The organism is Streptomyces sp. NPDC046900 (assembly GCF_040644975.1).
GTDB lineage: Bacteria > Actinomycetota > Actinomycetes > Streptomycetales > Streptomycetaceae > Streptomyces.
Genome location: NZ_JBEYXD010000056.1, coordinates 7,174 through 57,812 on the forward strand (window position 1 = coordinate 7,174; position 50,639 = coordinate 57,812).

43 protein-coding genes and 3 pseudogenes are annotated in these 50,639 nt (G+C 70.9%); 16 read left to right on the forward strand and 30 right to left on the reverse strand.

Translation table 11 applies throughout. From position 1 onward, the window contains the following. Both ABZ904_RS35510 and ABZ904_RS35515 read right to left on the reverse strand, forming a co-directional pair. Window positions 1-295: hypothetical protein (locus ABZ904_RS35510; RefSeq protein ID WP_361828102.1), on the reverse strand; the 295-nt coding region annotated here is incomplete at its 3' end. Window positions 296-372: 77 nt separating this feature from the next. After that, entirely contained in the window at window positions 373-1,167 is a 795-nt protein-coding gene (locus ABZ904_RS35515; protein ID WP_360999483.1) for a creatininase family protein, read from the reverse strand. 120 nt (window positions 1,168-1,287) lie between these two features. On the opposite strand from ABZ904_RS35515, the gene ribA reads away from it, so the two are divergent. Beyond that, entirely contained in the window at window positions 1,288-1,977 is a 690-nt protein-coding gene (gene ribA / locus ABZ904_RS35520) for a GTP cyclohydrolase II (protein ID WP_360999486.1), read from the forward strand. A 128-nt stretch (window positions 1,978-2,105) separates the two neighbouring features. On the opposite strand, the gene ABZ904_RS35525 is transcribed toward ribA, so the two are convergent. The 3 genes and pseudogenes from ABZ904_RS35525 to ABZ904_RS35535 all read right to left on the reverse strand — a co-directional run bounded on the left by ABZ904_RS35525 (window position 2,106) and on the right by ABZ904_RS35535 (window position 4,259). Then, on the reverse strand, window positions 2,106-3,332 hold the full coding sequence (locus ABZ904_RS35525) for a serine hydrolase domain-containing protein (RefSeq protein ID WP_361828106.1): 1,227 nt from the start codon (window positions 3,330-3,332) through the stop codon (window positions 2,106-2,108). Between the two features lie 142 nt (window positions 3,333-3,474). Then, window positions 3,475-3,684: pseudogene (locus ABZ904_RS35530) on the reverse strand (MFS transporter); the annotation flags it as partial. Further along, complete coding sequence (locus tag ABZ904_RS35535) at window positions 3,681-4,259, reverse strand: TetR/AcrR family transcriptional regulator (protein ID WP_361828109.1); 579 nt, start codon at window positions 4,257-4,259, stop codon at window positions 3,681-3,683. The pseudogene ABZ904_RS35530 and the gene ABZ904_RS35535, both read right to left, overlap by 4 nt. 75 nt (window positions 4,260-4,334) lie before the next feature. Between ABZ904_RS35535 and ABZ904_RS35540 the strand changes: the two genes are divergently transcribed. Continuing rightward, window positions 4,335-4,784 (forward strand): PPOX class F420-dependent oxidoreductase, encoded by a 450-nt coding sequence (locus tag ABZ904_RS35540; protein WP_360999495.1) that lies wholly within the window; start codon window positions 4,335-4,337, stop codon window positions 4,782-4,784. Here the strand turns inward: ABZ904_RS35540 and ABZ904_RS35545 are convergent. Continuing rightward, window positions 4,781-5,665, reverse strand: a complete 885-nt coding sequence (locus tag ABZ904_RS35545; protein WP_360999498.1) for an NAD(P)-dependent oxidoreductase — start codon at window positions 5,663-5,665, stop codon at window positions 4,781-4,783. The two genes, ABZ904_RS35540 and ABZ904_RS35545, sit on opposite strands and share 4 nt — an antisense overlap. Window positions 5,666-5,797: 132 nt before the next feature. Between ABZ904_RS35545 and ABZ904_RS35550 the strand changes: the two genes are divergently transcribed. After that, entirely contained in the window at window positions 5,798-6,388 is a 591-nt protein-coding gene (locus ABZ904_RS35550) for a TetR/AcrR family transcriptional regulator (protein WP_360999501.1), read from the forward strand. A 310-nt stretch (window positions 6,389-6,698) separates the two neighbouring features. Continuing rightward, a complete protein-coding gene (locus ABZ904_RS35555) occupies window positions 6,699-7,049 on the forward strand; it encodes a VOC family protein (protein WP_360999504.1) in 351 nt (116 codons plus the stop codon). A gap of 51 nt (window positions 7,050-7,100) precedes the next feature. On the opposite strand, the gene ABZ904_RS35560 is transcribed toward ABZ904_RS35555, so the two are convergent. The 3 genes from ABZ904_RS35560 to ABZ904_RS35570 all read right to left on the reverse strand — a co-directional run bounded on the left by ABZ904_RS35560 (window position 7,101) and on the right by ABZ904_RS35570 (window position 10,890). Next, window positions 7,101-8,552 carry a glycosyltransferase gene (locus ABZ904_RS35560; protein WP_361828114.1) on the reverse strand — a complete coding sequence of 484 codons (1,452 nt, stop codon included), beginning with the start codon at window positions 8,550-8,552 and terminating at the stop codon, window positions 7,101-7,103. Between the two features lie 187 nt (window positions 8,553-8,739). Next, complete coding sequence (locus tag ABZ904_RS35565) at window positions 8,740-9,405, reverse strand: TetR family transcriptional regulator (protein ID WP_361828117.1); 666 nt, start codon at window positions 9,403-9,405, stop codon at window positions 8,740-8,742. A gap of 204 nt (window positions 9,406-9,609) precedes the next feature. After that, entirely contained in the window at window positions 9,610-10,890 is a 1,281-nt protein-coding gene (locus ABZ904_RS35570; protein ID WP_361828120.1) for an MFS transporter, read from the reverse strand. A gap of 1,683 nt (window positions 10,891-12,573) precedes the next feature. Between ABZ904_RS35570 and ABZ904_RS35575 the strand changes: the two genes are divergently transcribed. Continuing rightward, window positions 12,574-13,752: a zinc ribbon domain-containing protein gene (locus ABZ904_RS35575; protein WP_361828122.1), complete on the forward strand. Its 1,179-nt coding sequence runs from the start codon at window positions 12,574-12,576 to the stop codon at window positions 13,750-13,752. Here ABZ904_RS35575 and ABZ904_RS35580 read toward each other — a convergent pair. The 7 genes from ABZ904_RS35580 to tkt all read right to left on the reverse strand — a co-directional run bounded on the left by ABZ904_RS35580 (window position 13,749) and on the right by tkt (window position 21,813). Beyond that, complete coding sequence (locus ABZ904_RS35580; RefSeq protein WP_360999519.1) at window positions 13,749-14,204, reverse strand: TerB family tellurite resistance protein; 456 nt, start codon at window positions 14,202-14,204, stop codon at window positions 13,749-13,751. The two genes, ABZ904_RS35575 and ABZ904_RS35580, sit on opposite strands and share 4 nt — an antisense overlap. A gap of 56 nt (window positions 14,205-14,260) precedes the next feature. Then, complete coding sequence (locus ABZ904_RS35585) at window positions 14,261-14,887, reverse strand: histidine phosphatase family protein (protein WP_360999522.1); 627 nt, start codon at window positions 14,885-14,887, stop codon at window positions 14,261-14,263. A gap of 7 nt (window positions 14,888-14,894) precedes the next feature. After that, the gene (gnd, locus tag ABZ904_RS35590) at window positions 14,895-15,773 is read right to left on the reverse strand and encodes a phosphogluconate dehydrogenase (NAD(+)-dependent, decarboxylating) (RefSeq protein ID WP_360999525.1); all 879 of its coding nucleotides are present in this window, start codon (window positions 15,771-15,773) and stop codon (window positions 14,895-14,897) included. A 233-nt stretch (window positions 15,774-16,006) separates the two neighbouring features. Further along, window positions 16,007-16,942, reverse strand: a complete 936-nt coding sequence (gene opcA, locus ABZ904_RS35595) for a glucose-6-phosphate dehydrogenase assembly protein OpcA (protein ID WP_360999528.1) — start codon at window positions 16,940-16,942, stop codon at window positions 16,007-16,009. Beyond that, entirely contained in the window at window positions 16,939-18,576 is a 1,638-nt protein-coding gene (gene zwf, locus ABZ904_RS35600; protein WP_361828125.1) for a glucose-6-phosphate dehydrogenase, read from the reverse strand. Before zwf ends, opcA begins: the two co-directional genes overlap by 4 nt. Further along, the gene (gene tal / locus ABZ904_RS35605; protein ID WP_360999534.1) at window positions 18,573-19,718 is read right to left on the reverse strand and encodes a transaldolase; all 1,146 of its coding nucleotides are present in this window, start codon (window positions 19,716-19,718) and stop codon (window positions 18,573-18,575) included. Before tal ends, zwf begins: the two co-directional genes overlap by 4 nt. A 19-nt stretch (window positions 19,719-19,737) precedes the next feature. Beyond that, window positions 19,738-21,813 carry a transketolase gene (tkt, locus tag ABZ904_RS35610; RefSeq protein ID WP_360999537.1) on the reverse strand — a complete coding sequence of 692 codons (2,076 nt, stop codon included), beginning with the start codon at window positions 21,811-21,813 and terminating at the stop codon, window positions 19,738-19,740. Window positions 21,814-21,958: 145 nt separating this feature from the next. Between tkt and ABZ904_RS35615 the strand changes: the two genes are divergently transcribed. Further along, window positions 21,959-22,846 (forward strand): AraC family transcriptional regulator, encoded by an 888-nt coding sequence (locus ABZ904_RS35615; protein WP_360999540.1) that lies wholly within the window; start codon window positions 21,959-21,961, stop codon window positions 22,844-22,846. Window positions 22,847-22,891: 45 nt separating this feature from the next. Here ABZ904_RS35615 and ABZ904_RS35620 read toward each other — a convergent pair whose 3' ends face one another. From ABZ904_RS35620 to ABZ904_RS35640, 5 genes and pseudogenes are all read right to left on the reverse strand, one after another. After that, a complete protein-coding gene (locus tag ABZ904_RS35620) occupies window positions 22,892-24,295 on the reverse strand; it encodes a glycoside hydrolase family 16 protein (RefSeq protein ID WP_361828130.1) in 1,404 nt (467 codons plus the stop codon). A gap of 318 nt (window positions 24,296-24,613) precedes the next feature. Continuing rightward, window positions 24,614-25,456, reverse strand: coding sequence for a hypothetical protein (locus ABZ904_RS35625; RefSeq protein WP_361828133.1), 843 nt, complete (start codon window positions 25,454-25,456; stop codon window positions 24,614-24,616). Window positions 25,457-25,512: 56 nt separating this feature from the next. Next, a pseudogene (locus ABZ904_RS35630) lies at window positions 25,513-25,727 on the reverse strand (hypothetical protein); the annotation flags it as partial. Continuing rightward, window positions 25,724-27,565: a LamG-like jellyroll fold domain-containing protein gene (locus ABZ904_RS35635; protein WP_361828136.1), complete on the reverse strand. Its 1,842-nt coding sequence runs from the start codon at window positions 27,563-27,565 to the stop codon at window positions 25,724-25,726. The pseudogene ABZ904_RS35630 and the gene ABZ904_RS35635, both read right to left, overlap by 4 nt. A 42-nt stretch (window positions 27,566-27,607) precedes the next feature. Then, a pseudogene (locus ABZ904_RS35640) lies at window positions 27,608-29,002 on the reverse strand (beta-galactosidase domain 4-containing protein); the annotation flags it as partial. Window positions 29,003-29,083: 81 nt separating this feature from the next. Between ABZ904_RS35640 and ABZ904_RS35645 the strand changes: the two are divergent. Genes ABZ904_RS35645 through ABZ904_RS35655 form a run of 3 tightly spaced genes read left to right on the forward strand, consistent with a single transcriptional unit; the run spans window position 29,084 to window position 34,271 of the window. Beyond that, the gene (locus tag ABZ904_RS35645) at window positions 29,084-29,854 is read left to right on the forward strand and encodes a DeoR/GlpR family DNA-binding transcription regulator (RefSeq protein ID WP_361828139.1); all 771 of its coding nucleotides are present in this window, start codon (window positions 29,084-29,086) and stop codon (window positions 29,852-29,854) included. Continuing rightward, window positions 29,845-31,185 (forward strand): 6-phospho-beta-glucosidase, encoded by a 1,341-nt coding sequence (locus tag ABZ904_RS35650; protein ID WP_361828142.1) that lies wholly within the window; start codon window positions 29,845-29,847, stop codon window positions 31,183-31,185. The genes ABZ904_RS35645 and ABZ904_RS35650 overlap by 10 nt, the downstream gene beginning before the upstream one ends. A gap of 29 nt (window positions 31,186-31,214) precedes the next feature. Beyond that, window positions 31,215-34,271 (forward strand): glycoside hydrolase family 38 C-terminal domain-containing protein, encoded by a 3,057-nt coding sequence (locus ABZ904_RS35655; RefSeq protein ID WP_360999557.1) that lies wholly within the window; start codon window positions 31,215-31,217, stop codon window positions 34,269-34,271. 121 nt (window positions 34,272-34,392) lie between these two features. On the opposite strand, the gene ABZ904_RS35660 is transcribed toward ABZ904_RS35655, so the two are convergent. Further along, entirely contained in the window at window positions 34,393-36,078 is a 1,686-nt protein-coding gene (locus ABZ904_RS35660) for a carbohydrate binding domain-containing protein (RefSeq protein ID WP_360999560.1), read from the reverse strand. 222 nt (window positions 36,079-36,300) lie between these two features. Continuing rightward, the gene (locus ABZ904_RS35665) at window positions 36,301-37,431 is read right to left on the reverse strand and encodes an ATP-grasp domain-containing protein (RefSeq protein ID WP_360999564.1); all 1,131 of its coding nucleotides are present in this window, start codon (window positions 37,429-37,431) and stop codon (window positions 36,301-36,303) included. Between the two features lie 330 nt (window positions 37,432-37,761). Here ABZ904_RS35665 and ABZ904_RS35670 point away from each other — a divergent pair, with 330 nt between their 5' ends. Then, the gene (locus ABZ904_RS35670) at window positions 37,762-38,667 is read left to right on the forward strand and encodes a metallophosphoesterase (protein ID WP_360999567.1); all 906 of its coding nucleotides are present in this window, start codon (window positions 37,762-37,764) and stop codon (window positions 38,665-38,667) included. Further along, window positions 38,615-39,295: a 4'-phosphopantetheinyl transferase superfamily protein gene (locus ABZ904_RS35675; protein WP_360999570.1), complete on the forward strand. Its 681-nt coding sequence runs from the start codon at window positions 38,615-38,617 to the stop codon at window positions 39,293-39,295. The genes ABZ904_RS35670 and ABZ904_RS35675 overlap by 53 nt, the downstream gene beginning before the upstream one ends. 1 nt (window position 39,296) lies before the next feature. Here the strand turns inward: ABZ904_RS35675 and ABZ904_RS35680 are convergent, their stop codons facing one another. From ABZ904_RS35680 to ABZ904_RS35700, 5 genes are all read right to left on the reverse strand, one after another. After that, entirely contained in the window at window positions 39,297-39,521 is a 225-nt protein-coding gene (locus ABZ904_RS35680; RefSeq protein WP_360999572.1) for a hypothetical protein, read from the reverse strand. Window positions 39,522-40,004: 483 nt separating this feature from the next. Further along, the gene (locus ABZ904_RS35685; RefSeq protein WP_360999575.1) at window positions 40,005-41,441 is read right to left on the reverse strand and encodes an FAD-dependent oxidoreductase; all 1,437 of its coding nucleotides are present in this window, start codon (window positions 41,439-41,441) and stop codon (window positions 40,005-40,007) included. Beyond that, window positions 41,425-42,633: an MAB_1171c family putative transporter gene (locus ABZ904_RS35690; RefSeq protein ID WP_360999577.1), complete on the reverse strand. Its 1,209-nt coding sequence runs from the start codon at window positions 42,631-42,633 to the stop codon at window positions 41,425-41,427. The genes ABZ904_RS35685 and ABZ904_RS35690 overlap by 17 nt, the downstream gene beginning before the upstream one ends. A 19-nt stretch (window positions 42,634-42,652) precedes the next feature. Further along, entirely contained in the window at window positions 42,653-43,183 is a 531-nt protein-coding gene (locus tag ABZ904_RS35695; RefSeq protein WP_360999609.1) for a toxin-antitoxin system, toxin component, read from the reverse strand. A 32-nt stretch (window positions 43,184-43,215) separates the two neighbouring features. Continuing rightward, window positions 43,216-43,872, reverse strand: coding sequence for a helix-turn-helix transcriptional regulator (locus tag ABZ904_RS35700; protein ID WP_360999580.1), 657 nt, complete (start codon window positions 43,870-43,872; stop codon window positions 43,216-43,218). Between the two features lie 220 nt (window positions 43,873-44,092). Here ABZ904_RS35700 and ABZ904_RS35705 point away from each other — a divergent pair, with 220 nt between their 5' ends. Then, the gene (locus tag ABZ904_RS35705; RefSeq protein ID WP_360999583.1) at window positions 44,093-44,764 is read left to right on the forward strand and encodes a hypothetical protein; all 672 of its coding nucleotides are present in this window, start codon (window positions 44,093-44,095) and stop codon (window positions 44,762-44,764) included. A 136-nt stretch (window positions 44,765-44,900) separates the two neighbouring features. On the opposite strand, the gene ABZ904_RS35710 is transcribed toward ABZ904_RS35705, so the two are convergent. Beyond that, the gene (locus tag ABZ904_RS35710) at window positions 44,901-45,656 is read right to left on the reverse strand and encodes a cache domain-containing protein (protein ID WP_360999586.1); all 756 of its coding nucleotides are present in this window, start codon (window positions 45,654-45,656) and stop codon (window positions 44,901-44,903) included. A 38-nt stretch (window positions 45,657-45,694) separates the two neighbouring features. Further along, the gene (locus tag ABZ904_RS35715; protein ID WP_360999589.1) at window positions 45,695-46,441 is read right to left on the reverse strand and encodes a GntR family transcriptional regulator; all 747 of its coding nucleotides are present in this window, start codon (window positions 46,439-46,441) and stop codon (window positions 45,695-45,697) included. A gap of 104 nt (window positions 46,442-46,545) precedes the next feature. Between ABZ904_RS35715 and ABZ904_RS35720 the strand changes: the two genes are divergently transcribed. The 4 genes from ABZ904_RS35720 to ABZ904_RS35735 are packed head-to-tail and all read left to right on the forward strand — an operon-like array spanning window position 46,546 to window position 50,548. Then, complete coding sequence (locus tag ABZ904_RS35720; RefSeq protein WP_360999592.1) at window positions 46,546-47,583, forward strand: ABC transporter ATP-binding protein; 1,038 nt, start codon at window positions 46,546-46,548, stop codon at window positions 47,581-47,583. 27 nt (window positions 47,584-47,610) lie between these two features. Next, entirely contained in the window at window positions 47,611-48,816 is a 1,206-nt protein-coding gene (locus ABZ904_RS35725) for an ABC transporter substrate-binding protein (RefSeq protein ID WP_360999595.1), read from the forward strand. Between the two features lie 10 nt (window positions 48,817-48,826). After that, window positions 48,827-49,717 (forward strand): ABC transporter permease, encoded by an 891-nt coding sequence (locus tag ABZ904_RS35730; protein ID WP_361828151.1) that lies wholly within the window; start codon window positions 48,827-48,829, stop codon window positions 49,715-49,717. A gap of 15 nt (window positions 49,718-49,732) precedes the next feature. Beyond that, window positions 49,733-50,548, forward strand: a complete 816-nt coding sequence (locus tag ABZ904_RS35735; protein ID WP_360999600.1) for an ABC transporter permease — start codon at window positions 49,733-49,735, stop codon at window positions 50,546-50,548. Window positions 50,549-50,639: the final 91 nt, after the last annotated feature.

A 50,639-nucleotide genomic window follows, 5' to 3' on the forward strand; every position in this document is an offset into this window, starting at 1 on the left:
AGCCCGCACCGCGGACGCGGAGCCGGCCGGGAGTGCGCAGGACGCTGCGATCGCCGGCACGGAAACCCCTGAGGACGGCGGCGAAGCCCGCACCGCGGACGCGGAGCCGGCCGGGAGTGCGCAGGACGCTGCGATCGCCGGCACGGAAACCCCTGAGGACGGCGGCGAAGCCCGCACCGCCGGTGCGGAGAGGGCGCCGGGGGAGGCGGAATCGGCTCCGGCGAACGCGGGCGAAGTCACCGCCGCGGAGCCGGGGCGGCCCCATGGACCGGGCGGCCCGGAGCGCACCCCCCACGCGCTCCGCGCCGCCTCGCCGCACTGCCTCTATCCCCGCTCACCTCCCGCAGCGCGCCCTGCCGACTTGACGCCACGTCACAAGCCTTGCGGAGCCCCGGGATCGGACGTCTTCGGTGCGCCGTCGGCGGATGCGTCCGAGGCGACCAGGGAGAAATACGTCTCGAAAGAGTCGGCGAGCGTCGCGAGCAACTGCTTCCCCTTCTCCGCGGAAGCGAGTGAAGGACGCCCGATGACACCGGACTCCGTATAGGCCGACATACCGAGGGTGAGGAGATGTCTGCGGTCGTCGGCGATGAAATCCGTGGACTCGTAACCGGGCCTGACCAATTCGGGATGGCAGTGCAGCAGAATGGAGGTCTCGATTTCCCCGGCATGCATGTCGCTGAGCAGCGAGGTGCGCACACCGGCCCGCTCCCGGGCCGCCTCCCAGTCCTCCGGGGCCGGGAAAAGCGCCATACGGACGCCGCTGTCCGCGGATTCCTGGACGACATTGCCGAGGACGTAATTCCCGCCGTGACCGTTGACCACCACCAGGGATTCGACGCCCGAGCGGCGGAGCGACTGCGCGATGTCCCGTACCACCGCATGGAGAGTGACGGAGGAGATGCTCACTGATCCCGGCCAGGCCGCGTGCTCGTGCGAGCAGGAGATCGTCACCGGAGGAAGGAGGTGAACGGGATACGCTGCGGCGATCTCGCGGGCGATCGCGCAGGCGACCAGTGTGTCGGTCGCCAGCGGAAGGCAGGGGCCGTGCTGCTCGTAACTCCCCACCGGCAGAACGGCGACCTGACGGTACGGACCTGCCGCCCTGGTCCGTACGTCCTGGGACGTGTCCGACGGCAGCACGCCCGAGGTGTGCGCGGACGACATCGCGGAGGCAACCGCGTCACCTGTCGGCGGCGTCCCAGCAGTATCCGCAGTTCCCGAACCGCTCATCTTTTCACGGCCTTTCGTCTCGTACCGCCTGCGCTTACCAGATAGGAACAGATCATGACAGACGTTGACGGCGTGCTCGGCGGGAATGCCCACCTCTCGGGAGTCCCCCGAGTCGTGAATGCCCCCTCATCCGGGGTCACCCGAGTCGTGAACTCGCCTCTGCCCACCAAGTACGGTGATTTCCAGGCCTACGGTTACCTGGACCACGACCGTGGTGAGGAGCAAGTGGCGCTGGTCTACGGCGACATCGTGGAAGAGGGAATGCTCACCCGGCTCCACTCGGAGTGCCTGACCGGGGACGCCTTCGGGTCCACGCACTGCGAGTGCGGGCCCCAACTCTCCACCGCGCTACGGGAGATCGTGGCCGAGGGCCGGGGCATACTCGTCTACCTCCGCGGCCACGAGGGACGCGGCATCGGCCTGCTGGCCAAGCTGCGCGCGATGAAGCTCCAGTCCGAGGGTCTGGACACCGTCGAGGCCAACCTCGCCCTCGGCCTGCCGGTGGACGCGCGGGACTACCGGGTCGCGGCGGAGATACTGCACGACCTCGGCGTACGGTCCGTACGCCTGCTCTCCAACAACCCGCGCAAGCGGGAGGCGCTGCTGCGGCACGGCATCAAGGTCGACGAGCAGGTGTCACTGCTGATACCGCCCTGCGAGAACAACATCACGTATCTGCGCACCAAGCGGGAACGGCTCGACCACTACCTGCCGCACCTGGACGCGGTGGTCCACTCCTCGTGATCGTGGCGCCGCCCTGTTCCTGCGCGTGATGGCGCAGTCCGTGAGCGGGTGCGCGGCGGCCGAGACGGCGTCGGCCCGACGCCGGCCGCCGCGCCCGCGGCACCCCGGGGAACGTCACCGCTGGCCGGTCAGCCGGTCACGGCCTCGTGAATGAGGCGCTTCAGCTCCGGATAGACGGAGTGCGAGCCCGTGGGACGCAGCTGGGTCAGGAACTGGACCGTCAGATCGTGGTGCGGGTCCACCCAGAACGTCGTGGTGGCCACTCCGCTCCAGCCGAACGCGCCGAGCACCGCGGGCGACCGGGTGAGTTCGGGGTCGGTGACGACGGAGACGCCGAGGCCGAAGCCGAGGCCCGCCTTGCCGCTGTCACGGTGGACCCGGCTGCCGTAGGAGCACATGTCGGCGTCGCCCGGCAGATGGTTCGAGGTCATCGAGGCGACCGTGTCGGTGTTCAGCAGCCGGGTGCCGTCGAGTTCGCCGCCGCGGCGGAGCAACTCCATGAAGCGGTGGTAGTCGTGCGCTGTCGCCACCATGCCTCCGCTGCCCGAGAGGAAACGGGGCCGGCCGTGCAGGGGCAGTCCGGGGATCGGGGTGATACCGCCGTCCTCGGTGTCGCCGTACAGCTCCGCGAGCCGGGGAGCCTGCGCCTCGGTGACGCACAGCCCCGCGTCCTCCATCCCGAGGGGGGTGAAGATCCGCTCGGCGAGGAAGGCGTCCAGGTCCTGGCCCGACACCATCTCCACGAGGCGGCCCAGCACGTTGGTCGCCACCGAGTAGTTCCACTGCGCGCCCGGTTCGAACTGCAGCGGCAGCCGTGCGTACGCCTCGCACGTCTGCGCCAGGTTCGTGCCGGGAACCACCGACGACTCGATGCCCGCCTCCCGGTACAGGGCGTCCACGGGGTGCGAGTGGTAGAAGCCGAACGTCAGTCCCGCCGTGTGCGTGAGCAGATGGCGGACCAGGATCGGCCGCTCGGCGGGCCGAGTGCGCACGGTGGGGCCCGATCCGTCCACGTACACCCGCGGTTCGGCGAATGCCGGAAGGAAGTCGGCGATGGGCGTGTCCAGCCCGAAGTGGCCCTCCTCCAGGAGGATCAGCGCTGCGACCGACGTGACCGGCTTGGTCATGGAGTACATCCGCCACATCGTGTCGGTCTCGACCGGCAGTCCTTCCCGGACGTCACGGTGTCCATACGTGGTGAGGTGGGCCGTGCGGCCGTGCCGGGAGACGGCCACCAGAAAGCCGGGCAGCCGGCCGTCGTCGACCTCATGGGCAAAGTGCTGGTCCAGGCGGTCCAGCGCCTTCGGGTCGAGGCCGACCTCGTCCGGTTCCACCTCTTGCCGCAGGTGTCCCATCGTTCTCCTCCGGTCTTTCCCGGTGCCTTCCGGGGTTTCCGCTTCCAACATTTCATGTTCCCGTTCGGAACCGGCGCCGATCCTTCCGTGACGACCTGACTGCGTGGACATCCGATGGGCCGGCGGCCCGGATCCCGAGCCGGCCGTACCGGTCGCCGAGTCGGCCGGCGAAGACCAGCAGGCTCGCCACCGCGACGAGACAGCCGGTGCTCGTCCACTGCACCTGGGTCAGGGATGCGTGCAGATCCCGTTGCAGGGTGGGTTGCGCGACGGTGAGCACGGTGCCGTCCAGGGCGACGATCACCGCTCCCACCTCACTGCACGCGAGTGCCGGTCCGCGATGCCGGCTCACCGGCTCTCCGGGCCGAGGTGCGTGTCCAGGGCGGTCCTGAGGAGAGGCTCGAAGTCATCGATCCCAGTGGCGAGTTGCAGGCTGCCCCAGCTCCACAGCTGGGCGATACCGTGCAGACTCGCCAGCAGGGAGCCCGCGACGAGCGGGGCGTCGGCGTCCGGCCTGGTGCCGCCGACCAGGTCCACCAGCAGGGAGAACAGCGGAAGGCTCGTCTCGCGCAGGCCCAGGTGGCCGCTCTCCAGCAGATCGTGACGGAACATCAGCTCGTGCATGCCGCGATGGGTGAGCGCGAAGTCCAGATACGCGCGGCCCAGGGCGGTGAGTTGCTGCCGTGGGCTTGCCGTGCCGTCGCCGACCGCCTCGGCCGCCCGCGTCGCGAGGTCGGTGAAGCCACGCCGCGCGATGGCCGACAGCAGCTCCAGATGGGTGGGGAAGTAGCGGCGCGGGGCGCCGTGGGAGACCCCCGCCCGGCGGGCGATCTCCCGCAGCGTCAGCGCCTGCACGCCCTCGGTGGCCACGAGGTCGACACCGACGTCGACCAGCCGGGTCCGCAGTCCCATCTCTTCATCGGTCATAGACGCTGTCTACCAGCCGCCGTAGACAGTGTCTACCCGGGAATGCCGGGCCCGGCTGGGCGGGTTGAGCCAGGTATGACTCAGGACGCCACCCAGAACGCACTGCTCGCGCTGCTCTCCGAGAGCAACGGCGGGGTGCTTGTCACCCTCAAACGGGACGGCCGGCCCCAGCTGTCGAACGTCAACCACGCCTACGACCCGGAAGGCCGCGTCATCCGTGTGTCGCTCACGGACGACCGCGCCAAGACGCGCAACCTGCGCCGGGATCCGCGGGCCTCGTACCACGTGACCAGCGGCGACCGGTGGGCGTACGCCGTCGCCGAGGGAACCGCCGACCTCTCGCCCGTCGCGCAGGACCCGTACGACGAGACCGTCGAGGAACTCGTCCGGCTCTACCGCGACGTCCAGGGCGAGCACCCCGACTGGGACGACTACCGCGCCGCCATGGTCCGCGACCGTCGCCTGGTGCTCCGGCTGCGGGTGGAGCGGGCCTACGGCATTCCCAAGGGCGCCATCAACGGCTAGCCGGAGAGGCCGTCGGCGGTACGGGCCTCGAGCGCCCGCAGAACGGCCACCATGTCCTCGTCGCCGTACCCCAGCGACACGGTCTCTTCGAAGAGGGCGTGGCAGACGTCGAGGAGCGGCGAGGCCACGCCCGTCTTGCGGGCGGCCTCGGCGATCAGCCGGTTGTTCTTCAGGACGTCCTGGGCCGCCGCCTGCACCGCGAAGTCGCGCTCCCGCAGTTTGGGTGCCTTCATGCGGGACACGCCGCTCGCCATGGGGCCCGCGTCCAGGACGTCGAGGAACAGACGCCGGTCGAGGCCGTGCCGATCGGCGAAGTGGTACGCCTCCGAGAGCCCCGTGACCAGTGTGATCAGGAACAGATTGACCGAGAGCTTCATCAGCAGGGCGTTCGGCGCGGGGCCGCACAGGAACGTCTCGTGGCACATGGGGGCGAGCAGCGGGCGTACGAGGTCCACCGCCGCCTCCTGGCCGGCGAGCATCGCGACCAGTTGCCCGTTCTCGGCAGGCACCCGGGAGCCGGAGACGGGAGCCTCGACATAGCTGCCGCCCGCCGCCCGGACATCGGCCTCGAGATCACGTGAATAGCCCGGAGAGGTCGTGCCCATGTGGACGACGACGCGTCCGGCGACCCGGCGGGCGAAGTCCGGGGTGCCGCGGCCCAGCGTGGAGTCGATCGCGAGGTCGTCCGCCAGCATGAGGATCACCACGTCCGTCCGTGCGAACACCTCGCCCGGATCGGCCGCCACCTCGGCGCCGGCGGCACGCAGCGGCGCGGTGCGGGCCGAGGTGCGGTTCCAGACGACCAGCGGCATGCCGGACCGGGCCAGCCGGAGTGCCATCGGCTGCCCCATCACCCCCAGACCGATGAAGCCGACGTCCACGATGCACCGCCTTCGCTTGGAGGCGGCCCTCCGTGCCTGGAGGGCCCTCTATGACAGCGGTCATAGTAGCGGCGGTTATGACGTCGGTCATAGGGTGGGGCGCGTGGCGGTTCGGCGAGTCGGAGGTCTGGGATGGCGGTGTCCGAGCGGGGGCCGCGCGAACGGATGGTCTTCAGCGCGGCCCAGCTGATCCGGCGCGACGGGGTGAGCGCGACCGGTATGCGGGAGGTCGCCGCGCACGCGCAGGCGCCGCGCGGCTCGCTGCAGCACTACTTTCCCGGCGGCAAGGAGCAGCTCGTCAACGAGGCGGTGGACTGGGCCGGCCGGTATGCGGCCCGGCGGATCGACCGGTTCCTCGCGAGCCTGGCCGAGCCGACGCCGAGCGGGCTGTTCGCCGCGATGGTGCGGCAGTGGACGGACGAGTACGAGGCCACTGGTTTCGTCGGCGGCTGCCCGGTCGCGGCGGCGACCGTGGACTGCGCTCAGTCCACCGACTCCACACGCACGGCCGCCGCGGCGGCCTTCGCGCGCTGGACGCGGCCCGTGGCCGAGGCGCTGACGGGCATGGGGGTCCCCGAGGAGCGTGCGGAGGCGCTCGCCACACTGATGATCAGCGCGCTGGAGGGGGCTCTGCTGATGGCCCGCGCCGAACGGGACGTACGTGCCCTGACGACCGTGGCGCGGGAACTCGGGCCACTGCTCGACGCGAGCGTGGAACGGTAGGCGCCGGGCGGCAGTTGAGGTCCTGGCCGCACGGTCCGGTGCGGACGGCCGAGGGCCCGGCGATCACCGGGTCGCTGGGTGGTCGGCCGGTCTCGTCCGCCGCTTCCGTGAGGTTGGCCCGTGAAGATCCGTTCCGTGCATGAGGGCACCTGGGAGCGATCCGCTCCCTCCGTGAAGACAGCCCGGGAGCGCCGAAATGTCACGAGCGCCCCGACCGCTGCCTGTAGGTGTCGCGCCGACGCGGCCAGACGAACGCACGGCCCGGCGCGTCGTGCGAGGCGTTCCGGCCGCCTGCCGCTACCCTCCGTCCGTGATCAATGGGGCGCATGTCGTGATCTACTCCAGCGACGCCGAGACGGACCGGCTCTTCTTCCGCGACGTCCTCGGCTGGCCGCACGTCGACGCGGGACACGGATGGCTCATCTTCAAGTCGCCGCCGGCGGAGGTCGCCTTCCACCCGGCCGAGGGCGAGCCCTCGCACGAACTGATGCTGATGTGCGACGACCTCGAAGCCACGACGGCCGAACTCGTGGCGAAGGGAGTCGAGTTCACCCGCCCGGTCACCGAGGCACGCTGGGGCCGGATCGCCGGCTTCCGGCTCCCCGGTGGCGGCGACATCGGCCTGTACGAGCCGCGTCACCCGGTGGCGCACGGCCTTTGACCCCGCGGTGCCCTTCGACCCGGCTCGCGACGGGCCGGGGAGCGGGACCGCTCAGAGACATCCGAGGGCGTGGTAGGTGCCCCGGGTGGTGGCGGCGACCCGCGCCCAGGTGCGCTCACGGGCGACGCCCGCCCGCGCGGCGGATCCCCACGCGAGCCGGCGCTCGGGGCTGTGGAACAGCATTTCCAGGGCGTCCGCCCAGGCCGGAGACGAACCCGGCGGGATCAGCCGGCCGTTCACTCCCGATTCGACCAGTTCTCTCATGGCACTCAGATCGCTCACTGCCACGGGCAGACCGTTCGCCATCGCCTCCACCAGCTCGTGAGAGGGCACGAGCCGGCAGAGGCGCTCGTCGGTGCGCGGTAGCGCGAACACGTCCAGAGCGGTGTGGTAGGCCCGCACTTCCTCGTGCGGCACCCGGCCGGTGAACAGGGCCGTCCCGTCGGTCAGCCCCAGTCGTCCGGCCAGGGCCTGAAGCGGCCGGAGTTCGGGCCCGTCACCCCCCAGCAGGAGCCGCAGGGGCACTCCCCGTCGGCGCAGTTCGACGCCGGCCTCCAGCAGGGTGCCGAGGCCCTCGCTGCGGGTGAGGTCGCTGACCGTGCCGACGACGTACTCCTCGGGGCCGATGCCGAGACGGGTGCGCAGGGCGCTGCTCTCGGGGCGCGGCTCGAGGAGTACCGGGTCGACGGCCACGGGCACGATGCGCACCTTCTCCTCCGGTACCCCGCGCGCCACGATCTCCGCCTTCATCGCCTCGCCGAGCGTGAGCACCGCGTCGGCCTCGCGCATGCAGTAGCTCTCCAACTCCAGCCGGGCGGCGTAGCCTTCGTCGCTCCCGGTGCGTCCGGGCGCCTGGGCCAGCCAGCTCTCCTCCGGGAACCCGTGCACCTCGTAGACGACGGGAACTCCGTACGTCGCCCGCAGGGCCAGTGCCACCCGGCCGTTGCCGTGGTCGCCTGACGCGTGCAGCACCGAGGGGCGAAGCCGTTCGACGAGCCGCCCGGCCAGTTCCGCGTTGCGTGCGAGCAGCGGCCCGGAGCCGTACGGCAGCCGGCGCGGCAGGAGCCGGTGCTGGGGCACCCCGTCCAGCAGATGCAGTGGGCGGGCGTCGAACACCCCTTGGGTGACCGGGAATCCGATCCGCGTCACCACATGCGGATCGAGCCCCGCCGCCGACTGGGCCTGGGCGAGCGCCTGGGTGCGCAGGGTGTGGCTCGCCCGCCGGTAGGGCAGCCCGTCGGTCACCAGGTGCAGCACACGTCCGGGCACGGGCAGGATCCGGCGCCCGCGCGGGGCCGGTACGCGAGCGGGAGACGGCTCGGCCGACGGCCCCGTCGGGTGGGCCCGGACGGCGAGTACGCGCTCCAGCGGACGCAGTGAGCGCCGGACCCGGGCCGGCAGCAGACGTACGGCGATGAGGGCCGCGCGCAGCGGGTCGTACCGCAGCTCAGCGCAAGCCACCGACAGCGCCAGGGTGAGGGCGCGCAAAGGGCGAGGTGACATGACGTCAGGTTAGGTTCCGCACATGACGATCAGGCGACGACCGTCCCCGCGCCCACCCGGACGGTGGGGCGCACGTCGTAGGTCGCGGGCGGAGCGAGCGACGGGCGCGTGATGCCCGCGCCGGGCTCGCGGGGGCGGACGGGGTGCGCCGTGCGGGTGCGCCCGGATCGCTCGCGCTGGGAGCCGCTCAGGCCCGGGTACGGTCAGCCGTCAGATAGGCGATGACCATGTCGCCGAGCATCCTGCGGTAGTGCTCGCGCCGGCCGGCTGCGGCCAGGTCGCGGCCGAAGACGGCGCCGAACGTGTGGCGGTTGGCGACCCGGAAGTAGCAGAACGAGTTGATCAGCGCGTGCAGGTCGACCGCGTCGACGTCGGCCGTGAACAGCCCCGACGTCCGGCCCGCCGCGAGGACGCGGCCGGTCACCGCCACCATGGGCGACCCGATGGCGTCCAGGTGCTCCGAGGCGGCGATGTGCTCGGCGCCGTGCAGGTTCTCGATGTTGAGCAGCCGGATGAAGTCGGGGTGCGCCTCGTGGTGGTCGAAGAGGGCCTCCGCGAGCCGGCGGACCGCCGCCACCGGGTCCAGTTCCTCGACGTCCAGTTCCTGCACGGCCTGGCGGATCGCCCCGTACGCCCGCTCCAGGACGGCCGTGAACAGGTGCTCCTTGCCGCCGAAGTAGTAGTAGATCATCCGCTTCGTGGTGCTGGTGCGGGCGGCGATCTCGTTGACCCGGGCCCCGTCGAATCCGGCGCGTGCGAACTCCTGCGTGGCGACGTCGAGGATCTCGGCCTTCGTGCGGGCTGCGTCGCGGTTGCGGCCGCCTGGTCGTGCCGGTTCGTCCACGCTGGTCATCGGATTCCTTCGGAGATGGGGCGTTCCACTGAGCGTGGCGGCGATTTTAGAAGCCCGCTCGCGTCGCGTCCCCGGAGAGGTTCCCTTCCTCGTCCCACCGAGCCGCTGCCCCCGGTGCGGAGGGCAGCTCGGCACCGCGGCCCGGCCTGCGGCCGGCCGGTTGCCCGGTGTCCCGCCCGGGGCGGCGTGCCGTGCCGGCGACGCTCAGGAGCGGTCCTCGGTGTCCACGGCGCTCTCGTGGACCGGCCGTGCCTGCGACCGTGCGGTCACGGCCGTGCCGGGGGAGAGGCGGAGGCGGCGGATCGGGGGTACGGCGATGAGGGCGGCGGCGCAGCCGACGGCGGTGACCGCGCCGGCCAGCAGCATCTGGTGCACGCCGACGACCGCGCCCGCGGGACCCGCGATGGTCTGTCCGAGAGGGACGGCGAGGATCGAGCCGGCGACCTCGTAGGCGGCCACCCGGCCCAGCCGGTCCTGCGGGATCTGGGTCTGCACGGCGGTGGCCCACTGGACGCCCCAGAAGGCCCAGCCGATCCCGCTCACCCCGTAGCCGAGCATGAGCAGCGGCAGAGCGGGGACCAGGGCCGCCGCCAGCGGCATCAGCGGGAACAGGAACATCGCGAGCCCACCGCCGAACAAGGGGCGGGAGGGCCGGATCCGGAGGGCGACCAGGCCGCCGAGGACGCAGCCGGTCCCGAACGCGCCCTCGGCGTAGCCGAACGCCGCCTTGCCGTGCGCGGCGATGACGGATGCCGCGCCGAGCGGGGTGAGCGGGCCCCAGACCAGCACGCCGAGCACCCACCAGATGAGGATGACCCCCCACAGCCAGGACCGGGAGCGGAACTCGACCCAGCCGGCGCGCAGGTTCTCCAGTGTGGAGGCCCCGCGGTCCACCGTGAACGGCGGCAGGCGCAGTGCCACCAGACAGATCGCGCTGACCGCGAAGGTGGCCGCGTCGAGAGCGAACACCGAGGACGGCGAGGTGGTGGCGACAAGCAGTCCGGCGAGCGCGGGCCCGGCCATCGTGGCGATTCCCTGGCTCACCCTCAGAACACCGTTGGCCTCGCGTGGATCGGCCGCCACCTGCGGCACCAGGATGGTGAGGCCCGGCTGGAACATCGCGGTCGCCGTTCCGCCGAGCAGCGACCCGGCGAGGATGAACCACAGCGGGGGGTGTCCGAGCCCGAGGCCGACCGCGAGTGACCCCTGGACCAGGCAGCGCACCACATCGGCGCCGATCATCAGCGGCCTCGGGTGGAAGCGGTCCGCGAACACTCCGCCGAAGACGACGAAGAGGGCGAACGCCCCCATCCAGGCCGCGAGCGTGAATCCGACTCCGCTCACTCCGTATCCGAGCGAGAGCATGGCGACGGCCGTCGCGACCGGGATCATCGCGTCGCCGAGCATCGACACGATGCGGGCGGTGAAGTACAGCGCGAAGTTGCGGCTCCACAGCCGGGAGGGCGCGGCGACGGACGTGTCCATGATCGGCCATGGTGGCGGCAGGGCCGGTCCGTGGCAAGGTCTAGACCACGATGGGGTCGAAGTGACGTACGGGGCGCGTCAGCCGGTCCCGGCGCCGTTCACAGCTCCGCGTACCGCCGGTGCGCCTCGGTCAGACCGGGCAGGAAGAACCGGTCGTGGTAGTCGGCCTCCCCGTGGTGCGCCTGCTGCCAGATGCCCGGTGCGTGGATCGCGTCCGTGTGCGCCGGGAAGCGGGCGGTGTGTCGAGACGATGTACTCGCAGATGTCCCGGGCGCAGCCGACGACCTGATGTGCGGCCGTCTGGTCCGCGGCGCGGCGTTCTGATCTGGCCGCAGACGCAGCCGCGGTGGCCAGAGAGTCGTCGATGAACTGGAAGGGTCCGGCCCAGAGTTGCCCTGAAGACGGTGATGTCGTGCGGTTCCCTGGCCATGTGTCACCGGCGCCGACGCGCCTGTCTCGTCTCGCGCCCGGCAGACGACCTGGACGATGACGAAGAGATGACGCTCCTGCGGCCCGGTGAGCTCGGTCCAGGCGGGAGTTCAACACTCGTGCAATGGGCCAGACGAAGAACACAGGGGAGGGAGAGTAAAGGCCGAGCACAGGTGACCTGGGCGGTCGTTGTCAGTGGGCGTCTGTAGCTTTGGCCTTGCTTGACGAAGCTTCCAAGTTCCAGACAGCTTGTCGTCGTTGCCGTAGACCAAGGAGGTGGACTGCCGTGAGTACTTCGCTGCTCAACGCTGCACCTGCCTCTGACGCGTCAGCTCGCAGGTTCGGCGGGAAGAACAAGGGTAAGCGGCGGACGCGCGGCGACGACACCGAACTCGCGGTGATCCGGCTGCCGCTCGATGTGAGCCGGCTCGACAGCCGGCGTCGGGTGGAGCAGTTGTATTCGGCGATGTGGTCGGTGAAGCGTGCGCTTCGGCGCGATGCTCGGGCTGCGGTCGATGCCTACTGGGCTGGCGACATGCGTCGGGAGATGGACACGAAAGCGTGGCGTCTCGAGCTGGGCTTGTCCCGCGAGGGCATGGAACGCCGCGGGTACCGGCACATGGAACGCTCGAGGCACCTCGGCCAGCACGTCACCAAAGCCCTTGTGATGCATCAGGCAGACGAGGTGTGGGAATCGTCCGTCGGCATCTGTTTCCGGATGCGTGTGGGCGTCGGTTCGGACGGCCGAAGACCGGTACCTGGTGGGACTACACCCGCATCCCGGGCCGTGCCCGCTCGCACACTACGGCCAGGAAATGGGAAACTTTCCGACTGCACGGCACTCTTGCCGGGCACCTGGCCGCCTACCGGCACTGGGACCTCGCCCCGGCCATCACCACGCCGGAGCAGGCAGCCTGTCTGTCGCCGCAGACGAGTGTTCTCGCCCAGCCGCGACGCATGCCCGCGCCGGGGCGGCCTCGGTGCGTGGAAACCGGGAAAGTTACCGCGAAGGGAAAGCCGAAGACACGGGCCGCGACCTGGTGGGATCACACCGGGCCCCTGATCGTCGTATTTAACGGCGGCGCAGACTCCCAACGCGGCGACCTCCTGCTGCCCGTGCGGCTGCCCTCCGGTGCTGGCCGCTGGCCATGACTGGTCCATTTCCTGAACAATTCGCAGACGTGGCACAAGATCGACCTGGTCCGCCGCCGGGACGCGAGCGCTCTCGGCGGTTGGGCCTACGAGGCGCACCTGATGGTCCTCGCCGAGGGATACGCCTCGCCGGCTACCCGGGCCCGGTGGGCTGCCGCAGTCGAGCTGTGCCGGGTGGGTGGGATCGACGGAAATGTCTCCAGTTTGTCCGTCGTCTCTTTCCCGGACACATTCGACCCAGCCGACGGAGAGGTCAGCTCCACCCGCATCGAGCTGACCGACCCCGAGCTGGTCGCACTGGAAAAGGCCCGCCGCAAGGAACGCGGCCGTAAACGTGCCCTCGACCGCTCTCGCCGCGCCGCCAACCCAGGCCAGTACGCGCCCTCGAGGCGCCAGCAGGTCCGTGCCGAACGACGCAAAGGTGGCGGACTCCGAGACAAGCAAGTCCACTTACCAGCCGGCGCGCGGGCGGCGAACAAGAACGGAGTACCCAAACAGGCATACCGCCACGACACCCTCTCGGCTGGCTACCGCCTCAATCGGGCGAAGCTCGCCGAGGCTGCGGCCACCGCCGCCGCGGCGAAAGATCACCGCGCACGGCGCATAGCCGAACGGATCGTCGCCGAACACGGCGCCAACCTGGTCGTCGAGGACTGCGACATCCGCACCTGGTTCCGGCTGTGGGGCCGCGCCCTGCAAGCCACCACCCCTGGCCGGCTCATCGCCGCCATCGGCAAGGAGTGCGAGAAGACCGGCGCCCGCCTACAACGGGCCTCGACCTTCCATACGAAGCTGTCGCAGACCTGTCTGTGCGGTGCACAGGTCCGGAAAACCCTCTCCGACCGAGTACACACCTGCACCGCCTGCGGCCTGATCGCCGATCGCGACATGGTCTCCGCCGCACTCGGCGCGCACGTGCGGATTCAAGATCCGGACGATCCCAGCACGGCGGGCCTGGACACCGTCCAGGCCCGCACCACACAGATCTTGTTCTCATCAGGGCTGCAAGAAGCCCTGTCGAGTCAACCGCAGCGAGGTGCCCGCCCCAGCAGGGACCGCACCCACGCGGCAGCCCACGATCCGGGAATCCCCGGCCAGCGGGCCTCTGCTCGACGAAGCGCCCCCGACCGGTTCCGGCCTACCCCGAATGAGACCCGACCCGCCCATCAGCGGCACAAGGACCACGTCGGAGCAGCCGCCCGCGCAGGAAACGCCGCAACCAGCGGCGGTATCCCTACGCGGGGACCGACCGGGGCCATCCCAACACGGGATGACTCTTAGAGGTCGAACTCGTGCGGCGGCAGGTCGAGCGCGTAGCACGCCTCCCGGACGATCGCCTGCTCGTCCTTGTCGAAGTTGCCGTCGGCGCCGCCGATGACGATGCCGATCTGGATCACCGCACGCGCCTCGGCGGGCTTCTTCTTCGCCTTGCCGATTTCCTGCAGGACGCTGACCTTGCCGAAGGCGAAGTCGGTGGTGAGCTTGTTCAGGTTGTCCTCGAAGCGGCGGCGCAGGTCGTCGGCCGGGAAGTTCTGCAACACCTCGTTGGTGGCGATGAGCTGGGCCACACGCTGGCGCTCCGACGGGTCCACCGTGCCGTCCGCGGCGGCCACGAGCGCACACATCGCCATGCTCGCGTCGCGGAACGCTCCACTCTTGAGATCGTTCTTCTTCGCCACGAGCTGGGTCTGCATCGTCGAGGCGGATTCCTTGATGCGGTCCCACAGGGCCATGCGAACTCCCAACGTTGTCGGGGCCCGTCCGGAGGACCGGCGGGCCCCACTGCTTTCTACAGCGACGTAGAGGGAAACTGGTGGGGGGTCACGGAAGTTCCGGTGGCGTTCCATTCCGCGATCACCGGCCGGCCGTGTTCGGTGGAGAGCCGGCTGACCGTCCCCGTACCGAGCTGGAACAACCGCCCCTCGGCGGCCGAGAGGCCGAGGTGGCGAGCGGTGAGGACGCGCAGGAAGTGGCTGTGGGCCACGAGCAGCACATTGCCTTCCGCAAGTGCGGGCGCGATCCGGGTCAGCACCTGGTCGGCGCGTGCCGCCACCTCGCCGGGCGACTCACCGGGGTGCCCGGGCGGGCCCGGGGGAACCCCGTCGGTCCACAGCCACCAGTCGGGTCTGGTGCGCTGGATCTCGGCGGTCGTGATGCCCTCGTAGCCGCCGTAGTCCCACTCGTGCAGCCGGGGCTCGACCTCCGGGGCCGACAGGCCGGCGAGAACCGCGGTGCGTATCGCCCGGTTCAGCGGGCTGGTGAGGGTCAGTGCGAAGGTGCGTCCGGCGAGCAGCGGGGCGAGGGACTTGGCCTGTTCCTCGCCCCGCGAGGTGAGCGGGAGATCGGTCCAGCTGGTGTGCTGTCCCGATGCGCTCCACTCGGTTTCGCCGTGGCGGACCAGCAGTAGGTCGCCCACGGCCGACCTACTTGGCGGACTCGACGGCGTGACCGCCGAACTGGTTGCGCAGGGCCGCGATCATCTTCATCTGCGGCGAGTCGTCCTGCCGCGAGCTGAAGCGGGCGAACAGCGACGCCGTGATGGCCGGGAGCGGTACGCCGTTGTCGATGGCGGCCTGGACGGTCCAGCGGCCCTCGCCGGAGTCCTCGGCGTAACCGCGGAGCTTGTCGAGGTGTTCGTCCTCGTCCAGGGCGTTGACCGCGAGGTCCAGCAGCCAGGAGCGGATGACGGTGCCCTCCTGCCAGGAGCGGAACACCTCGCGGACGTTCTCCACCGACTTGACCTTCTCCAGCAGCTCCCAGCCCTCGGCGTAGGCCTGCATCATCGCGTACTCGATGCCGTTGTGGACCATCTTGGAGAAGTGCCCGGCGCCGACCCGGCCGGCGTGGACATATCCGTACGGGCCTTCGGGCTTGAGCGCGTCGAAGATCGGCTGGAGGCGTTCGACGTGTTCCTTGTCGCCGCCGACCATCAGCGCATAGCCGTTCTCCAGGCCCCACACACCGCCGGAGACACCCGCGTCGACGAAGCCGACGCCCTTGATGCCGAGTTCGGCGGCGTGCTTCTCGTCGTCGGTCCAGCGGGAGTTGCCGCCGTCGACCACGGTGTCACCCGGGGACAGCAGGTCCCTGAGCTCGTCGATGACGGACTGCGTGGGACCGCCGGCCGGCACCATCACCCAGACCACGCGCGGTGCCTCGAGCTGCTCGACGAGTTGGGTCAGGTTCTTGACGTCGGAGATGTCCTGGTTGTGGTCGTAGCCGACGACGGTGTGGCCCGCGCGGCGGATCCGCTCGCGCATGTTGCCGCCCATCTTGCCGAGACCGATGAGTCCGATCTGCATGTCAGTTCACTTCTTCCTGAGTGTGCGGAACGCGGCCGCGAGGGCGGCGGTGGGCGGTGGAGTGGGCGGGACCGAGGACGCCGGCGCCCTCGGTCGGCGGCGGTTGGACGCGTCGGGCGAGGACCCTGCTCGGCTCCGCGCGGGCCGGCAGCTCGCACGGGTCCGGACGGAACACCGGCCCCGCGCGGTGCTCCGGGGCCGTCCGCCCGGGGCGACGGGTGGGCCCGGGGCCGTCAGGCATGCGGGGCCTTCCCCTTGGCGTCCACGCCGCGCAGGGCGATGGCGTACATCTCGTCCGCGTCGAGGCGGCGCAGCTCCTCGGCGATCAGTTCGGAGGTCGGGCGGACCTTCAGCGCCATGGTGCGCGGGGGCTGGCCCGGCAGGCTGAGGGTGGCCAGCGGGCCCTCTGGGCGGTCGATGACGATCTCGCCCTTCTCCGTGCCCAGCCGGACGGCCGTGACGACCGGTCCGGCGGTGACGACCCGGTCGACCGGCACCTTCAGGCGTGCCTGGAGCCAGCGGGCGAGCAGCTCGGCGCTCGGGTTCTCGGCCTCGCTCTCCACGGCCGCCGAGGTCACCGTCGCACGGGCCTGGTCGAGCGCCGCGGCCAGCATCGAGCGCCACGGTGTGAGCCGTGTCCAGGCCAGGTCGGTGTCGCCCGGCGCGTACGAGGAGACCCGGGTCTCCAGCGCGTCGAGCGGCGCGTCGATGGCGTACATGTCGGTGATGCGGCGCTGCGCGAGGGCGCCCAGAGGGTCCTTCGCCGGGTTGTCCGGCGCGTCCACCGGCCACCACACCACGACGGGCGCGTCCGGCAGCAGCAGCGGCAGGACCACCGAGTCGGCGTGGTCGGAGACCTCACCGTACGTCCGCAGTACGACCGTCTCCCCGGTGCCGGCGTCGGTGCCCAGCCGGACCTCGGCGTCGAGGTGCGAGGACGTGCGGTCCCGCGAGGTGCGCGAGTGCCGCTTGATGACGACCAGGGTGCGCGAGGGGTGCTCGTGCGAGGCCTCTTCGGCCGCCCTGAGCGAGTCGTACGCGTTCTCCTCGTCGGTCACGATCACCATGGTCAGGACCATGCCCACAGCGGGGGTGCCGAGGGAGCGACGCCCCTGGACCAGCGCCTTGTTGATCTTGCTTGCCGTGGTGTCGGTCAGATCGATCTTCATGGCCTGCGCCAGCTCCGTCCGTCTCGTGCGAGCATCTCGTCGGCTTCCTCGGGACCCCAGGTACCCGCGGGATACTGCGCGGGCTTGCCGTGTGTCGCCCAGTACTCCTCGATCGGATCGAGGATCTTCCAGGACGCCTCCACCTCCTCGGTGCGGGGGAAGAGGTTCGCGTCGCCGAGCAGTACGTCCAGGATCAGCCGTTCGTACGCCTCGGGGCTGGACTCGGTGAACGACTCGCCGTAGGCGAAGTCCATCGTGACGTCCCTGATCTCCATCGAGGTACCCGGCACCTTCGAACCGAAGCGCACGGTCATGCCCTCGTCGGGTTGCACCCGGATGACGATCGCGTTCTCGCCGAGTTCCTCGGTGGCCGTCGAGTCGAACGGGGAGTGCGGCGCCCGTTGGAAGACCACCGCGATCTCGGTGACCCGGCGGGCGAGGCGCTTGCCGGTCCGCAGGTAGAAGGGGACGCCCGCCCAGCGGCGGCTGTCGATCTCCAGCTTGATGGCCGCGTAGGTGTCCGTGGTGGACCCCGAGTCGGTGCCGTCCTCCTCGAGGTAGCCGACCACCTTCTCGCCGCCCTGCCAGCCGTTCGTGTACTGCCCGGGCACGGTGTGGCTGCCGAGGTCCTCCGGGAGCTTCGCCGACCGCAGGACCTTGAGCTTCTCGGTGGCCAGGGACTCGGCGTCGAAGGCGATGGGCTCCTCCATGGCCGTCAGGGCCAGCAGCTGGAGCAGGTGGTTCTGGATGACGTCACGGGCGGCACCGATGCCGTCGTAGTAGCCGGCGCGGCCGCCGATGCCGATGTCCTCGGCCATGGTGATCTGCACATGGTCGACGTACGACCGGTTCCAGATCGGCTCGTACAGCTGGTTGGCGAAGCGCAGCGCCAGGATGTTCTGGACGGTCTCCTTGCCCAGGTAGTGGTCGATGCGGAAGACCTGGTCCGGAGCGAACACGTCGTGCACGATGGCGTTCAGCTCACGCGCGCTCGCCAGATCGTGGCCGAACGGCTTTTCGATGACCCCGCGCCGCCAGGAGCCCGCCGGCGCGTCCGCCAGCCCGTGCTTCTTGAGCTGCTGGACCACCTGCGGGAAGAACTTCGGCGGCACGGAGAGATAGAACGCGTAGTTGCCGCCGGTACCCCGGGAGGCGTTCAACTCCTCGATGGCGGAACGCAGCTGCTCGAAGGCGTCGTCGTCGTCGAAGGTGCCGGGGACGAACCTCATGCCCTCGGCCAGCTGCTGCCAGACCTCCTCGCGGAACGGCGTACGGCTGTGCTCCTTGACGGCTTCGTGCACCACCTCGGCGAAGTCCTGGTCGGCCCAGTCGCGTCGGGCGAACCCGACGAGCGAGAAGCCCGGCGGCAGCAGACCCCGGTTGGCCAGGTCGTAGACGGCCGGCATCAGCTTCTTGCGGGACAGGTCGCCCGTCACACCGAAGATGACCAGGCCCGAGGGGCCCGCGATCCGCGGGAGACGCCGGTCGCGCGGGTCACGGAGTACGTTCTCCCAGTCGGTGACCGGGTCCGGCTGCTGCGCGACGGCCGGGCCCGGCGCGTCGGCGGCCCCCGGCGCCCCGCCCTTGGGTTCCGCGTTCCCGGCAGACGTCCGGGGGGACATCTCCTCGCTCATTCTCCGTCAACTCCCTTGTTCTTCAGAGAGACTGCGACTGCCTCGAGCAGGTCGCCCCAGGCCACCTCGAACTTCGCGACGCCCTCGTCCTCGAGCTGTCCCACGACCTCGTCGTAGGAGATGCCGAGCGGCTCGAGGGCCGCGAGGTCGGCGCGGGCCTGCGCATAGCCGCCGGTGACCGTGTCGCCCCGCACGGCGCCGTGGTCGGCGGTGGCGTTGAGCGTGGCCTCCGGCATCGTGTTGACCGTGCCGGGCGCGACCAGCTCGTCGACGTACAGCGTGTCCTTGTACTCAGGGTCCTTCACACCGGTCGAGGCCCACAGCGGACGCTGCTTGTCGGCCCCGGCACCCGCCAGGGAGAGCCAGCGCTCACCGGCGAAGGTCGCCTCGTACGCCTCGTATGCGAGCCGTGCGTTCGCGAGGGCGGACCTGCCCTTCAGCGCGAGCGCCTCGTCCGTGCCCAGCTTCGTCAGACGCTTGTCGATCTCCGTGTCGACGCGGGAGACGAAGAACGAGGCGACGGAGTGGATGGCGGACAGGTCGAGCCCGGCGGCCCTCGCCTTCTCCAGACCGGCGAGGTACGCGTCCATCACCTGGCGGTAGCGCTCCAAGGAGAAGATCAGCGTCACATTCACGCTGATGCCCCGTCCGATCACCTCGGTGATGGCCGGGAGCCCGGCCTCGGTCGCCGGGATCTTGATCATCACGTTCGGGCGGTCCACCAGCCAGGCGAGCTGCTTGGCCTCGGCGACGGTCGCCCTGGTGCGGTGGGCCAGCCTCGGGTCGACCTCGATGGAGACCCGGCCGTCCCGGCCGTCCGTCGCCTCGTACACGGGCCTCAGTATGTCGGCGGCGGCGCGGACATCGGCGGTGGTCATCATGCGGACGGCCTCCTCGACCGTCACGCCGCGCTCCGCGAGGTCGGACAGCTGCTCCTCGTAGCCTTCGCCGGAGCCGATGGCGGCCTGGAAGATGGACGGGTTCGTGGTCACGCCCACCACGTGCTTCCGCGCCACGAGTTCGGCCAGGTTGCCGGACTCGATCCGCTTGCGGGACAGGTCGTCCAGCCAGATCGACACGCCCGCCTCGGACAGGCGCTTCAACGGCTCCGCTGCTTCAATCGCTTCGGTCACTGTGATCATCTTCTTTCTGGCGATCGGATCAACCGCGGACGGCGGCGAGGGATTCCCGGGCCGCGGCGGCCACGTGCTCGGCGGTGAAGCCGTACTCGGCGAACAGGGTCTTGGCGTCGGCGGAGGCGCCGAAGTGCTCCAGGGAGACGATGCGTCCACTCTCACCGACGTACCGGTACCAGGTCAGGGCAATGCCCGCCTCGACCGCCACGCGGGCCTTCACCGACGGCGGAAGGACCCGCTCGCGGTATGCGGCGGGCTGCTCCTCGAACCACTCGACGGACGGCATGGACACCACCCGGGTACCCACGCCCTCGGCCTCCAGCCGCTCCCGCGCGGCGACCGCGAGCTGTACCTCGGACCCGGTGGCGATGAGGATGACGTCGGGCGTGCCGGTGGAGGACTCCCGGAGGATGTAACCGCCCTTCGCCGCCTCGGCGTTCGGCGCGTAGGTCGGTACGCCCTGGCGGGTGAGGGCGAGACCGTGCGGCGCGGGGGAGGTGGAGTGCCGCCTGAGGATCTCCGCCCAGGCGACGGCGGTCTCGTTGGCGTCGGCCGGGCGCACGAGGTTCAGGCCCGGGATGGCGCGCAGCGAGGCCAGGTGCTCGACGGGCTGGTGGGTCGGGCCGTCCTCGCCCAGGCCGATGGAGTCATGGGTCCACACGTACGTCACCGGCAGCTGCATCAGGGCCGACAGGCGCACCGCGTTGCGCATGTAGTCGGAGAACACCAGGAACGTGCCGCCGTAGACGCGGGTGTTGCCGTGCAGCGCGATGCCGTTCATCTCGGCGGCCATCGAGTGCTCGCGGATACCGAAGTGGATCGTCCGGCCGTACGGGTTCGCCTCCGGCAGCGGGTTGCCCTTGGGCAGGAACGAGCTGTTCTTGTCGATGGTGGTGTTGTTCGAGCCGGCCAGGTCGGCGGAGCCGCCCCACAGTTCCGGGACGATCGCGCCGAGGGCCTGCAGCACCTTGCCGGACGCGGCACGGGTGGCGACCGCCTTGCCCTCCTCGAACACGGGCAGCGCGTCCTCCCAGCCCTCCGGCAGCTGGCCGGCCAGGACGCGGTCGAACAGCTTCGCGCGCTCCGGCTGCGCGGTGCGCCACTGTGCGATCCGCTTGTCCCAGGCGGTGTGCGCCTCGGCGCCGCGGTCGAGGGCCCGGCGGGTGTGGGCGAGCACCTCGTCGGCCACCTCGAAGCTCTTGTCCGGGTCGAAGCCGAGGACGCGCTTGGTCGCGGCGACCTCGTCCTCGCCGAGCGCCGAGCCGTGGGCCGCCTCGGTGTTCTGTGCGCCGGGCGCCGGCCACGCGATGATCGTGCGCATGGCGATGATGGAGGGGCGCTCGGTCTCGGCCCGGGCGGCCTCGAGCGCCGCGTACAGCGCGTGGACGTCGACGTCGCCGTTCCCGGCGGGCTCGATGCGCTGCACGTGCCAGCCGTAGGCCTCGTAGCGCTTGAGTACGTCCTCGGAGAACGCCGTCGCGGTGTCGCCCTCGATGGAGATGTGGTTGTCGTCGTAGAGGAAGACGAGGTTGCCGAGCTTCTGGTGGCCGGCGAGCGAGGACGCCTCGGCGGAGATGCCCTCCTCCAGGTCGCCGTCGGAGACGATCGCCCAGATCGTGTGGTCGAAGGGCGAGGCGCCCTCGGGGGCGTCCGGGTCGAACAGGCCGCGTTCGTAACGCGAGGCCATGGCCATGCCGACCGCGTTGGCGACGCCCTGGCCGAGGGGCCCCGTGGTGGTCTCGACACCCGCGGTGTGGCCGTACTCGGGGTGGCCGGGCGTCTTGGAACCGTGCGTGCGGAAGGCCTTCAGGTCCTCCAGTTCCAGTTCGTAGCCGGCGAGGAAGAGCTGCGTGTAGAGGGTCAGGGAGGTGTGGCCCGGGGAGAGGACGAAGCGGTCACGGCCGGTCCACTCCGGGTCGGCCGGATCGTGCCGCATCACCTTTTGAAAGATCGTGTACGCCGCCGGGGCCAGGCTCATCGCCGTGCCCGGATGGCCGTTGCCGACCTTCTGTACCGCGTCGACGGCGAGAACACGGGCGGTGTCGACGGCTCGCCCGTCGAGCTCGGTCCACTCGAATCCGTCGGGGCTCTGCGCACTCATCTTCAAGAAGTCCTCACTGAACGGGGATCGCTGACAGAACGCGTTCAAAATTAAAAGTCTGACTTTTGCAGGGGAAGGTGCCCCTGTGTCAGCCTTCGGTGAAAGTGGGACATCCACAGAGGCACCGAGGCGGCGCGAGAGGGATATGGCGGACATAACCACCCAGGACGACGACTGGATCAGGACGTACCCCTTTCCGGTCGACCGGAGTGTCTGCGGTGTCGGTATGCAGGTGGGCCCCATGGACGCCGGGGGAACCTGGCACGAGGACGCGCCGGTCGAGCGCGTCCACCGCATCGACTTCCATGCGGTGATGCTCCTCGACGGCGGCCCCGTGACGCATATGGTGGACTTCGCCGAGTACCGGCTGACTGCCGGTGACCTTCTGTGGATCCGCCCCGGTCAGGTCCACCGCTTCTCCCGTGCGAGCGAGTACCGCGGGACCGTGCTGACCATGCAGCCCGGCTTTCTGCCGCGCGCCACCGTGGAGGCCACGGGTCTGTACCGCTACGAGCAATCGCCGCTGCTGCACCCCGATCCGGCCCAGCTCGCCGGACTGCGGGCCTCCCTCGCCCAGCTCCAGCGTGAGTACGAGGACACGTCCACCCTGCCCCTGAGTCTGCACACGGAGGTCCTGCGCCACACCCTGACCGCGCTCCTGCTGCGCCTCGCGCATCTGGCGGCCAGCTCGGCCGAGGCGGCTCGCGAGCAGGCGGACACCACCTTCACCCGGTTCCGGGACGCGGTCGAGCAGGACTTCGCGGTCAACCACAGCGTCAGCGCGTACGCCGACGCCCTCGGCTACTCCCGCCGCACGCTGGTCCGCGCCGTCCGCGCCGCCACCGGGCAGACGCCGAAGGGTTTCATAGACAAGCGCGTGATCCTGGAGGCGAAACGCCTCCTCGCCCACACGGACCTGCCGATCGGCCGCGTGGGTGCCGCCGTGGGCTTCCCCGACGCGGCGAACTTCTCCAAGTTCTTCCACCAGCACACGGACACGACCCCGGCCGCGTTCCGGGCGGAGTTGAGATGACGAAGGAGGGGGTGGGCGCTCGACCCACCCCCTCGGCACTCGCTGTCAGTGGCCGAAGCCGAACCAGTTCACGTTCACGAAGTCGTTCGGCTGGCCGCTGGTGAAGGTGAGATAGACGTCATGGGTGCCGGTGACCGAGGCGATGTTCGCCGGTACGGTCCGCCAGCTCTGCCACCCACCCGTGTCGGCCACCGCGAAGCTGCCGATCGGTGCGTTCGAACGGCTGTCGAGGCGCACCTCGACCAGTCCGCTCACACCGCTCGCCGCACCGCTCGCGACCCGGGCGTGGAACTGCGTGGCCGCGCTGGAGCCGAAGTTCACCCCCTTGTACAGGGCCCAGTCGCCGTTGGCGATCCAGCCCATGTCCTGGCCGCCGCCGGTGTCCGTGGTGGACTCGGTCGCCACGCCGGACTGGCTGTCGTACGACTCGGCCTGGATGGTGCCGTACGCGTCGCGGTTGCCGGACGGCGGAGGTGTGGTACCGCTCCCACCGCCCGTGGACTGAAGCACCTGCACATAGTCCACCACCATCGGGTGGCCGGGCTGTGTGTCACCGTCCAGGCCGCCGCCGAACGCGTCGGGGAAGCCGCCGCCCATCGCCACGTTCAGGATGGCGAAGAAGCCGTGGCTGGTGGCGTTGGCCCAGGTGGTCGCGTCCACCTGGTTCGCCGTGACCGTGTGGTAGTTGACGCCGTCGACGTAGAAGCGGATCGCCTCCGGGCTCACCGAGCGGTCCCACTCCATCGCGTAGGTGTGGAAGCCGGACTGGCAGGTCGTGCCCGGGCACGCGGTGGAGTTGCCGATGCCGGTGGTCTCGTTGCACGGGCCGCCGGGGCTGGTGCCGCAGTGCATGGTGGCCCACACCTTGTTGAGGCCCTGGACGTTCTCCATGATGTCCAGTTCGCCGACGCCCGGCCAGTTCTGGTAGTTGCCGCGGTAGGGCGCGCCCAGCATCCAGAAGGCGGGCCAGTAGCCCTCGGCCGCGGTGCCGGTGACGTTCGGCATCTGGAGGCGGGCCTCGACGCGCAGCTTGCCGCCTGCCGGGGGCTGGAAATCGGTACGGGTGGTCTCGATGCGGCCCGAGGTCCAGTGGCCGGCCGCGTCACGGCGTGGCGTGATGAGGAGGTTGCCGTTGCCGTCGAGCGAGACGTTGCCGGTGCTCGAGGTCATCGTCTCGACCTCGCCCGTGCCCCAGTTGGCGGGGCCGCCCGGGTAGGAAGTGCCGGTGTCGTACTGCCAGTCGGCGGTGTTGACGCCGGAGCCTGCCGCGCCGTTGAAGTCGTCGAGGAAGACCTGGCTCCAGCCCGCCGGGGGCGTGGGGGCGTTGGCGTTCGCGGGCAGGGTGGCGACGGTGGCGGCCGCCACCGCCAGACCCATCGTGCCGAGCACGGCGACGAGCGCGCGGCGCAACGGCCGGTGTCTGGTGGGTATGCCGGAAGTGTCCTTCATGGGCTGCCTCTTCGGGTACGGAGTGGGGGAGTGCGGGCAGGAGAGCCGGGGAGCCGCGTGGAGGTTCGTGAGAGCGCTCTCAAGCCGCGCGGACAATGTGCTCTCCGCCACCGCGGCCGTCAAGAGGTGAAGCCGAGAAAGTCCTTCAGTGGTACTGGAGTTGAGGGCATCGACGTCATGCTCGGACGGTATGAGGAGCCCATGAGCGAGGGGCGGGAGCACGCGGAGCGCCGTCGACCGCGTGGCGCGGACGGACGGCGGCGGGAAAACCCTGCCGCCGTCCTGCAGAGCCTGTCGCCGTGCTGCGCCTGAGGGGTGCTACTGCCGGCGGTACGAGTAGACGGTGGTCGCGACCGTGCACACGTCGGGCTGGACCACCTCGGCGCGCAGGGTGCCGCGGGCCGCGTCGTAGTCCACGCCCTCCGCCTCGAACGTGCCGCTGCACACACTGCGCTGCGGCAGGCCGAACAGGCTGGTCACGTGTCCGGTGACCGGGCCGCCGTCCAGCTTGTGCGACAGGTCCACCTGGAGCAGCGGCCGGTCCTCGGGGAACAGCGTCTTCGAGCCGTCGTCCGACGCGCACAGCAGCTGCGTCTCGTTCACGAAGTCGCAGCCCTGGATGTCGCGCACGGGCTTGTCGAGCGTGATCTGCGGAGCCTGCGGCAGTGCCCCGCCGGTGCGCGGGGTGGACGGGTTGAGCAGGGGAGCGGGGAAGACCTGCAGGCGGTTCTGATCGCCCCACTCGCCCGACACCAGCCACTGCCCGTCGGGCGACACCGCCGCGAAGGAGTTGTTGAGCTTCTCGCCGGGGCCGAGCTGGTGGACGTACTCATAGCGTTGCCCGGCCGGGGTGGTCACCGCGAACATCTTCGAGGTCGCCGTGTCCGGGCCCTGGTAGGCGTCGAAGACATCGCCGCCGGCGACGTCCGGGTCGCCCACGTGGTTCCAGCCCTTGATGCGCAGGTCGAGCGGGATGTCGGCGAGTCCCCGGTACAGCAGCGAGCCGTCGGCACGGCTCGCCAGTCCCTGACCGCCGCCCAGGGAGTCGGTGTACGCGGTGCCGGTCTCCTGCCAGGCCGGCCCCGCGGCCGCCGAGGAGGTGACCGCAGCGAGCGTGAGGGCAGCCGATAACGCTGCCGCGGAGAAGAGTTGACGTCTCATCGGGCTCCTGCCACGTCGATGAAGATGGGATTGGAATAGAATCACGTGCCGGCGCACGGGTCACCGTCGCCGAAGCCCCGCCCGGAGGCGGCGGCCGCAGGGGCCGCCGCCGCGGGAGCGAGGGTGAAGGCGGGCCGAACAGGACCGCTCGGCGCAGGAGCTGACGCCGGGACACGCCCTGGGCGTCGAGTTGTTCGGGGGAGACGGACGGATCGGCCCGGACGGGCGGGTGCCGCCCGGTCGCGGTCGCGTCGAACCCTCGGGACGTCAGTGGTTCATGAACTGGGAGACCGGCAGCGCCCGGTCCACGATCCGTACGTCACCGAGCCACCCGTGGTGGATCTGGTCGATCCTGCCCCCGTACTCGTAGCCGCCGAGCAGCCACGGCAGGCCGACCGAGGCGAGGCCGACGGTACGGGCGTCGGGATTGCGGGCGACGGGGCAGCCCTGGACGTACATCGTGGTGTGGCCGCTGTCGTTGACGACCGCCAGGTGCCACCAGGTCTCGCGTGCGGTCTCGTCACCCCAGTTGGTGACGATGCCCTCCTGGTTGAGGGGCCGCACGGCCCACTGCGGTCCGGGGCCGTCGGACAGCGAGAGGGTGGCGAGCGGCTCGTCCGGATCGTCCTGCGTCTTGCCCGCCGCGCCACCCGTGCCGGTCCGGCTGACCAGGCCCGCCCAGGCGTTGTGGGACGCGTCCCAGTCCTCGGGCACCTTGTAGAACGCCTCGATGGTGTAACCGCGGGAGAACGTCGCCGTGTTGAGCGGGGCGCCGTCGACCGTGCGCAGATAGGCGCCGCGCAGCGGTGACTTGTACCCCTGGAAGCGCAGGCTGCCGTGCCCCGGCTGGTCCGGGTGGTGGTCCGACGACCAGGTGAGGGAGCCGTCCAGGATGCTGACGACGGTCAGGTCGTTGCCGCGGCCCGACAGATCGCGGACCGTGCCGTGCACGGCCGCGCCGTCGTCGTGGCCGTCGAAGCGCCAGTACGCGACGGTGCCGCGGACCAGCATCTGGGAGCTGGGCCGCGCGGAGCGAGGAGGCACGGGGGCGAAGCCGGAGAAGCGCTGCTCGAAGTCGATCGCCACGGAGAACCGGTCCTCGGGGCCGGTCAGCTCGATCTCCTGCCGCTCCAGTTCGTTGAGCCCTTCGCCCGCCCGTCCCAGGATCCACGGGGAGATCGTCTCGACGTCGATGGTGTCCCGGTCGAGGTCGAAACGGTAGAGGCGGATCATCGCCGCGCCACCGTAGTACCGGTTCTGGTAGTTCGTCAGGTGCAGGTGTACGTCGTTGCCCGCGGCGTTCTTACGGGTGGCGCGGGCGGCGGGCCAGAAGTGGCCGTTCAGGGTCAGGAAGATCTGGTCGTGGTCCGCGATCAGCTGGTCCCAGAGCTGCTCCCCGTACGACGAGAGCGCGTCGTCCCCGTAGACCAACTCGTGGGTGGTGAGGATGACCGGCGTCTTCGGGTGCTGGGCGATCACGTCCTTCGCCCAGGCGAAGCCCTGCGCCGACAGCCGCCAGTCGAGAGCGAGCACGAGCCACTCGCGGCCGCCCGCCCGGAAGACGTGGTAGGTGTTGTAGCCGTCAGGGGAGGAGCCGCCGAAGGTGCGCTTGCCCTTGAAGCGTTGCGGGCCGAAGGCGTCCAGGTACGGGGTGGGGCCGCGCTGGTCGTCGGTGGACGACCGGATGTCGTGGTTGCCGGCGAGGACGCTGTACCCGACCCCGTTCCGGTCGAGGAGCCCGAACGCCTCGCTCGCCGCGTCGAATTCGACGGCGGCGCCGTTCTGCGTCAGGTCTCCCAGGTGGGACAGGAAGACGACGTTCTCGTCCTCGCCGTGCTCCAGGATGTAGCGCAGTGAGGCCTTGATGGGGGCCGGGTTGATGCTCGGCCCGTCGAACAGGTACTGGGTGTCGGGCATCACGACGAGGGTGAAGCGCCGGCTTTCGGAGTCGGGGCGCCGGTGGCTCGCCGTCGCCGCCTCGGCGGTGGCCGGCAGGGCGACCCCGGTGGTGGCGGCTGCGCCGAGCAGCGCGGTGGCCCGCAGGAAGCTGCGTCTGCCGGCTCCGGCCTGCGCGGCCTCGCCCTGGGCGTGGTCATGTGAAGTACACACGTGTGCTCCGTGAGAGGTGTCGGAGGAGGGGAAGCGCGGGGTTCAGAGAGTGCGCAGCGTCCAGCTCCAGCGATGGACGCCCGGTGCGACGAGATGCGAGGGCGGGATGTCGGGGCCGCAGCAGGCCGTGCCCGGCCCGCGGTGCGCCCCGTCGATGCGCACCACGCAGCCGGAGCGCGGCTCCGGCTCGTCGTGGTGTGCGGCCGGGTCCTCGGCGTGGACGGGGGTGCCCACGGTCGAAGGCCGGTGGAGGGTCACGGAGACCTGGCGCGGCTCGTCCAGTACGACGGTGAGACGGGTGGCGTGCGGTGCGGACAGCGTGAAGCGCCGTACGCCGTGCCGGACATCGCTCTCCTGCGGTCGCGGGCAGGAGGTGAACAGCTCGGCCACCGGGACGGAGGGGTGGCCCACGGGCGCGCCCGGGTTCTGCTCGGGGCGCGACTCGCACGGCGCGTGCCCGAACCACTCCGGCACGTCGAGGCCGGCCACCGTCTCGAAGACGGAGCCGACCCGCGCCACGTCGTCGAACTGTTCGGGCAGCTCCGCCTGTTCCTCGACGCGGACGCCGCCCTCAACGGGTGTGAAGACCTGCCGGTGCCGGATGACGCCGACGGCGCCGGCGTACTCGGCGAGCACCGTCACGCGGGCCTCGTCGCGCTGGACGGAGACGACCTTGCGGACAAGCGTGTCCAGGCCCCACGACCGCGGGTATGGTGCGGCACTGCCCGGCTCGTCGCCGGCGGGCGCTCGCCACAGCCACAGCGCGGGGGCGACGGTCAGCAGCGGATGGACGAGCAGCCCCTCCGCGTCGACCCGCACGGAACCCTCCGCCGCGGGCTCCGGAGCCATCCGCAGCCGTACCTGCGGCGCGCACAGCTCCGTACCGCGCGGCGCCCACGGCATGTCCTCAGCCGTGGTCACCCGCAGCGTCAGCCAGGCATCGCCGCCGTCGCGCGGCAGCAGGAACGGCAGCGGTGCCGCGGCCGTCTCACCCGGCCGCAGATCGGGCAGGTCCATGGGTGCCGTCAGGGTGCGGCCGTCGTCGAGCACCATCTCCCACCGGCCCGACAGCCAGGCCAGGCTCCGGGAGCGCTGCTGGTTGGTGAGGACGATGCCCTCGTGCTTGTAGCGCTCGATGCCCACCGGGGCCGCGATCTCCGGGTGCTCGTGCACCGTCGGCTCGGGCGCGCGGTCGGGGAAGACCGCACCGTCCGCGACGAACGCGCCGTCGTGCACCGCGTAGCCGAAATCGCTGCCGTACGCCCAGCGGTGACCGGGCGTGGCGACACCGTTGTCGTACAGATCGGCGCCCGCGCGCCCGGCCGGTCTTCCGTCGCTCACGCGCTGGAGAATGCCGTGGTCCCAGAACTCCCAGATGAAGCCGCCCTGAAGACCCGGGGTGGCCTCGATGGCGGCCCAGTGGTCGGCCCGTGTGCCCGCGGCCCCCTGCCGGATCGGTTGATTACTGCGCAGAAACGCGCGTGGAATTGATTGAAGATGACGAGTAGTGTTCACGGCGTGCTGGCGGAACAGCGTCACCGACTCATCCTGCGGGCCCTGCGCTCAGGCGGCCTCGCGGCCGTGACCGAACTGTCGGAGCAGCTGGGCGTCAGCCCCGCCACCGTCCGGCGGGACCTGGTGAGACTGGAGGAGTCGGGTCTGCTCACCCGTGTCCACGGAGGCGCGGTCGTGGAGGAGGGCGAACAGCCCTTCGCCGAGGTAGCCGCGGTGCGCGTGCCCGAGAAGGACTCCATAGCCGCCCGGGCCGCCTCGATGGTCCAGGACGGCGATTCCGTGCTGCTCGACATCGGCACCACCGCCTGTCGGCTGGCCCGGCAGCTGCGCGGCCGCCGGCTCACGGTGATCACCAGCAATCTGGTGGTCTACGAGGAGCTGGCCGACGACGAGGGCATCGAGCTGGTGCTGCTCGGCGGCACGGTCCGCCGCGAGTACCGCTCTCTGATCGGCTTCCTGACCGAGGACAACCTCCGCCAGCTGCACGCCGACTGGCTGTTCCTCGGCGCCAGCGGGGTGCGGCCCGGCGGTCAGGTGATGGACACCACGGTCGTCGAGGTGCCGGTCAAGCGGGCGATGATCAAGGCGAGCGACCGGGTCGTCCTGCTCGCCGACTCGGCGAAGTTCCCGGGTACCGGGATGGCGAAGGTCTGCGACCCCCAGGCACTGGACGTGCTGGTGACGGACGCGCCCGTGGACGTGGCGACCCGCTCGTCGCTTCAGGAGGCGGACGTCGAAGTGGTCGTGGCAGGAGAGGTGCAACCGTGCAGCTGACGATTCTGGGCGGCGGCGGGTTCCGGGTGCCGCTTGTGTACGGGGCACTCCTCGGGGACCGCGCCGAGGGCCGGGTCACCCGGGTCGTGCTGCACGACCTGGACGCCGGGCGGCTGTCGGCCGTGACCCGGGTGCTGGCCGAGCAGGCCGCGGGCGTGCCGGACGCGCCCGGGGTGACCGCCACCACCGACCTCGACGAGGCGCTGCGCGGCGCCGACTTCGTCTTCTCCGCCATCCGGGTCGGTGGTCTCGAGGGACGTGCCCACGACGAGCGGGTGGCGCTCGCCGAGGGTGTCCTCGGCCAGGAGACCGTCGGCGCGGGCGGTATCGCGTACGGGCTGCGGACCGTGCCCGTCGCCGTCGACATCGCACGGCGCGTGGCCCGGCTGGCCCCGGACGCCTGGGTCATCAACTTCACCAACCCGGCGGGGCTCGTCACCGAGGCCATGTCACGCCACCTCGGCGACCGCGTCATCGGCATCTGCGACTCCCCGGTCGGCCTCGGCCGCCGTATCGCCCGGGTGCTCGGTGTCGCGAGGCCGGGCGAGGCCTTCGTCGACTACGTCGGCCTCAACCACCTCGGCTGGGTGCGCGGCCTGCGTGTGGCCGGCCGCGACCGGCTCCCGCGGCTGCTCGCCGACCCGGAGCTGCTCGGTTCCTTCGAGGAGGGCAAGGTCTTCGGCGCCGACTGGCTGCAGTCCCTCGGCGCGATCCCCAACGAGTATCTGCACTACTACTACTTCAACCGCGAGGCCGTCCGCGCCTACCGTGCGGCGGAGAAGACCCGCGGCGCCTTCCTGCGCGATCAGCAGGCCCGGTTCTACGACGAGGTGAAGCGGCCGGACGTGTCCGCCCTGGCGGTCTGGGAAGGCACGCGGGCCGAACGGGAGGCCACCTACATGGCCGAGAACCGGGAGGCGGCGGGCGCCGGCGAGCGGGACGCCGACGACCTCTCCGGCGGCTACGAGAAGGTGGCCCTCGCCCTGATGCGGGCCATCGCCCGCGACGAGCGCACGACCCTGATCCTGAACGTGCGCAACCGCAGCACGCTCTCCGCCCTCGACGCCGAGGCGGTCATCGAGGTGCCGTGCCTGGTCGGCGCCGACGGTGCGCACCCGCTCGCGGCCGACCCGCTCCCCGGCCATGCGACCGGCCTGGTGTGCGCGGTCAAGGCGGTCGAGCGCGAGGTGCTGTCCGCCGCCGAGTCCGGCTCCCGCGCCACGGCGGTCAAGGCCTTCGCCCTGCACCCGCTCGTCGACTCGGTGAACGTGGCGCGCAAGCTGGTGGACGGCTACACCTCGGTCCACCCCGGCCTGGCGTACCTCAGATAAGCGCTTCCGCCCTCTCCCTGGAGACCCCCATGCACGACGAACGCCGCCGGATCGAGGAGCGCGTCGCACGCCTCCACAACCAGCGCATCAAGCCCGCGATCTACGCGGCCTCCGTACCCTTCGAGGTCGAGGCATGGCAGGCACCGGGGGAGCCGGTGCCCTTCGAGGAGGCGGCCGCCGCCGCGTACACGCCCTTCGGGATGGGCACCCCCTGGGGCCCGCCCTGGGGCACCACGTGGTTCCGGATGCGGGGACAGGTCCCCGCGGAGTGGTCGGGCAAACGGGTCGAGGCGGTCATCGACCTCGGCTTCGTCGGCGACTGGCCCGGCAACCAGGCCGAGGCGCTGGTCCATCTGACCGACGGGACGCCGCTCAAGGCCGTCAACCCGCTCAACCAGTACGTCCCGATCGCCCACCCGGCCGCGGGCGGCGAGGAGATCGACTACCTCGTCGAGGCCGCCTCGAACCCCGACATCCTGGCGAACGGCTTCGCGGCCCCGACCCCGCTCGGCGATGTGCTCACGGCGGGCGACCGGCCGCTCTACACCTTCAAGCGCGCCGACATCGCCGTCCTGGACGAACAGGTCTGGCACCTCGACCTCGACCTCCAGGTGCTGCGGGAGCTGATGGTCGAGCTCGGCGAGCACGAGCCGCGCCGGCACGAGATCCTGCACGCCCTCGACCGCGCGATGGACGCCCTCGACCTCGACGACATCTCCGGCTCGGCGGCCGCCGTCCGCGAGGTGCTCAGGCCCGTCCTGGCCAGGCCCGCGCACGCCAGCGCCCACATCGTCTCCGGAGTCGGTCACGCGCACATCGACTCCGCCTGGCTGTGGCCGATCCGGGAGACCAAGCGCAAGACGTCCCGCACCTTCTCCAACGTCACCTCGCTCGCCGACGAGTACGAGGAGTTCGTCTTCGCCTGCTCGCAGGCCCAGCAGTACGAGTGGGTGCGCGACAACTACCCGCGGGTGTGGGCGCGGATCCAGGAGGCGGTGAAGAAGGGCCAGTGGGCGCCGGTCGGCGGCATGTGGGTCGAGGCCGACGGCAACCTGCCCGGCGGTGAGGCCCTCGCCCGGCAGCTCGTCCACGGCAAGCGGTTCTTCATGGAGCACTTCGGCATCGAGACCAAGGGCGTCTGGCTGCCGGACTCCTTCGGCTACACCGCGGCCTACCCGCAGCTCGCCAGGCTCGCAGGCAACGAGTGGTTCCTGACCCAGAAGATCTCCTGGAACCAGACGAACAAGTTCCCGCACCACACCTTCTGGTGGGAGGGCATCGACGGCACCCGCATCTTCACCCACTTCCCGCCGGTCGACACCTACAACGCCCGCTTCAGCGGCGCGGAGATGGCCCACGCCGTGCGCAACTACCAGGAGAAGGGCGGCGCCACCCGCTCGCTGGCGCCCTTCGGCTGGGGCGACGGCGGTGGCGGCCCCACCCGCGAGATCATGGAGCGGGCGCGGCGCCTGAAGGACCTGGAGGGTTCCCCGAAGGTCGTCGTCGAGCACCCCGACGCCTTCTTCAAGGCCGCCCGCGAGGAGTACCCGGACGCCCCCGTCTGGGCCGGTGAGCTCTACCTGGAACTGCACCGTGCCACGTACACCTCCCAGGCCCGCACCAAGCAGGGCAACCGGCGGTCCGAGCACCGGCTGCGCGAGGCCGAGCTCTGGGCGACGACGGCGGCCCTGCACGCGCCCGGCTACGTCTACCCGTACGCGAAGCTGGACCGGCTGTGGAAGACGGTACTGCTCCACCAGTTCCACGACATCCTGCCGGGTTCGTCGATCGCCTGGGTGCACCGGGAGGCGGAGGCGGAGTACGCGCGGGTCGCCGGTGAGCTGGAGGAGCTGACGGCCGAGGCGGTCGCGGCGCTGGGCCCCGGCGCCACCCGTGTCTTCAACACGAGCCCCTATGACCGCGCCGAGGTGGTCCGTACGGCCGAGGGCGCACCCGCGTACGTGGTGGTCCCGGCGGGCGGCAGCGCGTCCCTCACCGCCGCCGAGCCCCCCAAGCCCGTGGCGGCCGGCGGCCGCGTCCTCGACAACGGCCTGGTCCGCGTCGAGGTGGCCGAGGACGGAACGCTGTCCTCCGTCCGCGACCTGCGTGCGGACCGCGAAGTCCTCGCCGGCCGGGGCAATCTGCTCCGGCTGCACACCGACCTGCCCAACCACTGGGACGCCTGGGACATCGACAAGCACTACAAGAAGCGGTACACGGACCTGCTGGAAGCGGACTCCGTGACGGTGGTCGAGGAGGATCCGCTCGTCGGCGCCATCCGGGTCGAGCGCAGCTTCGGCCGGGGATCGAGGATCACTCAGACGATCACCGTCCGCGCGGGCAGCCCCCGTGTCGACTTCGAGACCGAGATCGACTGGCACGAGGCCGAGAAGATCCTCAAGGCGGGCTTCCCGGTGGACATCCGGGCACCGCACTCCTCGGCGGAGATCCAGTTCGGCCACGTCCAGCGGCCCACCCACACCAACACCAGCTGGGAGGCGGCCCGCTTCGAGGTCTCCGGGCACCGCTGGGTGCACATCGGTGAACCCGGGTACGGCGTCGCGGTCATCAACGACTCGACGTACGGGCACGACGTCTCCCGCACGGTCCGCGAGGACGGCGGCACGACGACCACGGTCCGCCTCAGCCTGGTGCGCGCCCCGCGCGTCCCGGACCCCGGGGCCGACCAGGGCAGGCACCGCTTCACCTACTCGCTGCTTCCCGGGGCGGGCATCGAGGACGCCGTGGCCGAGGGCTACGCCCTCAACCTGCCGCTGCGCGTGGCGGATTCGGCGGGCGCGCCGGAACCGGTCGTCTCGGTGGACGGCGAGGGCGTGACCGTCGAGGCGGTCAAGCTCGCCGACGACGAGTCCGGTGACGTCGTGGTGCGGCTGTACGAGTCCCGGGGCGGCAGGGCCGCCGGCACTCTGCGCACGGGTTTCCCGCTCGGGGAAGCGCAGGTCACCGATCTCCTGGAGCGTCCGCTCGGGCAGGTGGACACCGACGGGAACGGCTCCGTCCCGGTCCGGCTGCGGCCCTTCGAGATCCTGACGCTCCGTCTGAAGAGGGCCGGCGCCCGCCGGTAGAGGACGGTCACAGGGCGGGCTCCGGGCTCAGGCCCGGAGCCCGCCCCGCACCGAAGTCTGGGCCGGGCCAGTTCCTGGGAGGGCGGGGGCGCCCGGTTCGCCGGGCGCCCCCGCCCCGCACTCAGCCGGTGAACCCGGCGGTGATGGACGTGAACTGCCAGTTGCTCTGGCTGATGCCGGAGCAGTTGCTCACCACGCCGCCGCCCGCGCACGGCCGGTCGCGGTTGACCGCCCAGAAGGCCAGCCGGGCGATGTGGTGGGAGTTCGCCCAGTCACGGATCTGGGTCCAGATCGCCGGGGTGGTGTTCTCCTGCTGGTCGGACAGTCCGTTCATGCCGGAGATGCCTATGTGGGAGTAGGCCGTGGCGTCGTCCCAGCCGAAGGTCGACTTCAGCTTGGCCTTCAGGCCTTCGGCCGCGTTCACCGTGTTGCCGTACATGTCCGAGCCGCCGCCGAAGTCGAACGGCATGATGGTGAACACGTCGATGTTGGCGCCGAGCGACTGGGCCTGCTCGATGAGCCGGTTGCCGTAGTAGGTCGGGCCGGTCGTCGAGGTGCCGAAGGTGACGATGGTCTTCAGGCCGGGGTTGCTGGCCTTGACCGTCTTCAGGGCGGTCAGGATCTTCGCCTGCACGGCCTCGTTCTCGAACTCGTCCGTGTTCTCGATGTCCATGTCGATCGCCTTCAGGGAGTAGGCGTCGATGACCTTCTGCAGGGCTCCGGCGAGCGCGCTCGCGGAGGAGCAGTTGGCACCGAGCTTGCTGCCCTGCCAGCCGCCGAACGACGGGACGATGTCGCCGCCCGCGGAGCGGATCTGGTTGATGGCGCTCTGGTCGACGCCGCCGGTCAGCGCGCGGCTGCCGTCCCAGGCGGGGGTGCAGCCGCCGGAGTCGAGCACGAAGGCCATCGTGAACCACTTGACGCCGGTCGCGCTCATCACCGTGCTCGGGCTCGGCGGGTCGCCCCAGCCCTCGTACAGGTACGGCGCCGCCTGCTTGAAGCCGTTGCCGCCGCCGCTGCCCGCGTCGGTCGTGACCGACACGGAGTTGGAGGCCGCGGAGGTGTTCCCGGCCGCGTCCCTGGCCTTCACGGTGAAGGTGTAGCCCGTGCTGGGCGACAGCCCGCTGACCGTCGCGGACGTACCGGAGACGCTCAGCACCTGGCTGGAGCCGCTGTAGATGTCGTACGCGGTCACACCGACGTTGTCCGTCGAGGCGTTCCACTTCAGCGACACGCTCGAGGAGGTCTTGCCGGTGGAGGTCAGGCCGCTCGGCGCGGTCGGCGCCTGGGTGTCGGAGCCGCCACCGCCGCCGGGTCCGTCCAGGCTGATGTCGTCGGCGTAGTACGTGCCCTGCGCGTACCAGCCGTGGACGTAGATCGTGGCGCTGGTCTGCGAGGCGCCGGTCGTGAAGGAGACGGTGAGCTGGCTGTACGCCGACGGGGACGTCGTCCAGGTCGAGGCGCCGCCGTTCACGCCGAGGTAGACGTAGCTGCCGCGGACCCAGCCGCTCAGGCTGTACGTCGTGTTCGGCTGGACCGAGACGGTCTGGGTGCACTGTGCGTTGTCGCTCGAACTCGGGGCGCCCGAAAGGGCCTTGGAGCCGCCGTGCACGGGGCTGGAGACCACCGAGCCCAGATTGCCCGTGCAGGACCAGGGCGAGAGGCTGCCCGATTCGAAGCCGGGGTTGGAGAGGATGTTGGCCGCCTGGGCGGTCCCGGGGAGGGCGACCGCCCCGGCCAGCGCCAGGGCAGCGGAGCCGACGAGGGCGAAGAAGGCGCGTCTGGAACGTCTGAGAAGTGTGCGCACGCGATCTCCCTGAGGGGGGAAGGGGGGTTCGGGAGTGCAGAGAAGTGCTGAAGGGTGCGCAACCAAGTTGGTATGGACCAATCCAAGTGTCAAGGCTTGGGCGCGGATTGGTCCATACCTAAGGCGGGGTCGCGTCCGACGGGGGCGCGAGGGGCGACATCGTGCGGCGCTCCGGAAGCAGGGGCGCGACGAGCCGCGATCCGGCCGCAGCCGGTGAACGTCCTACAGAGGCAGGGCCTCCGCCGCGGTGGCGCCGACCGTGTCGACCGGCGCCGCCGCCGGCAGCACGGGAGCCTGCTTTGGCTCCTCCGTCCGCTGCTGGGGCAGTGTGACGGGGCGGACCGGCCGCGGCCCCGACACCACGGCGTAGTCCGTGCCGAGGAACGGCGGCACCACCTCGCCCGGGTCCTCGCCGAGCGCCAACTGCACTGCGGCCCAAGGGGCGTTGATGCCGCACAGCGAGAGCTGGTGCAGCCCGCCCGCCGGGCGCGTGTTGACATCGAGGAGCACGGGCTCGTCGCCGTACATCCGGAACTGGATGTTGGAGAGATGGTGCAGCCCGAAGCCCTCCGCCAGGCGCCGCGCCGGCGCCAGCCACTGCTCGTGCAGGGTGAAGCCCCGCCGGCGGCCGTTCTTGGTCCGGCCCACCGCCATGCGGATGCGGTTGTCGGGGCCGGTCAGGCAGTCGACCGACACCTCCGGCTCGTCCAGACGCGGCATCACCAGCCAGTCGACGGGCTCCTCGGCCTCGCGTACCGCCTGGACGACGAGGTCCAGCGGCACATAGGCGCTCGGGAAGCCGCTGAGATGCACCAGTGAGAAGGGGGTGCGCGTGATGACGCGGAAGCCCACGCCCCCCGCACCCGCCGCCGGCTTGAAGCACGCCCGGTGCCCGCCGGCCTCGAGTTCCCCGACCGCGGCGAGGAGCTCGTCCTCGTTCGTGACCCGCCACCACGGCGGCACCGGGACCCCTATCGACTGCGCGGCCTGGTACGCCGTCGCCTTGTCGTGGAAGACCGCCATTGCCTCGGTGGGCGGCGCCAGCAGAGCCGTACCGGCGGCCCGGAACTCGGCACGGTGCCCGACGATCGCCTCCTGGTGCAGGCGGGGCACGAACACATCGATGGCGCGGCGGGTGCACTGGTCGAGGGCGTACTCGACATAGGCCGCCGGGGACAGCCCCTCCGGCTCCAGGTCGGCGGTGTCCGCCGCGGCCAGGACGGGCGAGTCGGGGTCGCCGTGCGTGGCATGGATCTCGACGGCTCGATCGCTGGGGTTTCTCCGCAGCTGATCCATGAAGAACACGTTCTCCGCGTACGTGCGGTTGAGCCAGACGCGTACGCGAGAGACCATGCAGGCCACCTTTCACGGTTCGCGGGCACGGCGGAGCAGGCCGTGCCCGGCCAGGGGAGGGGGAAGGCACACCAAACCGCCGTACGCGGAGTGGCGTTCGTGGCGGATGTGTTGGGGCCGATCATAGGCCCATTCGGGCCCGTCACGGCTACGCGAGTGTTACCGATTTTCCCCGGCCCTTGATCCACGGGCGGGAGTGGTCCTCCGCGGCTCGTGCGCGGGCGGTGCCGGCTCATTCGTGAGCGGTCGCGCACCTGCCGCGGGTCGCCCTTGTCCGCAGGTGGCCCCATGTGCTCTTGTGTTTCCATTCGGTTCTGGAAAGGGGCGACGGTGGAGTCGACGGACGGCCGTGGACAGCTGCTCGCCATCAGCGACCTGCACATCGCGTACCCCGAGAACCGCGCCCTGGTCGAGCAGATGCGCTCCACCTCGGACGACGACTGGCTGCTGGTCGCGGGCGACGTGGCCGAGACCGTCGCCGACATCCGGTGGGCCCTGGAACTGCTGGCGGGCCGCTTCCGCCGGGTGATCTGGGCGCCCGGCAACCACGAACTGTGGACGCACCAGAAGGATCCCGTCACCCTGCGCGGCGTCGAGCGGTACGAGCACCTGGTCGCCGTGTGCCGGGAACTGGGCGTGACGACACCCGAGGACCCCTACCCGGTCTGGGATGGACCGGGCGGGCCCGTGGCCGTCGCACCGCTCTTCCTGCTCTACGACTACTCCTTCCTGCCCCAGGGCTGCACGACCAAGGAGCAGGGGCTCGAGTACGCGCACGGCACCGGGATCGTGTGCACCGACGAGTACCTGCTGCACCCCGATCCCCACCCGAGCCGTGAGGCGTGGTGCCGCGCGCGGGTCGCCTGGACCGAGCGCAGACTGGAGGAGATCCCCGGCGACCTTCCGACTGTGCTGGTGAACCACTATCCGCTGGACCGCCACCCCACGGACGTGCTGCGCTATCCCGAGTTCGCCATGTGGTGCGGAACCGAGCTGACCGCCGACTGGCACCGCCGCTTCCGGGTGGCGTGCATGGTCTACGGGCATCTGCACATCCCGCGGACCACCTACTACGAGGGGGTCCGCTTCGAAGAGGTGTCGGTCGGCTACCCGCGCGAATGGGGCCCGCGCCCGGGGCCGCCGGGAAGACTGCGCCGCATTCTGCCGATGGAGGTCCAAGCCGGTGTTCGAGGAACTGCTCCCGGGGTCGGTCTCGGTGGTGGAGGCGGACGGTGACGCCTTCGCCGGCGGCGCGTTCCTCTACCCCGAGGAGGAGGCGGTCGTCGCGCGCGCGGTCGAGAAGCGGCGCCGTGAGTTCGCGGCCGTAAGGGTCTGCGCCCGGCAGGCCATGGAGAAGCTCGGCGTACCACCCGGGCCCGTCCTGCCCGGCGAGCGCGGCGCACCGCTCTGGCCCGACGGGCTGATCGGCAGCATGACGCACTGCGACGGCTACTGCGCCGCCGCGCTGGCCCGGACGGCGGACCTGGTCTCGCTCGGTATCGACGCCGAACCACACGACCGGCTGCCGGACGGTGTCCTGGACGTGACAGCCGTGCCCGCGGAGCGTGAGCGGCTGCAGGACCTCGCCCGCAGCCACCCGTCCGTCCACTGGGACCGGCTGCTGTTCAGCGCCAAGGAATCCGTCTACAAGGCGTGGTTCCCCCTGACCGGGAAGTGGCTCGACTTCCTCGAGGCCGACATCACGATCGACCCCGGCCGCGCGTCCGGTGCCTCGGGCGGCTTCCGGGCGCGGCTGCTCGTCCCGGGACCGCTGGTCGAGGGCCGCCGTATCGAGGCCTTCGACGGCCGCTGGACCACCCGGCGGGGGCTGGTCGCCACGGCCGTCGTCGTGCCCCACGCCTGAGTCACCGGGGACCCCGGTCCCCGAGCAGCCGGAAGAACTCCTCCTCCGTGCCGGTGAGTCCGGCCTCCGCGAGGGCCCGGTCCGCCTCGGCCAGGGCGGCGGTCGGGACCACGGGTGGTCGGCGCGGATCGGGCGGTCCGTCGAAGGCGGCTCGTACGGTGTGGAGGAGGCGCAGATAGGCCTGCACGGCGGCGCGTTCACGGTCGGTCAGTACGGCGGTCGGCATCGGTCGGCTCTCCCCGGGTCGGCCGTGCGACACAGGTCGCGCGGCGGTACGTGCACGGCACTCGCCCCCCGGTGTGCGGACGGCTCCGCCGCGCGCACCGGATGGCGCATCTCCAGCTTGCCGTCCGCCACTGACAATCCCGTTTCCATGACCGCGGGTTCGCCCGGTCAGCGGAGGTGAAATCCCCTCGAAAGCCGTCGCAGGACAGGAGACCCGCACCGGTTGAGAGCCACAACGGCGCACACAAGCACCGGACATGCCGCAGCGTCTCCTGAGACCCACGGTGCCCCTCGGCGCGCGGCGGAGCGGCACCGGTCGGGCGGCCGCGCGCCGGGGACTGCCGCCTGAGGGCCGGTGCGGCACGGTAGGCCCGTGGTCGCGGCGGGCCCGCCCGGCGGCCGGCGTTCGGGCGTGCGCGACAGCGGCGCTCGGATTCCCGAGCGCCGCTCGCGGGTGTCCCCCGTGTCTCAGGACGCCCCGGCGTCAGCCCCGCGTCCCCGACCCCTCGGGCGTCCCCAGGACGGCCTCCCATTCCGCCGGCGTCAGCGGAGGCTCCGTCAGAAGTGCCTGGCGCGGGCCCCGGAGGACGGCGAGGACCACGGCCGGTCGCAGCAGCTCGCTCACCGGCTTCGACAGGGTGACCACGTCGAAGAACGCCCGGGCCACCAAGGGGCGTCCGGTCGCCGCGTGCATCAGCCGGTTGACGTAGCCGCCGAGGAGGCGGTTGGCGAGCCCCGGGGGCTTACCGGTCGCGTCCGGGTAGTGGATGTCCGTGCTGGTCGCGAACTCCCAGGCCGTCGCCACCGGTCGGGCCACCGCTCGCTGTGCCCGCCGCGCGAGCCCCGGCGCGCTCAGCCCGTGCTCGGCGACCAGCGCGCCCAGGGCCTGCGCGCCCAGCGCCGCCACGGACAGTCCGTGCCCGTACACCGGGTTGTACGTGGCCACGGAGTCGCCGAGCGCCACGAACCCCTCGGGCCAGCCCTTGACCTTCTCGTAGAACCGGCGGCGGTTGACCGTGCTGCGGGTGACGACCGGGTCCGAGAGCGGCTCCGCGTGCGCGATCAGCTCGCCCACCACAGGATGCCGGACGCTCTCGCGCGCGAACGTCTCGAACTCGGCGGCACTCGACGGCGGTTCACCGCCCCGCGTGCCCGAGAGCGTCACCAGCCACCGTCCGCCCTCGATGGGCTCGATGGTCGTGGTCCGCCCCGGCACCGGCACGGTGGCGTCGGACTGCACGTTGACCAGAGGGAAGTCCTCGGTGCCCGGCGGTGCGCGGAAGATGCGGCTGGAGTAGGCGAGCCCGGAGTCCACCTCCTCCAGCGGCGCCTCGGGCACGCCCAGCGCCTCCAGCAGGACCGACGCACGGGAACCGCGCCCGGCGGCGTCCACGACCAGGTCGGCCGTCAGTACCCGCTCCTCGTCGCCGTTCGTCCGTACGCGCACGCCCGTCACCCGCGACGCGCCGCCTTCGAGGGACAGCAGTTCGGTGCGTTGGAGCACCGTCACCCGCTCGTTCTTGGCGACCCGCTCGCGCACCACCCAGTCGAGCAGATCCCGGCTGCACGCGATCATGAACTGCATCTCGGGCCAGCGCCGGAACCACCCTCGCGGCTGCATCGAGACGAGCCCTGTCGGCAGAGGGATCCGCCGGGCGCCCGCCGCCAGCCACGCCTCGGTCACCCCTGGCAGCAACTCCTCCATGGCACGGGCGCCCCCGGACCAGATCACATGCACATGCCGGGCCTGTGGGAGCCCACGCCGCGGCTCGGGGCCGTCGGGCAGCACGTCACGCTCGACGACGGTGACGTCGGCGTATGCGCTCAGCGCCGCCGCGGCCAGCATGCCGGCCATGCCGCCGCCGACGACGACGGCTCTCAGGGGTGCCGCACCCGAGGAGGTGCTAGCGGGTTCGCTCATTGAAGTCGCTTCCTGACCTGGTCCCGGCCGGCTCCCGGGCGGCCGCGACGACGGATGACTGACGCAGGGCGATCGATGTCCGTACGAGGTCCCGGGGAGCCTCGGGGGACGCGGCCGGGGCATCGTTGGACCCTGCCGAGCTGATCACTCTGCCCTCCGGATCCGCGGTCCTCGCCCGTACCGCAACCGCCACCATCGCCGCGTCGGCCTCGGCCCGCGCCTGGACGGGGTCGGAGCCCGCCGCCAAGGCGGCGTCGTAGGCCCTGGAACGCACCTCGGAGTCGAAGTAGGGGTAGAGGCTGAGCATGCCGTCGTGGATGTCGGACTCCCGCTGCGTCACCTGCAGGTCGACAGGTGACCACCAGGAGATCCGCACCCCGCGGCCCCCCTGCGCGGACACCGGCCGCAGCTCGCGCCACAGCGGACCGAGCCGGCGGTACGTCGACCACGCGTTCCAGCTGTCCCCGACGCGCCGGCACGCCAGCGGGAGGCAGAAGCCGACCGCGCTGATCTGTGCCCCGGCGGAGGCCAGCACAGGCGCCGCGTCACTGCTCAGGTAGTCCAGGTCATGACCGTTCCAGCGGGCGATGACGGCGGCGAACTTGGTCGTCAGATACGCCAGGTTGAACAGATAGCCGGTGACGATGATCAGCAGTCCGGCGCGCAGCCAGCCGCGCACCTGGAGTGCCCACCGGCCGCACATGAAGTTCATCGCGACACCGGCCACGGTCAGCGCCGCCAGATAGAGCACGATCATCTCGCGCATGAACGGCGTGCGGGCGTAGTACGTGTCGAAGTCGACCAGCCGCTCCACCGGCGCGTGGCCGAGCGCGAACAGTGTGATCAGCGCAAGGACCACCACGCCGTAGCCGGCGACGATCCGCCGCGTGGTCCGGCGGGTCTCCTCGGGCGGGCCGCCGCGCCAGTTGACGACGAGTACCAGACAGGACGCGCTGAACGCGCTCAGCAGGCAGTAGACGAGCGGCGCGGAGACGTTCGTGATTCCGGTGACGTCGTTGACCCGCGCGATCGTCGGCGGCGCGGCGAAGAAGAACACCAGTCCGGCCAGCGCGATCAGTGCGCACACCGATCGCAGCAGGGGATCGCGCCAGGACCGGCTCAACGCGGGCGCCTTGACGGTGAGTGCCACCCCCATCGCGACGGCAGGTATGTAGTAGCTGGATCCGTCCATGGCCCGGCGCCTTCGCCCCTCAGCCCTGCGGCCCGCGATAACCCAGCGAGGCCTCGAGGCGCCCTGCCAGATCGTCCCGTTTGACCGGCCCGCGCAGCGACGAACCCGCCAGCCAGGTACGGCACTTGCTGGCCAGCAGCAGCCCGAAGCTCTCGGCGTCCTTCTCGTCGGCGAGGTCGAAGCGCGTACGGGCCGCGACCTTGCGGACGGCCGCCTCCAGATCGGCGGTGTCACTGAGCAGGCGCGCCGCCACCGCGGCGCCGTCGACATGGTGGCCGTGGTGCCCGGCGTTCATGTGCCACAGCTCGTGGCCGAGGATCACCAACTGGTGGTCCGGGACGGTGCGTTCCTCGACGACGACGAGGTCCTGGTCGGCCATGTCGAGCCAGAGCCCGCTCGCCGTGCCGGGCGGGAAGGCGGCCGTGCGGAACTGGACGGGACGGCCGCGGCGTCTGCTCATCCCGTCGCACAGCGCGGCGTAGAGGTCGGCGGGATCCGCCGGTGCCGGGAGCGACAGCTCCGCGACCAGGTCGCCGCACAGGCGGCGCATTTCCTTTCCGATGCCCACGGTTCTCCCCCGGATCAGGACTCGGGTCGCTTGACGCTCTCCAGGAGCATGTCCAGCCACTCCGCGACCTTGTCGCGGTGCTGGTCGGTGGGCAGCTGGGCCGCCCGCCAGGCGATGCCCCGGACGCCGTGGTCCTGCAACAGTCGCTGCAGCGGGTCCTCGGCGGCGTGCGCCACCTCGCGCTCGCGGTCGGCGACCCGCTGGAGGAGCTCCTGCTCCGAGCGCTGGAGGGCGTTCGCGAGCGCCTCGGGGTCCTCGGCCGTGAGGAACCCGGCATGCACCTTGAAGAAGCGCTGAATGGCGTCGCAGTGCTCCATGGTAGGGCGTCGGTCGCCGTTGATGAGGGCACCCGCCTGCTGGCGCGACATACCCGCCCCGTCGGCGATCTCCTGCTGGGTGTGTCTGCGTCCGTTGGGTTTGAGCCGGGTACGGCGCAGCAGGTCGAGCCGCTGCAGGAAGCGCGTCTGGAGATCCGGCTCCCCGGCGGGCACCCCGTTCATCAGGGCCTTGACCACCGGCTCCGGCACGCCCGACTCGACCGACAGGCGCGGGATGTCGAAGATCTCCTCGTGCGGCACGCCCAGCCGGTCGGCGAGGGCGGCGACACGGGCCACGACGGCCGGCAGCAGACCCGTCGCCGTGGCGCCCGGAACCTCGAAGCCATCCGTCACGGACAGGTCTCCTACGTCTCTCTCACAAAGTTCACATGGTCATCCGGAACCATCCGGAGATTAGCCGTTTCCTCGAACTCACATCCAGGTCTCGCCACGATTGTGGCGAGATTCGGCCGTCAATGGCCACGGAATGCCACGATAGTTGACACCGTGCGAGCGGAGCAGCAGGATCAGGGCGCCGCGTGAAGGCCGCAAGGGCAAGAGGGGTGACCTCCCGATGGCGTTTCAGGCAGGAGGGCAGCGGTCGCATCCGCGGCCCGTCCCCGAGAGTCCGGAAGCACGGGCGTATCTGCAGGACTACGCCACGCTGCTGGAAGCCGTGCCCTTCCCGTCCGTCGTCTTCGACCACCGCTGGGACGTCGTTCTCGCCAACTCCGCCTTCGAGATGCTCTTCCGCTCGGTGGCGCCGCATCCGACGGCGATGCCCGGCGACAACTTCCTGCGCTTCGTGCTGTTCCACCCCGATGCGGCGATGATCCTCGGTGAGCACGAGTCGAGTTGGTGCCTGCCGATGCTCGCGCACTTTGCCGCGGCGGTGGAGCGGCACGGCCACGACCACGGACTGCAGGCCATCCGCCGGGAGATCGCCCAGGACCCGATCATGGACGCCGCCTACCGGCACGGACTGCCGCACTGGATCCGCTCGGTCGGGCCCGGCGCCGTCGAGCACGACGGGGCGGTGCGTCCGCTGCTGCACCCGGACCCGCGCTGGGGCACCGACTGCCGGGTGGTGGGGGAGACCCCCAAGACACTTCAGGGCATGGGTTACTCGCGGCTCACCCTGGTGCTGCGCGAGGCACCCCGCCCGGCGGCCGTCGTCCGGCGCACGGTGCGCCGCGCACGGGGCGCGACGGGACACCTCAGCGTGGTGCCCTCGCCGCCGGACTGAGTACCCCGCGCGGTTCGTTCCGCGGCGCCTGAGCCCTCCCGGCTCACTCGCCGCGTTCCGGAGCCCCGGCCCCGTCGGCGTTCAGGTCGCCGACGGCGCCGGGGCTCGTCCTTGCCCCGGACAGGCCGTCTCCGGTTCAGGGCCCCACGACGAGGACGAGCGGAACGCCGTCGCACGGGATCAGCCGCAGGCCCTGCCACGCGTCCTGCCCTCCGCGCTCCAGCACGGCGGCGAAGTCCGGCCCCTTGGTGAGCGAACCGGCCAGATGCGCCGGGTCCGCCGACGCCGCCACCCGGCCGCGCGCGTTGACCAGATGGGCCGGCCGCGGCAGAGCGCGCAGCAGCGGCAGCACGGCCGCCTCGAAGTGCCGCAGATACACGTCGGCCGCCGCCACGCCCGCGAACCTTCCCGCCATCAGCACGGGCGCCGACAGCGTGAGGCTGTACTCGTCGGAGCAGAGGTAGTCCACGTAGGGGCCGGCCACCGCTCGTCGCCCGGTGTCCCGGGGCAGCGCGAACCAGTCCCAGTGGGTGTAGTCCGAGTACGCGGAGTGCGCGGGGTCCAGGTCGAGCAGCAGGGGCTGTACGTCGCCGTTCCCGGCGGTCTGCCACCACTCCAGCCACGCCGGTACATCGCTCAGCAGCCCCGGGGCCGCCACAAAACCCACACCGGACACCAACTCCTCGCACACCAGCCGCCGGTGGAGTCCGGGACGCAGTCCCGCCAGGTCCACAGTGGCCGGCCGCCGCCCCTGGCCGGCCACTCGAGAGAGCAACACGGCGGTGTCGGCGCGGGTCTCCGCGACGGCGTCGAAGACCGCTTCCAGGGCGGAACGGACGCGTGCCGTCACGTCCGCCTCGGGCACTGCGGCCAGACCGGGGCTCCTGCTCATCGGCACCCTTCCGCGCACGTCGACCGGAAGCCGGCGCGTCACAGGGCGAGACGCAGCGCGATCAGCCGGGCCGTCGATTCCTGGACGCACCGCTCGGCCAGCTCCCTGGCCGAATCGTGGGCCCCATCCTGCACGGCGGAGATTACGGAGCGATGACGGTCCGCCACCTCTTCGCAATAGGTGCCGTCCCCGAGCACGAGGCACAGCAGCGCCCCGATCTCGGTCTGCAGGGCCACCTGCTCACGGGTGAGCCGGGCGGACTGCGCGGCGGCGGCCAGCTCCACATGGAACCGGCCGTAGACCCGGCTGCGTGCTGCCGCGTCCTCGGCCGCGGTGAACTCCTCCAGCGTGCGTCGCAGCGGCTGGAGTTCGTCCGGTTCGGTGCGCTGGGCCGCGAGTCGGGCGGCGAACCCGGACACGGCCGCCCAGTGGTCGCCCAGGTCCCGCAGCTCCTCCGTGCTCCAGTCGGCCAGGCGCTGTCTGATGCGCTCTTCGGCCGGGTCGGCGGGCAGCGAGACGAAGCTGCCGCCGCCGCGCCCCCGGCGGGTGGTGACCAGGCCCTGCTGCCGCAGCGCCATGAGCGCCTCCCGCAGGGTCACGGTGGACACGCCGAGCTGGGCCGCCAGCTCGCTCTCGCCGGGCAGTTGCTCCCCGTCGGCGAGCAGCCCGAGTTCGATGGCGTCGCCGAGCCGCCGGACGACCGTCTCCACGCGTGCCCGGGTGTCCACCGGAGAGAAGACGGCTCTCCGGGCCCCGCCGCCTCTGTTGTGCTTCACGGCCACCACCTTGTGCGTTGACTCAAGCTTTACCTTAAGGGGGTCTTGAGCTTTGAACTATGACTTCATATCTTTTCGAGCAACGAAAGAGTGCACCAGAAAGGTTCCCGCCCATGGAGGGAAACGCGATCCGGCTGCAGGGGCTGCGGAAGGAGTTCGGTGACACCACCGCAGTGGCCGGGGTCGACCTGGAGATAGCCGACGGGGAGTTCTTCTCGATGCTCGGCCCGTCGGGTTCCGGCAAGACCACCGTCCTGCGCATGATCGCCGGCTTCGAGAGTCCCACCTCCGGAACCGTCGAACTGGCCGGACAGGAGGTCACCGGCCTCGCGCCCTTCGAGCGGGACGTGCACACGGTCTTCCAGGACTACGCGCTCTTCCCGCACATGACCGTCGAGCAGAACGTCGCCTACGGCCTCAAGGTCCGCAAGGTGCCCAAGGCCGAGCGGAGCGAGCGGGCCCGCGAGGCGCTCGCCGGGGTGCGCCTCGAAGGGTTCGGCAAACGGCGGCCGGGACAGCTCTCCGGCGGCCAGCGGCAGCGGGTCGCGCTCGCCCGCGCCCTCGTCGGCCGCCCCCGCCTGCTGCTGCTCGACGAACCGCTCGGTGCCCTGGACCTCAAGCTGCGCGAGCAGATGCAGGTCGAACTCAAGGCGCTCCAGCGGGAGGTCGGGATCACCTTCGTGTTCGTCACCCACGACCAGGAGGAGGCCCTGACGATGAGCGACCGCATCGCCGTCTTCAACCAGGGCCGCATCGAGCAGGTCGGCACCCCCGCGGAGATCTACGAGCGCCCCGCGACCGCGTTCGTCGCCTCCTTCGTCGGCACCTCGAACCTGCTCGACGGCGAAGCGGCCGAGCGGGTCGTCGGCACGCTGGGCACCTACAGCATCAGGCCCGAGAAGATCCGCGTCCTCAAGGAGTCCGCCACTGCGGACGATCCGGAGCACTCCACCGCCATCGGCACCGTCGCCGAAGTGGTCTACCTGGGAGACACCACCCGGTTCCTGGTCGACCTCGACGCGGGTGGCCGCCTCACCGCGCTCCAGCAGAACCTGGAGACCTCCTCCGAGGACGTCGCCGCCTTCCGCGGCGGACGGGTGCGCCTCACGTGGCACCGCCGGCACACCGTCCAGGTCCCCGACGCCCGCTGACCCCTCACGCCAGGCCCACCCTCACGTATGGAGAACGTCGTGCGTCTCACCCGTACCTTCCAGGTCGCCGCAGCCGTGTCGCTGCTGATCGCGGCCACCGCCTGCGGATCGTCCGGCTCGGGCGGCTCGTCCACCGGTCTCAACCCGCCGGACATGAAGGCGCCGTCCAAGCTCGGCAAGACCGAGGGACAGGTCAACCTGATCGCCTGGGCCGGCTATGTCGAGGACGGCTCCAACGACCCCAAGGTCGACTGGGTCAGCGACTTCGAGAAGCAGACCGGCTGCCAGGTCCACTCGAAGGTCGCCGCCAGCTCCGACGAGATGGTCAAGCTGATGAAGACCGGCGAGTACGACGCCGTCTCCGCCTCCGGTGACGCCTCTCTGCGCCTGATCGCCTCCGGTGACGCCGCCCCGGTCAACACCGACCTCGTGCCGAACTACAAGGACGTCTTCGGCGACCTGAAGCTGCAGGCCTGGAACTCCGTCAAGGGCAAGGCGTACGGCATCCCGCACGGCCGCGGCGCCAACCTGCTCATGTACAACACCGACAAGGTCAAGCCCGCGCCGACCTCGTGGTCCGCCGTCTTCGACGACGCGGCGAAGTACAAGGGCCATGTCACCGCGTACGACTCCCCGATCTACATCGCCGACGCGGCGCTGTACCTGAAGGCCGCCAAGCCCGAACTGAAGATCAAGGACCCGTACGCGCTCGACCAGAAGCAGTTCGACGCGGCGGTCGACCTGCTGAAGAAGCAGAACGCGAACGTCGGCGAGTACTGGGGCGACTACCTCAAGGAGATCTCCGCCTTCAAGAGCGGTGACTCCGTGGTCGGCACCACCTGGCAGGTCATCGCCAACCTCGCGCAGGGCGAGGGCGCCAAGGTCAAGGCCTTCGTGCCCAAGGAGGGTGCGACCGGCTGGTCCGACACCTGGATGGTCTCCGCCAAGGCCAAGCACCCCAACTGCGCCTACAAGTGGCTGGACTGGATCATCTCGCCGAAGGTGAACGCCCAGGTCGCCGAGTACTTCGGTGAGGCCCCGTCCAACGCCAAGGCGTGCGACGAGACCAGCGACAAGAGCTTCTGCACCACCTTCCACGCCGCCGACACGGCCTACTGGAAGAACGTCGCCTTCTGGAACACGCCGATCGAGCAGTGCCTCGACGGCCGTACGGACGTCAAGTGCGTGCCGTACGCGAAGTGGGTCCAGGCCTGGACCGAGATCAAGGGCTGAGGACACGACGATGACCGCCACCCTGCCTGCCGCCGGACGGACCCCCGTCCGGCGGCTCGCCGGGCTGCTGCACCGCCGCCCGCGGCTGCGGCTGTCCCTGCTGCTGGCCGCCCCCCTGCTGTGGCTGGCCGTGCTCTATCTCGGCTCGCTGTGCGTCCTGTTCGTCTCCGCGTTCTGGACGACGGACTCCTTCACCTCCGAGGTGGTGAAGGTCTGGTCGACGGACAACTTCCAGGAGCTGGTGACCACACCGGTCTTCCGCCAGGTGATCCTGCGCAGCATCGGCGTGGCCCTCGCGGTCACCGTCCTGTGCGCGGTGATCGCCTTCCCGCTGGCCTTCTACACCGCGCGGGTGGCGAAGCCCAGGTGGCGCCCCCTGCTGGTGGTCGCGATCCTCACCCCGCTGTGGGCGAGCTACCTGGTCAAGGTGTACGCCTGGCGGCTGATCCTGTCCGAGGACGGGCTCGCCGACTGGATGCTGCGCCCGTTCGGCCTCAGCGGGCCCGGGTTCGGCCTCCCGGCTGCGGTCGTCACGCTCACCTATCTGTGGCTGCCGTACATGATCCTGCCGATCCACACCGCACTCGAGCAGCTTCCGGTCAACCTGATGGACGCCTCCGCCGACCTGGGGGCGCGGCCCGGCCGCACCTTCCGCTCGGTCGTGCTGCCGATGGTGCTGCCGTCCGTCGCCGCCGGCTCGGTCTTCACCTTCTCGCTCAGCCTCGGCGACTACATCACCGTGCAGATCGTCGGCGGCAAGACCCAGCTGATCGGCAACCTCGTCTACTCCAACATCGAGCTCAACCTGCCCATGGCCGCCGCGCTGGGCACGGTTCCGGTGGTGGTCATCGTGCTGTACCTGCTGGCGATGCGCCGCACGGGCGCGCTCAGCAGCCTCTAGAAGAGGTCCCTCGTCATGCAACTGTCCCGCTCCGCGCGCATCGCGCTGCGCATCGCCGCCGGGCTCGGCTTCGCGGTGATCTACGTCCCGCTGGCCCTTGTCCTCGTCAACTCCTTCAACCCCGACCGCAGTGCGAGCTGGCCGCCGCCCGGGTGGACCTTCCACTGGTGGTCGGTGGCCTGGGAGAACGCCGGTGCCCGCAGCGCGCTGTGGGTCTCGGTGAAGGCGGGCCTCGGTGCCACGGTGATCGCGCTGGTGCTCGGCACGCTGATCGCGTTCGCTGTGGCCCGGCACCGCTTCTTCGGCCGCGACGTCATCTCGTTCGTGGTCGTGCTGCCGATCGCGCTGCCCGGCATCGTCACCGGTATCGCGCTCAACTCGGCGTTCAGCACGGTCCTCGAGCCGCTCGGGGTCGGTCTCGGCCTGTTCACCGTGGTGATCGGGCACGCCACCTTCTGCATCGTCGTGGTGTTCAACAACGTGGTGGCACGGCTGCGCCGCACCTCGGGCACCTATGAGGAGGCGGCGATGGACCTGGGCGCCGACTCGTTCCGGGCGTTCGTCGACGTCACGTTCCCGCTGGTGCGTTCGGCGCTGTTCGCGGGTGCGCTGCTCGCCTTCGCGCTGTCCTTCGACGAGATCGTGGTCACCACGTTCACGGCCGGACCCGGCATCGAGACCCTGCCGATCTGGATCTTCAACAACATGACCCGGCCGCAGCAGGCACCGGTGGTCAACGTGGTGGCGGCGGTACTCGTCCTGCTGTCGGTGATCCCGATCTACGTCGCCCAGCGGCTGTCGGCGGACACGGCGACGGAGAGCCGGATCTAAGAGTCATCCCGTGTTGGGATGCCACCCGATCAGTTCCCTTGTAGGTATACCGTCGCGGGCTGCGGCGTTTCCTACGCGGGCGGCTGTTCCG

Coding starts and splice junctions, on each gene's coding strand:
- ABZ904_RS35550 (WP_360999501.1), top strand. CDS start 5,798: ATGGCGGTGTCCGAGCGGGGGCCGCGCGAACGGATGGTCTTCAGCGCG.
- ABZ904_RS35560 (WP_361828114.1), bottom strand. CDS start 8,552: ATGTCACCTCGCCCTTTGCGCGCCCTCACCCTGGCGCTGTCGGTGGCT.
- ABZ904_RS35570 (WP_361828120.1), bottom strand. CDS start 10,890: ATGGACACGTCCGTCGCCGCGCCCTCCCGGCTGTGGAGCCGCAACTTC.
- opcA (WP_360999528.1), bottom strand. CDS start 16,942: ATGAAGATCGATCTGACCGACACCACGGCAAGCAAGATCAACAAGGCG.
- ABZ904_RS35705 (WP_360999583.1), top strand. CDS start 44,093: ATGGCGTTTCAGGCAGGAGGGCAGCGGTCGCATCCGCGGCCCGTCCCC.
- ABZ904_RS35725 (WP_360999595.1), top strand. CDS start 47,611: ATGGAGAACGTCGTGCGTCTCACCCGTACCTTCCAGGTCGCCGCAGCC.
- ABZ904_RS35665 (WP_360999564.1), bottom strand. CDS start 37,431: ATGGTCTCTCGCGTACGCGTCTGGCTCAACCGCACGTACGCGGAGAAC.
- ABZ904_RS35690 (WP_360999577.1), bottom strand. CDS start 42,633: ATGGACGGATCCAGCTACTACATACCTGCCGTCGCGATGGGGGTGGCA.
- tkt (WP_360999537.1), bottom strand. CDS start 21,813: ATGAGTGCGCAGAGCCCCGACGGATTCGAGTGGACCGAGCTCGACGGG.
- ABZ904_RS35695 (WP_360999609.1), bottom strand. CDS start 43,183: ATGCGCCGCCTGTGCGGCGACCTGGTCGCGGAGCTGTCGCTCCCGGCA.
- ABZ904_RS35615 (WP_360999540.1), top strand. CDS start 21,959: ATGGCGGACATAACCACCCAGGACGACGACTGGATCAGGACGTACCCC.
- ABZ904_RS35710 (WP_360999586.1), bottom strand. CDS start 45,656: ATGAGCAGGAGCCCCGGTCTGGCCGCAGTGCCCGAGGCGGACGTGACG.
- ABZ904_RS35625 (WP_361828133.1), bottom strand. CDS start 25,456: ATGAGACGTCAACTCTTCTCCGCGGCAGCGTTATCGGCTGCCCTCACG.
- ABZ904_RS35685 (WP_360999575.1), bottom strand. CDS start 41,441: ATGAGCGAACCCGCTAGCACCTCCTCGGGTGCGGCACCCCTGAGAGCC.
- ABZ904_RS35655 (WP_360999557.1), top strand. CDS start 31,215: ATGCACGACGAACGCCGCCGGATCGAGGAGCGCGTCGCACGCCTCCAC.
- ABZ904_RS35540 (WP_360999495.1), top strand. CDS start 4,335: ATGACTCAGGACGCCACCCAGAACGCACTGCTCGCGCTGCTCTCCGAG.
- ABZ904_RS35735 (WP_360999600.1), top strand. CDS start 49,733: ATGCAACTGTCCCGCTCCGCGCGCATCGCGCTGCGCATCGCCGCCGGG.
- zwf (WP_361828125.1), bottom strand. CDS start 18,576: ATGAGCGAGGAGATGTCCCCCCGGACGTCTGCCGGGAACGCGGAACCC.
- ABZ904_RS35720 (WP_360999592.1), top strand. CDS start 46,546: ATGGAGGGAAACGCGATCCGGCTGCAGGGGCTGCGGAAGGAGTTCGGT.
- ABZ904_RS35575 (WP_361828122.1), top strand. CDS start 12,574: ATGGTCCTCGCCGAGGGATACGCCTCGCCGGCTACCCGGGCCCGGTGG.
- ABZ904_RS35730 (WP_361828151.1), top strand. CDS start 48,827: ATGACCGCCACCCTGCCTGCCGCCGGACGGACCCCCGTCCGGCGGCTC.
- ABZ904_RS35680 (WP_360999572.1), bottom strand. CDS start 39,521: ATGCCGACCGCCGTACTGACCGACCGTGAACGCGCCGCCGTGCAGGCC.
- ABZ904_RS35535 (WP_361828109.1), bottom strand. CDS start 4,259: ATGACCGATGAAGAGATGGGACTGCGGACCCGGCTGGTCGACGTCGGT.
- gnd (WP_360999525.1), bottom strand. CDS start 15,773: ATGCAGATCGGACTCATCGGTCTCGGCAAGATGGGCGGCAACATGCGC.
- tal (WP_360999534.1), bottom strand. CDS start 19,718: ATGATCACAGTGACCGAAGCGATTGAAGCAGCGGAGCCGTTGAAGCGC.
- ABZ904_RS35525 (WP_361828106.1), bottom strand. CDS start 3,332: ATGGGACACCTGCGGCAAGAGGTGGAACCGGACGAGGTCGGCCTCGAC.
- ABZ904_RS35620 (WP_361828130.1), bottom strand. CDS start 24,295: ATGAAGGACACTTCCGGCATACCCACCAGACACCGGCCGTTGCGCCGC.
- ribA (WP_360999486.1), top strand. CDS start 1,288: ATGACAGACGTTGACGGCGTGCTCGGCGGGAATGCCCACCTCTCGGGA.
- ABZ904_RS35580 (WP_360999519.1), bottom strand. CDS start 14,204: ATGGCCCTGTGGGACCGCATCAAGGAATCCGCCTCGACGATGCAGACC.
- ABZ904_RS35565 (WP_361828117.1), bottom strand. CDS start 9,405: ATGACCAGCGTGGACGAACCGGCACGACCAGGCGGCCGCAACCGCGAC.
- ABZ904_RS35515 (WP_360999483.1), bottom strand. CDS start 1,167: ATGTCGTCCGCGCACACCTCGGGCGTGCTGCCGTCGGACACGTCCCAG.